Annotated in this window: 44 protein-coding genes and 1 rRNA gene (1 of these 45 running past the window's edge); 33 read left to right on the forward strand and 12 right to left on the reverse strand. The window is 30.1% G+C overall.

Annotated features, from left to right (window positions below):
* The 4 genes from rrf to QOZ84_RS08265 all read left to right on the forward strand — a co-directional run.
* A 5S ribosomal RNA gene (gene rrf / locus QOZ84_RS08250) occupies positions 1 to 100 on the forward strand; the annotation flags it as partial.
* A 456-nt stretch (positions 101 to 556) separates the two neighbouring features.
* Positions 557 to 2,527, forward strand: coding sequence for an excinuclease ABC subunit UvrB (uvrB, locus tag QOZ84_RS08255; RefSeq protein ID WP_284132489.1), 1,971 nt, complete (start codon positions 557 to 559; stop codon positions 2,525 to 2,527).
* Positions 2,528 to 5,353, forward strand: a complete 2,826-nt coding sequence (uvrA, locus tag QOZ84_RS08260; protein WP_284132490.1) for an excinuclease ABC subunit UvrA — start codon at positions 2,528 to 2,530, stop codon at positions 5,351 to 5,353.
* Between the two features lie 102 nt (positions 5,354 to 5,455).
* Positions 5,456 to 6,985, forward strand: coding sequence for a YfcC family protein (locus QOZ84_RS08265; RefSeq protein WP_284132491.1), 1,530 nt, complete (start codon positions 5,456 to 5,458; stop codon positions 6,983 to 6,985).
* 67 nt (positions 6,986 to 7,052) lie between these two features.
* On the opposite strand, the gene QOZ84_RS08270 is transcribed toward QOZ84_RS08265, so the two are convergent.
* The 5 genes from QOZ84_RS08270 to QOZ84_RS08290 all read right to left on the reverse strand — a co-directional run bounded on the left by QOZ84_RS08270 (position 7,053) and on the right by QOZ84_RS08290 (position 11,542).
* Positions 7,053 to 8,006 (reverse strand): ABC transporter ATP-binding protein, encoded by a 954-nt coding sequence (locus QOZ84_RS08270; RefSeq protein ID WP_284132492.1) that lies wholly within the window; start codon positions 8,004 to 8,006, stop codon positions 7,053 to 7,055.
* Positions 7,999 to 9,024 carry an ABC transporter ATP-binding protein gene (locus tag QOZ84_RS08275; RefSeq protein ID WP_284132493.1) on the reverse strand — a complete coding sequence of 342 codons (1,026 nt, stop codon included), beginning with the start codon at positions 9,022 to 9,024 and terminating at the stop codon, positions 7,999 to 8,001. The genes QOZ84_RS08270 and QOZ84_RS08275 overlap by 8 nt, the downstream gene beginning before the upstream one ends.
* Positions 9,025 to 9,045: 21 nt before the next feature.
* Positions 9,046 to 10,077 carry an oligopeptide ABC transporter permease gene (gene opp3C, locus QOZ84_RS08280; RefSeq protein WP_284132494.1) on the reverse strand — a complete coding sequence of 344 codons (1,032 nt, stop codon included), beginning with the start codon at positions 10,075 to 10,077 and terminating at the stop codon, positions 9,046 to 9,048.
* A 1-nt stretch (position 10,078) separates the two neighbouring features.
* Positions 10,079 to 11,020 (reverse strand): ABC transporter permease, encoded by a 942-nt coding sequence (locus QOZ84_RS08285; protein WP_284132495.1) that lies wholly within the window; start codon positions 11,018 to 11,020, stop codon positions 10,079 to 10,081.
* Between the two features lie 159 nt (positions 11,021 to 11,179).
* Complete coding sequence (locus tag QOZ84_RS08290; RefSeq protein WP_284132496.1) at positions 11,180 to 11,542, reverse strand: DUF3899 domain-containing protein; 363 nt, start codon at positions 11,540 to 11,542, stop codon at positions 11,180 to 11,182.
* A gap of 214 nt (positions 11,543 to 11,756) precedes the next feature.
* On the opposite strand from QOZ84_RS08290, the gene QOZ84_RS08295 reads away from it, so the two are divergent.
* From QOZ84_RS08295 to hprK, 3 genes are all read left to right on the forward strand, one after another.
* Positions 11,757 to 13,391 carry an ABC transporter substrate-binding protein gene (locus tag QOZ84_RS08295; RefSeq protein WP_284132497.1) on the forward strand — a complete coding sequence of 545 codons (1,635 nt, stop codon included), beginning with the start codon at positions 11,757 to 11,759 and terminating at the stop codon, positions 13,389 to 13,391.
* Between the two features lie 110 nt (positions 13,392 to 13,501).
* A complete protein-coding gene (uvrC, locus tag QOZ84_RS08300) occupies positions 13,502 to 15,313 on the forward strand; it encodes an excinuclease ABC subunit UvrC (protein ID WP_284132498.1) in 1,812 nt (603 codons plus the stop codon).
* 7 nt (positions 15,314 to 15,320) lie between these two features.
* A complete protein-coding gene (hprK, locus tag QOZ84_RS08305) occupies positions 15,321 to 16,253 on the forward strand; it encodes an HPr(Ser) kinase/phosphatase (protein WP_284132499.1) in 933 nt (310 codons plus the stop codon).
* A 67-nt stretch (positions 16,254 to 16,320) separates the two neighbouring features.
* On the opposite strand, the gene QOZ84_RS08310 is transcribed toward hprK, so the two are convergent.
* The 5 genes from QOZ84_RS08310 to QOZ84_RS08330 form a co-directional block, all read right to left on the reverse strand.
* Positions 16,321 to 18,114, reverse strand: a complete 1,794-nt coding sequence (locus QOZ84_RS08310; RefSeq protein ID WP_284132500.1) for an NADH-dependent [FeFe] hydrogenase, group A6 — start codon at positions 18,112 to 18,114, stop codon at positions 16,321 to 16,323.
* Between the two features lie 20 nt (positions 18,115 to 18,134).
* A complete protein-coding gene (locus QOZ84_RS08315) occupies positions 18,135 to 20,015 on the reverse strand; it encodes an NADH-quinone oxidoreductase subunit NuoF (RefSeq protein ID WP_284132501.1) in 1,881 nt (626 codons plus the stop codon).
* Positions 20,016 to 20,028: 13 nt separating this feature from the next.
* Positions 20,029 to 20,526, reverse strand: coding sequence for an NADH-quinone oxidoreductase subunit NuoE family protein (locus QOZ84_RS08320; RefSeq protein ID WP_284132502.1), 498 nt, complete (start codon positions 20,524 to 20,526; stop codon positions 20,029 to 20,031).
* A gap of 335 nt (positions 20,527 to 20,861) precedes the next feature.
* Positions 20,862 to 22,349, reverse strand: coding sequence for a cardiolipin synthase (gene cls / locus QOZ84_RS08325; RefSeq protein WP_331496543.1), 1,488 nt, complete (start codon positions 22,347 to 22,349; stop codon positions 20,862 to 20,864).
* Between the two features lie 170 nt (positions 22,350 to 22,519).
* Positions 22,520 to 23,389, reverse strand: a complete 870-nt coding sequence (locus tag QOZ84_RS08330) for a formate/nitrite transporter family protein (RefSeq protein ID WP_284132503.1) — start codon at positions 23,387 to 23,389, stop codon at positions 22,520 to 22,522.
* Between the two features lie 263 nt (positions 23,390 to 23,652).
* On the opposite strand from QOZ84_RS08330, the gene QOZ84_RS08335 reads away from it, so the two are divergent.
* From QOZ84_RS08335 to clpX, 20 genes are all read left to right on the forward strand, one after another.
* Positions 23,653 to 24,441, forward strand: coding sequence for a formate/nitrite transporter family protein (locus QOZ84_RS08335; protein ID WP_284132504.1), 789 nt, complete (start codon positions 23,653 to 23,655; stop codon positions 24,439 to 24,441).
* A gap of 170 nt (positions 24,442 to 24,611) precedes the next feature.
* Positions 24,612 to 25,526: a UDP-N-acetylmuramate dehydrogenase gene (murB, locus tag QOZ84_RS08340; RefSeq protein WP_284132505.1), complete on the forward strand. Its 915-nt coding sequence runs from the start codon at positions 24,612 to 24,614 to the stop codon at positions 25,524 to 25,526.
* 3 nt (positions 25,527 to 25,529) lie between these two features.
* On the forward strand, positions 25,530 to 26,243 hold the full coding sequence (locus tag QOZ84_RS08345; RefSeq protein WP_284132506.1) for a PHP domain-containing protein: 714 nt from the start codon (positions 25,530 to 25,532) through the stop codon (positions 26,241 to 26,243).
* 19 nt (positions 26,244 to 26,262) lie between these two features.
* On the forward strand, positions 26,263 to 27,120 hold the full coding sequence (gene rapZ / locus QOZ84_RS08350; protein ID WP_284132507.1) for an RNase adapter RapZ: 858 nt from the start codon (positions 26,263 to 26,265) through the stop codon (positions 27,118 to 27,120).
* A 1-nt stretch (position 27,121) separates the two neighbouring features.
* Positions 27,122 to 28,243, forward strand: a complete 1,122-nt coding sequence (locus QOZ84_RS08355) for a gluconeogenesis factor YvcK family protein (protein ID WP_416390347.1) — start codon at positions 27,122 to 27,124, stop codon at positions 28,241 to 28,243.
* A gap of 65 nt (positions 28,244 to 28,308) precedes the next feature.
* Positions 28,309 to 28,734, forward strand: coding sequence for an NUDIX hydrolase (locus tag QOZ84_RS08360; protein ID WP_026902310.1), 426 nt, complete (start codon positions 28,309 to 28,311; stop codon positions 28,732 to 28,734).
* A gap of 16 nt (positions 28,735 to 28,750) precedes the next feature.
* Complete coding sequence (gene whiA, locus QOZ84_RS08365; protein ID WP_284132509.1) at positions 28,751 to 29,701, forward strand: DNA-binding protein WhiA; 951 nt, start codon at positions 28,751 to 28,753, stop codon at positions 29,699 to 29,701.
* A gap of 88 nt (positions 29,702 to 29,789) precedes the next feature.
* Positions 29,790 to 33,332: a DNA polymerase III subunit alpha gene (locus QOZ84_RS08370; protein WP_284132510.1), complete on the forward strand. Its 3,543-nt coding sequence runs from the start codon at positions 29,790 to 29,792 to the stop codon at positions 33,330 to 33,332.
* A gap of 192 nt (positions 33,333 to 33,524) precedes the next feature.
* Positions 33,525 to 34,484: a 6-phosphofructokinase gene (gene pfkA / locus QOZ84_RS08375; protein WP_284132511.1), complete on the forward strand. Its 960-nt coding sequence runs from the start codon at positions 33,525 to 33,527 to the stop codon at positions 34,482 to 34,484.
* Between the two features lie 16 nt (positions 34,485 to 34,500).
* The gene (gene pyk, locus QOZ84_RS08380; protein WP_284132512.1) at positions 34,501 to 36,261 is read left to right on the forward strand and encodes a pyruvate kinase; all 1,761 of its coding nucleotides are present in this window, start codon (positions 34,501 to 34,503) and stop codon (positions 36,259 to 36,261) included.
* 207 nt (positions 36,262 to 36,468) lie between these two features.
* Complete coding sequence (locus tag QOZ84_RS08385) at positions 36,469 to 38,031, forward strand: sodium:neurotransmitter symporter family protein (protein WP_284132513.1); 1,563 nt, start codon at positions 36,469 to 36,471, stop codon at positions 38,029 to 38,031.
* A gap of 269 nt (positions 38,032 to 38,300) precedes the next feature.
* Complete coding sequence (locus QOZ84_RS08390) at positions 38,301 to 38,993, forward strand: hypothetical protein (RefSeq protein WP_284132514.1); 693 nt, start codon at positions 38,301 to 38,303, stop codon at positions 38,991 to 38,993.
* A gap of 77 nt (positions 38,994 to 39,070) precedes the next feature.
* On the forward strand, positions 39,071 to 40,429 hold the full coding sequence (gene rlmD / locus QOZ84_RS08395) for a 23S rRNA (uracil(1939)-C(5))-methyltransferase RlmD (protein WP_284132515.1): 1,359 nt from the start codon (positions 39,071 to 39,073) through the stop codon (positions 40,427 to 40,429).
* Between the two features lie 228 nt (positions 40,430 to 40,657).
* The gene (locus tag QOZ84_RS08400) at positions 40,658 to 41,593 is read left to right on the forward strand and encodes a phosphoglycerate dehydrogenase (RefSeq protein ID WP_284132516.1); all 936 of its coding nucleotides are present in this window, start codon (positions 40,658 to 40,660) and stop codon (positions 41,591 to 41,593) included.
* Positions 41,594 to 41,776: 183 nt separating this feature from the next.
* Positions 41,777 to 43,798: an NAD-dependent DNA ligase LigA gene (ligA, locus tag QOZ84_RS08405; protein WP_284132517.1), complete on the forward strand. Its 2,022-nt coding sequence runs from the start codon at positions 41,777 to 41,779 to the stop codon at positions 43,796 to 43,798.
* Positions 43,799 to 43,993: 195 nt separating this feature from the next.
* Positions 43,994 to 45,343: a ribonuclease PH gene (gene rph, locus QOZ84_RS08410; protein ID WP_284132518.1), complete on the forward strand. Its 1,350-nt coding sequence runs from the start codon at positions 43,994 to 43,996 to the stop codon at positions 45,341 to 45,343.
* Positions 45,343 to 45,813: a metallophosphoesterase gene (locus tag QOZ84_RS08415; RefSeq protein WP_284132519.1), complete on the forward strand. Its 471-nt coding sequence runs from the start codon at positions 45,343 to 45,345 to the stop codon at positions 45,811 to 45,813. Before rph ends, QOZ84_RS08415 begins: the two co-directional genes overlap by 1 nt.
* A 155-nt stretch (positions 45,814 to 45,968) precedes the next feature.
* Positions 45,969 to 47,255, forward strand: coding sequence for a trigger factor (gene tig / locus QOZ84_RS08420; RefSeq protein ID WP_284132520.1), 1,287 nt, complete (start codon positions 45,969 to 45,971; stop codon positions 47,253 to 47,255).
* A 73-nt stretch (positions 47,256 to 47,328) separates the two neighbouring features.
* Positions 47,329 to 47,913: an ATP-dependent Clp endopeptidase proteolytic subunit ClpP gene (gene clpP / locus QOZ84_RS08425; protein ID WP_284132521.1), complete on the forward strand. Its 585-nt coding sequence runs from the start codon at positions 47,329 to 47,331 to the stop codon at positions 47,911 to 47,913.
* A gap of 19 nt (positions 47,914 to 47,932) precedes the next feature.
* Positions 47,933 to 49,180: an ATP-dependent Clp protease ATP-binding subunit ClpX gene (gene clpX / locus QOZ84_RS08430; RefSeq protein ID WP_284132522.1), complete on the forward strand. Its 1,248-nt coding sequence runs from the start codon at positions 47,933 to 47,935 to the stop codon at positions 49,178 to 49,180.
* 47 nt (positions 49,181 to 49,227) lie between these two features.
* On the opposite strand, the gene QOZ84_RS08435 is transcribed toward clpX, so the two are convergent.
* Positions 49,228 to 49,752 carry a chromate transporter gene (locus tag QOZ84_RS08435; protein WP_284132523.1) on the reverse strand — a complete coding sequence of 175 codons (525 nt, stop codon included), beginning with the start codon at positions 49,750 to 49,752 and terminating at the stop codon, positions 49,228 to 49,230.
* The gene (locus tag QOZ84_RS08440) at positions 49,740 to 50,252 is read right to left on the reverse strand and encodes a chromate transporter (protein WP_284132524.1); all 513 of its coding nucleotides are present in this window, start codon (positions 50,250 to 50,252) and stop codon (positions 49,740 to 49,742) included. Before QOZ84_RS08440 ends, QOZ84_RS08435 begins: the two co-directional genes overlap by 13 nt.
* Positions 50,253 to 50,521: 269 nt before the next feature.
* On the opposite strand from QOZ84_RS08440, the gene lon reads away from it, so the two are divergent.
* The 6 genes from lon to QOZ84_RS08470 form a co-directional block, all read left to right on the forward strand.
* Positions 50,522 to 52,870: an endopeptidase La gene (gene lon / locus QOZ84_RS08445; protein WP_284132525.1), complete on the forward strand. Its 2,349-nt coding sequence runs from the start codon at positions 50,522 to 50,524 to the stop codon at positions 52,868 to 52,870.
* Entirely contained in the window at positions 52,870 to 53,481 is a 612-nt protein-coding gene (yihA, locus tag QOZ84_RS08450) for a ribosome biogenesis GTP-binding protein YihA/YsxC (RefSeq protein ID WP_284132526.1), read from the forward strand. Before lon ends, yihA begins: the two co-directional genes overlap by 1 nt.
* Positions 53,482 to 53,646: 165 nt before the next feature.
* Entirely contained in the window at positions 53,647 to 54,720 is a 1,074-nt protein-coding gene (locus QOZ84_RS08455; RefSeq protein ID WP_284132527.1) for a PRK06851 family protein, read from the forward strand.
* A gap of 175 nt (positions 54,721 to 54,895) precedes the next feature.
* Positions 54,896 to 55,576: a DUF881 domain-containing protein gene (locus tag QOZ84_RS08460; protein ID WP_284132528.1), complete on the forward strand. Its 681-nt coding sequence runs from the start codon at positions 54,896 to 54,898 to the stop codon at positions 55,574 to 55,576.
* Positions 55,577 to 55,655: 79 nt separating this feature from the next.
* Complete coding sequence (locus QOZ84_RS08465) at positions 55,656 to 56,951, forward strand: GspE/PulE family protein (protein ID WP_416390348.1); 1,296 nt, start codon at positions 55,656 to 55,658, stop codon at positions 56,949 to 56,951.
* Between the two features lie 16 nt (positions 56,952 to 56,967).
* Positions 56,968 to 57,671, forward strand: partial view of a type II secretion system F family protein gene (locus tag QOZ84_RS08470; RefSeq protein WP_284132530.1) — the 5' portion only. Its footprint extends 487 nt past the window's final position; 704 of the gene's 1,191 nt are visible here — the first part of the coding sequence; the start codon lies at positions 56,968 to 56,970; the stop codon falls past the right edge of the window.

Here is a 57,671-nt window from a genome sequence, read left to right on the forward strand (position 1 = left end):
AGAGGATACACCTGTTCCCATTCCGAACACAGAAGTTAAGCTCTTTAGCGCTGATGGTACTTGGTGGGCAACTGCCTGGGAGAGTAAGACGTAGCCACGTAATCTTTTTTTATATATTAAATTATTTAAGCTCTAGGGTATTAGCCCTAGAGCTTTTTATAATGCACAGAAAATTAAGTACATGTATTTCAATAAACTTGATTTTCAATAAGGCTTATAATTTATTAGTATTATTGAATTAAACTTGAAGAATAATTTATATATAAAAAAATGTATAAAATTAAAGCAAATGGATATTATAATAATATAAAACTTAATAGAAAAAAGATTTACTTAATCTCCCCCATTTTATAAGACCTCTATCCCCCATAGAGGTCTTTGTTTTTGTATAAAAAATATATGATAATAAAAATATAAATTAGGTTGAAAATACAATATATTGGGTAAAATATGCAAAAACACTAAATATAAAAATCTATTAAAAAAATTAAAATATAGTAGAATATGATATAATAATATTATAAAGAACTAACGTTCGTAGAAAGGAGTGAGATTTTTGGATTTTGAACTAAAATCAGACTTTAAGCCTACAGGGGATCAACCAACTGCTATAAAATCAATCGTTACAGCGATAAATAATAATGAGAAATTTTCTACATTATTAGGAGTTACTGGATCAGGAAAAACTTTTACTATGGCAAATATTATACAAGAAGTAAAGATGCCAACTCTAATACTTGCACATAATAAGACTCTAGCCGCTCAATTATACAGTGAGTTTAAAGAATTTTTCCCTGAAAATGCAGTAGAGTATTTTGTAAGTTATTATGACTATTATCAGCCAGAAGCATATGTTGCACATAGTGATACATATATAGAAAAAGATGCAAGTATAAATGATGAAATAGATAAACTACGACATTCAGCAACTGCATCTATATTAGAAAAAAGAGATGTAATAATAATATCGTCAGTTTCATGTATATATGGGTTAGGGGATCCTGAAGATTATAGAAATCTTATGGTATCCTTAAGACCTGGAATGGAAAAAGATAGAGACGAAGTTATAAAGCGTTTAATAGAAATACAATATGAAAGAAATGATATTAATTTTACTAGAGGTACATTTAGAGTAAGAGGAGATATACTAGAAATATTTCCTGCGAACAACGATGAAAGAGCAATTAGAATAGAATTTTTTGGAGACGAAATTGATAGAATAACAGAAATAGATTATGTAACTGGCAAGATGGTAGGTGTTAGAAATCATATAGTAATATTTCCAGCATCTCATTATGTAACAACACCGGAAAGAGTAGAAAAAGCTATTGTAGAAATAGAAAAAGAAGTAGAAGAAAGAATAAATTACTTTAAAGGTGAGGATAAATTAATAGAAGCGCAAAGAATAGACCAAAGAACAAGATATGATGTTGAGATGCTAAGAGAAATAGGATTTTGCCAAGGTATAGAAAACTATTCAAGACATATAACAGGAAGAAACCCAGGTGATAAACCTTATACATTGATGGACTTTTTCCCAGATGATTATTTGATAATAGTTGATGAATCACATGTTACGATTCCACAAGTAAGAGGAATGCATGCTGGTGATAGATCGAGAAAGGGCTCGCTTATAGATAATGGGTTTAGACTTCCATCAGCTTATGATAACAGACCTCTAAATTTTGGAGAATTTGAAGAAAATATAAATCAAATATTATTTGTAAGTGCAACTCCAGGACCTTATGAAATAGAACATTCATCAACTATAGCACAACAAATAATAAGACCTACAGGACTATTAGACCCAATAATTGAAGTAAGACCTATAAATAATCAAATAGATAATTTAGTAGTAGAGGTTAACAAAGTAATAGAAAAAGGTGAAAGAGTTTTAATAACTACTTTAACTAAAAAAATGAGTGAAGACTTAACTAATTACTTAAAGGAAATAGGAATAAAAGTAGAGTACTTACATTCAGATATAGATACTCTAAAAAGAGTAGAGATAATAAGAGATTTAAGATTAGGTAAATTTGATGTATTAGTAGGTATAAACTTACTTAGAGAAGGACTAGACATACCAGAAGTATCTTTAGTTGCGATTTTAGATGCAGATAAAGAAGGTTTCCTACGCTCAGAAACTTCATTAATACAAACTGTAGGTCGTGCAGCTAGGAACTCAGAAGGAAGAGTCATAATGTATGCAGACAAGATAACTAGGTCTATGGAAAGTGCAATAGAAGAAACTAAAAGAAGAAGAGAAATACAAGATTTATATAATGAAGAAAATAATATAACTCCAACTACTATAAAAAAAGGAGTTAGAGATAGTATAGAAGCAACTAAAATAGCAGATGAAGAAACAGTTTATGGAATTAAAGAAACTGATGATATAAATGAAATTAAAAAGAACATAGCTAATTTACAAATAGAAATGATGAAATCTGCAGAGAATTTACAATTTGAAAGAGCAGCAGAACTTAGAGATAAAATCAAACAACTAGAGGAAAGGATTAATAACTAAATGGAAGATAAAATTATAATAAAAGGCGCAAAAGAGCATAATTTAAAAAATGTAGACTTAGAGCTTCCAAGAAATAAGTTTATAGTATTTACAGGGTTATCAGGATCAGGAAAATCATCTTTAGCTTTTGATACTATATATGCAGAAGGTCAAAGAAGATATGTAGAAAGTTTATCTGCATATGCTAGACAATTTTTAGGACAAATGGAAAAACCAAATGTAGAGTATATAGAAGGTTTATCTCCAGCAATATCAATAGATCAAAAAACTACTTCTAAAAATCCTCGTTCTACAGTTGGTACAGTTACAGAAATATATGATTATTTAAGATTATTGTTTGCGAGAGTTGGAGAGGTTCATTGCTCAACTTGTGGTAAGTTAATAAGCCAAATGACTATACAAGAAATAGTCGATAATATGATGAAATTTAGTGATAGAACTAAGTTGCAAATATTATCTCCAGTAGTTAGAGGGCAAAAAGGTACTCATAAAAAAATAATAGAAAATGTAAAAAAAGAAGGATTTGTTAGAATAAGAGTTGATGGTGAAAACCATGAAGTAAGTGATGATATAGAATTAAATAAAAATCAAAAACATAATATAGAGGTAGTAGTAGACAGAATAGTAATCAAAGAAGGTATAGAAACTAGGCTTGCAGATTCTATAGAAACGGCAGTTAAATTATCAGATGGACTTGTTATAGCTCAAATAGTAGACTGTGAAGAAATACTTTATTCAACTAAATTTGCTTGTCCAGAACATGGAATAGGAATAGAAGAGCTATCACCAAGAATGTTCTCATTTAACAGTCCTTTTGGAGCTTGTGAAAGTTGTAATGGACTTGGAGAAAGTAGAGAAGTTGACCCTGATTTAGTTGTACCAAATAGAGATTTATCTATAAAGCAAGGAGCAATAGCTGCATGGGGTTCAGCTAATGGAAATGATGATACTTATTACAGCAAAATGGTTCAAAGTTTAGCAGATCATTTCAATGTATCATTAACTACTCCATTTAAAGATTTACCTGAGGACTTTGTGCATGAATTATTTTATGGACAAGATAAAGTGATGGTAGAATTTATATTTGAGTCTAAATTTGGAGGAAGAAGGCAATATAAAGCTCCATTCGAAGGAGTAATAGTAAACTTAGAAAGAAGATATAGAGAAACAAATTCTGAGTATGCAAGAGAAAAAATAGAAGAATATATGGCAGAAACACCTTGTCCAAAATGCAAAGGTGCAAGACTTAAAAAAGAAGTACTGGCAGTTTCAGTAGATAATAAAAATATAATGGATGTTACAGATTTTTCGGTTAATGATCTTATAGATTATATAGATAATATAAATTTAAATAAAAAACAAAAATTTATAGCACATGAAATATTAAAAGAGATAAGAGGCAGAGCAGCATTCTTAAGAGACGTTGGATTAGATTATTTAAATTTATCAAGAAAAGCAGGTACTCTATCAGGTGGAGAAGCACAACGTATAAGACTTGCTACTCAAATAGGTTCTGCACTAGTTGGAGTTTTATATGTGTTAGATGAGCCAAGTATAGGTCTTCATCAAAGAGATAATGATAGGCTTATAGGGACATTAAGACATTTAACAAATATAGGAAACACTCTTATAGTAGTAGAACATGATGAAGATACGATGAGAGAAGCTGACTATGTTGTTGATATAGGACCGGGAGCAGGAATACATGGTGGAGAAATAGTTGCACAGGGAACTCTAGATGAGATATTAGAAAACCCAGATTCTATGACAGGTCAATATTTAAGTGGCAAAAAACAAATAAATATACCTGCACAAACTAGAGAAGGTAATGGAAACTATTTAGAAATAGTTAAAGCTAATGAAAATAATTTGAAGAACTTAAATGTAAAAATACCACTAGGAAAATTCACTTGTATAACTGGTGTATCGGGTTCAGGTAAAAGTACATTAATAAATGATATATTATACAAAGGGATTGCAGGTAAAATAAATAGACTTAGAGAAAGACCAGGAAAGCACAAAGAAATAACAGGAGTAGAAAATATAGATAAAATAATAAACATAGATCAAAGTCCGATTGGTAGAACACCTCGTTCAAATCCAGCTACTTATACAGGTGTATTTGATATGATAAGAGATTTATTTGCGTCAACTAATGAAGCAAAAGCAAGAGGATATAAAAAAGGAAGATTTAGTTTTAATGTAAAAGGTGGAAGATGTGAAGCTTGTAAAGGTGATGGAATAATTAAAATAGAGATGCATTTTTTACCAGATGTATATGTACCTTGTGAAATTTGTAAAGGAGAAAGATATAATAGAGAAACATTACAAGTTAAGTATAAAGATAAAACTATATCAGACATACTAAACATGAATGTAGAAGAAGCTCTTATATTCTTTGAAAACATTCCTAACATAAAAAGAAAAATGGAAACGCTAGTAGATGTAGGGCTTTCTTATATAAAATTAGGACAACCTTCAACACAATTATCAGGTGGAGAAGCACAAAGAATAAAATTAGCAACAGAGCTTAGTAAAAGACCAACAGGGAAAACTCTATATATATTAGATGAGCCAACAACGGGGCTTCATATGGCTGATATAGATAAGTTAATTCATGTACTTCAAAGGTTAGCTGATACAGGAAATAGCATAATAGTAATAGAACATAACTTAGAAGTAATAAAAACGTGTGATTATATAATTGACCTAGGTCCAGAAGGTGGAGACAAAGGTGGCAAAGTTATTGCAACTGGAACACCAAAAGAAGTATCTAAGGTAGAGGGCTCTTATACAGGTATGTTTTTAAAAAGATATTTCAGTTAAGTCAAAATATAAACAAAGAACAAACAATATAAAGGAATAATTAAAACTTTGAAGAATATAGTAAGATATCAAATGAAAAAACATATAAAAGGGGACGATTGGATGTCATCAAAACAGAAATCTAAATTTTCATTTCCAACAGCATATACTGTAATACTTATAGTTATGTTATTGGTATTAGCTCTTACTTATATTATACCTTCAGGAAAGTATTCTAAATTATTGTATAATGCAGAAACTAATACATTTGTGATAGAATCACCAAACGGTAAAACTACAGAAAAGGAAGCTATTCAACAAACTCTTGATGATTTAGGTGTAAAAACTAATTTAAGTAAATTTACAGATGGATCTATAAGTAAACCTGTGGCAATTCCAGGTACTTATGAGCAATTAACTAAGGAAAAGCCAACTGTATTTAAAGCAGTAACAACATTTTTAAATGCTCCGATACAAGGATTATATGATTCTATAGACATTATAGCTTTTGTACTAGTAATAGGTGGTATAGTAGGGGTAATAAACAAAACTGGATCATTTACAGCAGGGATAAGTGCTTTATCTAGAAATCTAAAAGGAAAAGAAGCTTGGTTAATAGTTATAATCACTGTTCTTATAGGAATCGGGGGAACAAGCTTTGGATTAGCAGAAGAAACAATCGCATTTCATCCAATAGTTGTGCCAATATTCTTAGCAGCCGGGTATGATGCATTGGTAGCAATAGCTGCTATATATCTAGGTTCATGTATGGGAACTATGGCATCAACAGTAAATCCATTTTCAACAGTTATAGCGTCAAATACAGCAGGGATAGATTTTACAAGTGGTATGGCTATAAGGTTATTTATGTTAGTTGCAGGTCTTATAGTATGTGTTATATATACTGTTAGATATGCAGAAAAAGTAAAGAAAGACCCAACACAATCTTTAATACATTCTCAAAAGAAAGAGTTGGAAGAACATTTCCTAAAAGGCCATAATGAAGCTGAAGTACCTGAATTTACATGGGGAAGAAAGCTTATGCTGATAATATTTGCAGTTTCTTTTGGAGTTATGGTATACGGAGTTAAGGAATTAGGATGGTGGTTCGAAGAAATGACAGCACTATTCTTATTTGTAACATTTATATTAGCGTTAATTTCAGGTCTTAATGAGAAAGAGTTTGTGTCAGAGTTTGTTGATGGGGCATCAGAGTTACTAGGGGTTGCACTAATGATAGGTCTTGCTCGTGGTGTGACTATAATAATGGACGGTGGAATGATAAGTGATACTATATTAAATAACTTAAGTAATTTAGTTTCAAATATGAGTGGAGTAATGTTCTCTACAGTAATGTTCTTTGTATATATAGTATTAGGATTTTTCATATCATCATCTTCTGGGTTGGCAGTTTTATCAATGCCTATAATGGCACCTCTTGCAGATGTTGTAGGAGTAAATAGAGATGTAATAGTAAGTGCATATCAATTTGGACAAGGTCTTATAGGATTTATAACTCCTACGGGTTTAATTCTAGCATCCCTTGCAATGGTAAATGTAACTTATGACAAGTGGTTAAAGTTTGTTACGCCACTAATAGTAATTATAGCTATACTATCTATAGTGGTGCTAGGTGTAGGTGTAATAATATAATTATATTAATAAAAAATAGGTAGATTTAAATCTACCTATTTTTTATTAATTAATAGACTGATCATGTCTATAAATTAGTTTCATTTAAAGAAAGTTCTTTTTCGTACTCAACTAATTCAGTTTTAGAAGCATATATAAAGTGTCCTGGTCTTATCTCAGTCCATTCAGGGCTTTCAGTTGAATAGTCATGCATCTTAGGATTATATTTTATACGAGTTCTACCTTTTTCATAATCCGGGTCTGGAAGAGGTATAGCAGACAATAATGATTTAGTATAAGGATGTAGTGGATGTTCGTATAACTCATCGGCAGTAGTTAATTCAACTAGTTTACCTTGGTGCATAACACCTATTCTATCACTTATATACTTAACCATTGAAAGGTCATGGGCTATAAATAAATAAGTAAGACCATTTTCCTTTTGTAGTTTTCTAAGAAGGTTGACAACTTGCGCTTGTATAGAAACGTCAAGTGCAGATATAGGCTCATCAGCTATTATAAATTTTGGCTCTATAGCTAATGCACGAGCAATCCCTATACGTTGTCTTTGACCACCAGAGAATTCATGAGGATATCTACTAGCATGTTGTTCATCAAGTCCAACAGTTCTAAGTAATTCATAAACTCTTTTAGTTCTTTCTTCTTTGTTTTTACATAGTCCATGTATATCTAAACCTTCAGCTATAATATCAGTAACAGTCATACGAGGATTTAAACAAGCCATAGGATCTTGGAAAATCATCTGCATATTTTTGTTAACATGATGTCTTTCAGCTCTACTAAGTTTTTTAGCAGAAATATTTTTACCATCAAAGATAACTTCGCCATCGGTAGGGTCGTAAAGACGAATTATAGTTCTACCAGTAGTAGATTTACCAGAACCAGACTCACCAACCAATCCAAAAGTTTCACCTTCAAATATATGAAAAGAGACATCATCAACAGCTTTTACAGTAGTTTTTCTATCTATTTTAAAATATTGTTTGATATTTTTTACTTCTAATAGTACATTTTTATTCATCTATATTCACCTTCCTTCCTCCTACATTTATAGGTCTTTCAGTTTTTTTAGCTAAAGGATGTAAAAGCCATGTAGCTGCATGATGAGTATCACTAATTTTAAACATAGGTGGCTGTGCTATATGGTCTAGTTTTAATGCATAAGCACTACGAAGTGCAAAGGCATCACCTTTAGGTGGATGCATTAAATCTGGAGGAGTACCGGGTATATTATATAAATCATTATCTCCTATATCTAGGGTAGGCATTGAGCCTAAAAGTCCCCAAGTATATGGATGTTGAGGATTATAGAATATATCATCAGAAGTACCGTACTCTATAATTTTACCTGCATACATAACAGCAACTCTATCTGCCATATTTGCAACAACACCAAGGTCATGAGTTATAAATATAACAGCAACACCAGTTTTAGCTTGTAAGTCTTTGATAAGTTCTAATATTTGAGCTTGTATAGTAACATCAAGAGCAGTTGTAGGTTCATCTGCAATAAGTACCTTAGGGTTACAAGCTAAAGATATAGCTATAACAATACGTTGTCTCATACCACCAGAAAATTGGTGAGGGTACTGCTTAAATCTTTTTTCTGGATCAGATATTCCAACTAAGTCTATAAGTTCCATAGCCTTTACTTTTGCTTCTTGTCTACTAGTTTTTTGATGTTTTATAATTCCTTCCATGATTTGTTTACCAATAGTCATAGTAGGATTAAGAGAGGTCATAGGATCTTGGAATATCATAGCAATATCTTTTCCTCTTATTTTTTCCATCTCAGATTCGCCAAGCTTAGTCAAATCTTTATTATTAAATAATATTTCACCACTTTTTATATTTGCATTTGAAGATAATATTCTCATGATAGTTTTACAAGCAACAGATTTTCCAGAACCTGACTCTCCAACTATAGCTAATGTTTCACCCTTATGTAAGTCAAATGTAACCCCTCTAACAGCTTGAACTTCACCGCCGTAAGTACCGAAGCTAACACATAAATTTTTTACTTGTAGTAACTTTTCCACTTAATTCATCTCCCTCACTAATTATTGATTACGCATTTTAGGGTCAACCGCATCTCTTAAACCATCTGCAAGTAAATTAAGACTAAATATTAGTAAACAAACTACAGTAGATGGTATAAACATCATGTATGGGTAATTTTGCAATGCTTGGAAACCTTCATTTATAAGGACACCAAGTGATGCATCAGGTGGTTGAAGACCTAAACCTATGAAGCTTAAAAATGCTTCATAAAAAATTGCACTAGGTAATGTAAACATTATCATTACAACTATTGGACCAATAACATTAGGGAAAAGATGCTTAAGGATAAGTCTTATATCTGAAGAACCTAAAGTTTTAGAAGCTAATATAAATTCTTGGTTTTTAAGTCTTAGAACATGAGAACGGACAACTCTGGCCATTCCTGTCCAACCAGATACAGCCATTGCTAATGCTATGGATACTATACCGGGGTTAAATACCATTATAAATAATGTTACTACAACTAATGAAGGTATACCTGTGATAACTTCCATGATACGTTGCATAATAATGTCAACTCTGCCTCCGTAGTAAGCTGAAATACCACCATAACTAACACCAATAATTAAGTCAAATATAGCTGCTAATACTGCTATGAATAAAGAAACTCTAGCACCAGTCCAAACACGTGTCCATATATCACGTCCTAGAGAATCAGTACCAAATAAATAAGTTTCATCTATATTTTTTTCTGCATATACATCTACACCTTTTGAATCTTTACCATTCATAACACCTAAAGCCGATACAATAGGCATCTTTGGAGGAACTTTAACGTGTCTTATATTTTGAGATTTATAATCAAATTTAGAAAACATAGGAGCGAATATGGCCATTAAAACTATTGAAACTAGTATTATTAATCCAACAACTGCCCCTGGGTTTTTAAATAATCTTTTTCTAGCATCTTGCCAAAATGTCATACTTGGTCTAGTAATAGCCTCGTTATCTCCAGTTTGTGCAGGAATAGGCTCGAATAAGTCTGCTGTTAACTGCACTTCTTGATCATCAATAATTACCTTATCAACCATTTTACTTACCTCCCGCTAAACGTATTCTAGGATCTATTACACCGTAAAGAATATCAACTATCAATATGACTGCTATATAAAAAGCACTATATACTATAGCAACTCCTGATATTATAAATAAGTCATTTGTAGTTATTGCGTTTACTAGTAAATCACCTATACCTGGAACAGCAAAAACTTTTTCAACAACTAAAGAACCTGTAAGTAATCCTGCCGCTAATGGTCCCAAAACTGTTATAACGGGTATTAAAGCATTTCTAAGTGCATGTTTCATTATAACTGTACCTTTACTTAAACCTTTTGCTTTTGCAGTAATTATATAATCAGAATTTAAAACTTCAACAAGCTCAGTTCTAGTAAAACGAGCAACACTTGATATTGTAAAGAATGATAATGCTAGAGATGGAAGTATCGTCCATACATATCTAAAATCAGATCCTAACGGAACTCCCCAAGTTATAGGTAAAATATTAGATTTAGTACCTATATATAATTGGAGTGAGGCAGCAAATACAAATGAAGGTACCGAAACTCCTATTACAGATATAATAGTACAAGTATAATCCCAAATCGTGTTTCGTTTAAGTGCTGCAATAATTCCAAGTACTAGACCAACAATAGTACCAAAGATTAAAGATTGAGCACCAAGCATAGCAGAAGGACCTATACGAATACTTATAATATCCTCAACTTTTTGATTAGCTTGCTTAAATGAAGTACCTAACTTACCTTGGAATACACCAGTCAAATATCTAAAATACTGAACTGGAACTGGTTCATCTAAACCATACTGACTTTCTAATTGAGCTATTTGTTGTGCATTTAACTTTTGCTCATTAAATGGAGTACCTGGAAGAAGCCTTACTAAGAAAAAAGTAACCGAGATGACAACAAATAATGTGATAAACATGTATAAAATACGTTTCATTATATAGCGAAACACCGCTAATCCCCCCCTTTTTTTAATTGATAACATTTAAAAACTATAAACTATCTACTTTTGAATAATTAAAACTATTAAAAAATAGTATCTCAAGAAAGTCATAATGAGATTTCGTTAGTAGATAAAATTGTTAATAGATAAAATAATAGTTTTATATAATTATGATATTGAAATAAAACTTATGACAAGAGAAACTGAAGAAATTATTAAACCACATAACAGTAAATTATTAGTAAGGAAGAAATTATTTTCCCTATGAGTATAATCATCTATTGTAATATCATTATCATCACACAATGATCCTTTTCTTCTTTGAAGTTGTTGACCTAACTTATTAAATGCGTATATAGTTATATTAAAAAATCCTTTTTCCCATATAAAACACATTGCACCAAATAGAAAATAAATCATTCCGATAGTAAATACGCAGTTTATAAAAGAAAATCTACTAAAACCACTAAAAATAGAATAAATTGTGCTGGAAATTAGATTAAATGCAAGTAGTATAGAAAAATGTTTCATTTTGTCACCACCTCTAAAATTATTTATTAGTCTAATTGTAGTGACATAGTGATGGAATATCAAGTAAAAATTTAAAAAAACATATAATTTTTTTTATCTTAAAAAAAATCAGAAAATTTAAAAAAACAGATGATTTTTAATCAAAAATACTATACAATAAATTTTAAATATATAAGTTTATTTGTTAACAGCAAAAAATGGGAGGGTGATTGTTATGTTTTTAAAAAGAAAATTAACAGTAATGGCAACAGTAGCTTTACTAAGCACAAGTTTGCTATCTGGATGTAGTAGTTCAGGTGGAAGCGGAGGTGCAGCTACTCCAGAAGAGGTTCTTGCTAACAAAAACGCAAGAAATGCTTTGGCTATGGCTATAGATAAGCAAGCCTTATGTGATGTTATATTAAATAATGGATCACAGCCTATGAATAGATATACACCTGAGAAGTTAGCAAAAGATAATGGTAAGGATTATGGAGATCTTACTAAAGATATGGGATTTGATTTTGATGAAGAAGCTGCAAAAAAAGCTTGGGATAAAGCAAAAGAAGAAGTTGGATTTGATACTGTAGAACTTGAGTTATTAACATTTGACCATGACTCAGGAAAGAGAACAGGGGAGTTTGTACAAAGTGAATTAGCTGATTTAGAAGGTTTAACAGTAAAAGTTACTAATCTACCTTTTGAGCAAAAATTAGAAAGAGAAACTAATGGAGATTTTGATATAGCATTCTCAGGATGGGGAGCTGATTATCCAGATCCATTATCATTCTTATCAACTATGAAAACAGGAAATCAATTCTCTAAACAAACAGGATACAAGAGTGCAGAGTTTGATAAATTAGTTGATGAAGCTTCTAAATTACCAACAACTGAAGCTTATGCTAAATATGCAGAGGCTGAAAAAATGATGCTATCTGATGGATTCTTAGCTCCATTATTCCAAAAAGGTGCTTCTTATTTAGAAAAACCATATGTATCTGGAATAGTAAATAACACTTGGGGAGCGGATTTCACATACACATATGCTGATGTAGATAACAAAGATAAAGTTCTTAACTTAGCAACATCATCAGATATACCATCTCTTGATGTTAGTAAATCAACAGATCAATCATCTTTCCAAACTATGAACACTACAATGGAAGGTTTAACAAGAATAGATGAAAAAGGTAAAGTAAAACCAGGTGTTGCAGAATCATGGAAAGCTTCAGAAGATGGATTAACTTGGACTTTTAAATTAAGAGATAACTCTAAATGGTCAAATGGAGACCCTGTAACAGCTAAGGATTTTGAATATTCTTGGAAGAGAACTTTAACTCCTGAAACAGCATCTGAGTATGGATACATAATGGCCGACATAGTCGGTGCAACTGAAGCACCAGACAAAGGTGTAGATAAAGTAGGAGTAAAAGCAATTGATGATAAAACTTTAGAAGTTAAATTAACTAGACCAGTTTCATACTTTGCAGAGTTGATGTCATTCCAAGTATTCTTCCCACAAAATGAAAAATTCGTTGAGTCTTGTGGAGAAAAATATGGAACAGGTGTAGACTACCAAGTTTATAATGGACCATTTACACTAAAAACTTGGAAAATGGAAGATCAATTCTCAATGGAGAAAAACCCTGATTACTGGGATGCAGCTAACGTTAAGTTAAATAAAATAAATAATAAAGTAGTTAAAGAAACAGGAGCAGAAGTTAGTTTATATGAAGATGGCCAAATAGATAGAGCCGCATTAACTGCTGACTATGTTGATAAATATAAAGATAATAAAGAATTTAAAACTAGAGAATCAGCATCTACATTTATGTTACAAGTAAATGGTGGAAGAGGTACTAGTAAATAATATGAAATAGGAAAAACGCATAACTAATAGTAGGTAATTCTACATTAGTTATGCGTTTTTTTTATTTTTGGGTATAATTAAAATATAATTCATAAAATGGAGGCAATAAATTGTTTGATATACAGCAACATTTAAAAAATCTACCAGCAAAGCCTGGTGTATATTTAATGAAAGATAAGAACGACAATATAATATATGTAGGAAAGGCAATATCTTTAAAAAATAGAGTAAGACAATATTTTCAATCATCAAAAAATCATTCTTCGAAGGTAGTATCTATGGTTAAAAATATTAATAAATTTGAATATATAATTACCGATTCTGAACTTGAAGCTTTGATACTTGAATGTAATTTAATAAAACAATACAGACCCAAATACAATATTTTACTTAGAGATGATAAAACATACCCATATATAAAAGTAACGATAAATGAAGAGTATCCAAGGGTGTTAAAGGTAAGAAGAGTTATAAAGGATAAGGCAAAATACTTCGGACCGTACACTAACACTGGAGCAGTAAACGATACATTAGAAATAATAAGAAATACTTATCCAATTAGAACTTGTAATATTGATATTCAAAAATCAATAAAAAATAAAATGAGACCATGTTTAAATTTGCATATAAAAAAATGTGTGGGCCCTTGTGTAGGCAATGTTGATAAGGATGAATATAACAAAATGGTAGAAGAAATTATATTATTTTTATCTGGAAAAGAAGAAAAGCTTATAGAACTTCTAAAAGAAAAAATGAAGAAATGTGCTATGGATTTTAATTTTGAAGATGCTGCTATTTATAGAGATAAAATAAAAAGCTTAGAAGATATGATGCAAAAACAAAAAATAGATACTACTACTTCTGATTTAAATCAAGATATAATAGCTATGGCAAGAGCTAATGATGAAGCTTGTGTTCAAGTATTCTTTGTTAGGAATGGAAAGATAGTAGGTAGAGAACATTTTATATTAGAAGGCACTATGGAAATCGAAAAAGCAGCAATACTAGGAACATTTATTAAACAATTTTATATGGAACAAGAGTATATACCAAAAGAATTAATAATAGAGGATGATATAGAGGATAGCTTTATACTTCAAGAGTGGTTGTCATCTAAAAAAGGTCAAAAGGTAATTATAAAAGTACCTCAAAAAGGCGAAAAAAGAAGTCTTATAGAAATGGTAAGAAAAAATGCTATAGAATATCTTGAAAAATTTTCAGATACAAACAAAAGAAAATATGAAAAGAGCATAGGTGCATTAGATGAATTAAAGGAAATACTAGGTTTAGAAAAAAGACCTAAAAGAATTGAGTCTTTTGATATTTCTAATATACAAGGAGTAGATTCAATTGGATCTATGGTTGTATTTACAGATGGAAAAAAAGATAAAAAAGAATATAGAAGATATAAAATAGAAACAGTAATAGGTCCTAATGATTATGATTCTATGGCAGAGATAGTTGACAGAAGAATTAAATATGGAAACTTACCAGATTTAATATTATTAGATGGAGGAAAAGGGCAAGTTAGTGCAGTAAAAAAAGTATTAAAGTTGCATAATGTAGAAATTCCTCTATGGGGAATGTATAAGGACGATAAACATAGAACAAAAGGGCTTATTTCCCAGGAAAAGCAAATAGAGCTAGATAAAACTAGTAATTTGTATAGGTTTGTCGCAGGTATTCAAGAAGAAGTTCATAATTATGCTATAACGTATCATAGAAGTTTGAGAAATAAATCTTTGACAAAATCAGTTCTAGATGATATACAAGGAATAGGTGAGAAAAGAAAAAAAGCTTTATTAAATCACTTTAAAGATATAGAAAATATAAAAAAAGCTACTTTTGAAGAATTGTTAGAAGTAGACGGAATGAACAAGAATTCTTGTAAAAGTGTATATAATTTTTTTAGAAAGGGATAAATATTATATGAATTTAGTCGACAAAGTTTCAATTAAAGATATGGCAAAAGATTTAGAGTTAGAGTCAGTATGTATGCCTGAGGATAAAGATTATTATGTATATTCTCAAGATATAAATCGCCCAGGATTGCAGTTTGCAGGGTGTTTTGAACATTTTGCACATGATAGAATACAAATAGTAGGAAAAGCAGAATATAATTATTTTAGTTATATAGATGAACAAACGAGAGCTAAAGTTTTAGATAAATTTTTTGCTCATGAGATACCTGCATTGGTAGTAACTAGAGATTTAGAAGTTAAGCCTGATGTTATTAAATTTGCTAAAAAACATAATAGGGTAATTTTAACTACAAAAAGAAATACAACTAGGTTTATAAATAGACTATCTAACTATTTAGATGATAGACTAGCTCCCCATACAACACTACATGGAGTCTTAGTTGATGTATATGGAATAGGAGTGCTAATAAAAGGAGAAAGTAGTATAGGTAAATCAGAGACTGCACTAGAATTAGTTCAAAGAGGACATAGACTAGTAGCTGATGATGCTGTTGAAATAAGAAAGTTAGATGAAAGCATGTTGCTAGGTCAATCTCCAGAATTACTTAGACATTTTTTAGAAATAAGAGGAATTGGAATTATAGATGTAAGAAGTTTATATGGAGTAGGGGCAGTTAAAAATTCAAAGGGAATCGATTTAGTCGTACATTTAGAATCTTGGAATGAAGAGAAGTATTATGATAGACTAGGATTAGATAAAGAATATGAATCGATTTTAGAGATAAAAGTTGAAAAATTAGTTGTACCAGTTAAGCCAGGTAGAAATACTGCGATGGTAGTTGAAGTAGCAGCTATGAATTATAGACAAAAGAGAATGGGATATGATGCTGCTCAAGAATTTACAAAAAAATTATCTGATTTAATAGATACAAAAAAATAAAAATAAGAGAGGATAAAGATTATAAAAATAATCTTTATCCTCTCTTTAGTGTAGAATTTAATTAATATTAAATAGTTGCATCTGCTTCTTTAGGAGAGCTACATTTACTATTATTTTTTTCATATACACAGCTCTTGTCAAAGTAGTGAGTATGAAGGTACTTATGAGCAGAATCTCCATATGGCTTTCCTAAGAAAGTATCATATAAAGTAATTATAGAAGGATTTTCATGAGATTTACGTAATTTTTTACTGCTGTCTATGTTATATAATCCTTTAGCTCTTTTTTTAACTACATCATAATCGCCATGATGATAAGGTTGACCTCCACCAGCAACACATCCACCAGGACAAGCCATTATTTCTATAATATGATATTTAGAATTACCCTTAGCAACGTCATCCATAACTTTTCTGGCATTTCCAAGACTGCTAACTGCACAAACATTCACTATAGTTCCATCTACGTCTATACTAGCTTCTTTTATTCCTTCTAAACCTCTAACTTGAGTAAAGTTAACATCAGTTAATTCTTTATTAGTTACCCATTCATATGCAGTACGAAGAGCAGCTTCTAAAACTCCTCCAGTAGCCCCGAATATATCAGCAGATCCAGTAGATTCTCCTAAAGGACTATCAAAACATTCTTCTTCAAGGTTTAATAAATCTATCCCAGATTCTTTTATCATTTTAGCTAGCTCTCTAGTAGTTATAGCTACATCAACATCAAGCACTTCCCCTTGACCTAGCTCACTTCTAGAACACTCATATTTTTTAGCAACACAAGGCATTACTGAAACAACATACATGTCTTTTGGATCTACGTTCATAACATTAGGTCCAAAGTAATTTTTAGCTATAGCGCCAAACATCTCTTGAGGAGATTTACAGCTAGAAGGTAAATTTAATAATTGAGGATAATTATTTTCAACAAAGTTTATCCATGCAGGACAACAACTTGTTAATATTGGAAGATTATGATTTTCTTTAAGTCTGTGTAAAAACTCTGAAGCTTCTTCTAATATTGTAAGGTCGGCTGCAAAGTTTGTATCAAATACATGCTTAAATCCGATTGATCTTAAAGCTGCAACCATTTTACCAGTTGATATATCCCCAGGCTCTAAGCCGAATTCTTCACCTATTGCAACTCTTACAGCAGGTGCAACTTGAACTACAACAGTTTTTTCATTTTGGCTTAGTGCATCCCACACCAATGGGATATTATTAACTTCAGTTAAAGCACCAGTTGGACAAACGGAGATACATTGACCGCAGTAAGTACACTCTGTATCAGATAAATTAGCATTAAAGAAAGTACCAACTTCAGTATTAAAACCTCTATTTATACCAGATAAAACACCTACAGTTTGGATTTCATTACACATTGTTTCGCATCTTCTGCATAATATACATTTATCATGATTTTTAACTATAGATTTAGATGAGTTATCTGTTGGAGTAGTGGATTGTTCTCCTTTAAATCTTATCTTTCTTATTCCTAAATCAGCAGCTATGCTTTGTAGTTCGCAGTTCCCGTTTTTTTCACAAGCAAGGCAATCTTGAGGATGGTCAGATAACAAAAGTTCAACAACATTTTTTCTGGCATTCAATGCTTCTTTAGTATTAGTTTGGACATTCATATTTTCTTTAACAAGAGTTCCACAGGCTGGAACTAAACCTCTACCAGCACTAACCATACACACACGACATGATGCACATTGATTAACCATGTTTATATCGCTCATATGCAAATGACAAAGATTAGGTATTTTAACATTTATATTTTTAGCAGCTTCTAAAATAGTAGTACCTTTAGGCACTGATACAGATTTTCCATTTATCGTTAAATTAACTAAACTCATTGATATCCCCCCTAACCAAATTATTGTTTAATGATAGCTTTGAATTTACAGCTATCTAGACAAGCGCCACATTTTAAGCATTTAGTAGTATCTATTGTATGTTTTTCCTTAACATTGCCAGTTATGCAGCCAGCAGGGCATATTTTAGAACATTTAGTACATCCTTTACATGCATCAGTTATAACAAAACTAAGTAGAGACTGACATTTGCCAGAAGGACATTTTTTATCTACAACATGAGCTAAATATTCATCATAGAAATTATTAAGAGTACTTAAAACTGGATTAGGAGCACATTTTCCAAGTCCACATAAAGAAGTAGATTTTATAGTTGTAGCTAGTTCTCTTAAATCATCTAAATCCTTTAGGGTTCCTTTACCATCAGTTATTTTTTGAAGCATTTCAAGTAAACGTTTATTACCTATACGGCAAGGAGTACATTTTCCACAAGATTCTTCAACAGTAAACTCAAGGAAGAATTTACATATATTAACCATGCAGTCAGAGTCATCGAGAACAAGCATACCTCCTGAACCCATCATGGAACCTATTGCACCTAATGATTTGAAATCTATAGGAGTATCTAAGTTTTTAGAAGAGATACATCCACCAGATGGTCCTCCTGTTTGAACAGCCTTAAAGCTTCTTCCTTCAGGAATCCCTCCACCTATTTCATAAACTATTTCTCTTAAAGTCGTTCCCATTGGAACTTCAACAAGACCAACATTATTTATTTTTCCGCCAAGAGCGAAAACCTTAGTTCCAGGAGAGTCTTCAGTTCCATATTCAGTAAACCAAGAAGCTCCCTTGTTTATTATTGCAGGTATATTAGCAAAAGTTTCAACATTGTTTAAACAAGTTGGAACATCCCATAAGCCTCGTTTTGATGAACTAAAAGTTTTCATTCTAGGTTCGCCACGTTTACCTTCTATAGAATTTATAAGAGCAGTACCTTCGCCACAAACAAATGCTCCAGCACCGTATTTTAATTCTATATTAAAATTAAAATCAGTACCCAATATGTTTTTTCCAAGGACTCCTGCATTTTCAGCTTGAGATATTGCGATTTTTAATCTTTCTATAGCAAGAGGATATTCAGCTCTTATATAGATGTATCCAGTGTCAGCTCCAATTGCATAACCACATACAGCCATAGCTTCTAATACACTATGAGGGTCTCCTTCAAGTATAGATCTATCCATGAATGCTCCTGGGTCACCTTCATCAGCGTTACATACAACGTATTTTTGTCCTGGAGGTGTTTGAGCAGAAGATTCCCATTTAACACCAGTAGGGAATCCAGCACCACCCCTACCTCTAAGGCCAGATGCTTTAATTTCTGAAATAACTTCTTCTGGAGATAATTCAGATATGCATTTACCTAGAGCTACATAACCATCGCATCCTATGTATTCATTTACATCTTCAGGGTTTATATGACCACAATTTCTAAGTGCAACACGAGATTGTTTTTTATAAAAAGACATATCGTCATGTTTCTCTACTTTTTTATGGCCAAGAGAGGGCTCTTCAAATAGTAGTCTTTCTACTACTTTATGGTTAACTAAATGCTCAGTTACTATTTCTTTAGCATCATCTGGAGTAACCTGAACATAGAAAACGTTATCAGGAAAGACCTTAGCAATAGGACCTTTGGCACAGAATCCAAAACATCCTGTTAAGTGAACTTCAACTTCATTTTCAAGACCTGCACTTTTAATTTCACTTCTTAAATTTTCTATTATTTGTAGACTATCTGCAGAGGTACATCCAGTACCTCCACAAACTAATATTTCTCTTTTAGAAAGATTATTTCTATTGTGATTTTCTCTCATATCAAGAATTGGCTTTAATTCAGTAACTAAATTTTTTAATTCATCAAATGACTTTATTGTACTCATTATCTATCCCCCCTTAACAATTTAAGCTTAAATCATTATAGTAGCTTAATATTTCACTAACTTGTTCAGGCTTAACCTGACCAAAAACCTTCCCATTTACAACAACTACAGGAGCAAGACCGCATGCTCCGACACATCTTAAGCCATCAAGAGAAAATTTAAGATCCTCGGTAGTTTGACCAGATTTAATTCCAAGCTGTTTTTCAAATTCAGCCAGTATTTTATCAGCACCTTTAACAAAACATACAGTACCTAAACATACGCTTATTTTGTATTCGCCTCTAGCTTCAGTTGTAAAATAAGAATAGAAACTTACAACCCCATATACTTTAGCTGGAGCTATATTAAGAGCTTTTGCTATATAAAGTTGAATTTCTTTAGGAAGGTATCCAAATATACCTTGAGCATGGTGTAATACTTGTATTAAAGCACCATCTTTAGTTGGAAGAGCATCAATAAAGTTATCTAGTTTTTCAAATAACTGTTTGTTGCATGAAACAAAATCACACATATAAATCCCCCTTTTTATTTTGAAATTACTATTTTAATTAAAAATAATTAATTAATTAACGTGTACAAATCCTTATATTTAATTACTTGTAAAGGATTAATAATAAGGTATAGCTGAAAAAGCGTACTTAAGGATAGACAGTAGATGAATTTATTTTGAATTGAATGATATTAATGATAATTATATTATAGTATATAAAAGTTACCAAATTACAAAAAATCAATAAATTAACTAAAAATTTAGAAAAAATTAATTAGAAAAAAAGTAAAAAAGTAAAAAAGTGCTTGTTGTATTTAATTATACAACAAGCACTTTAAGCTATTTAAAAATTTATCTTATAAGACAGGAGATAAAAGTCTAGAAATAGATTCTTTTACTTTTACACTAGTAGACCTTGAATTGTATAAGTCTAAAGTGATTTGTCTTGAATTTAAAATATCATTTTCAAAAATTGATTTTTGCTTTTGTGAAATTTCAGAAGAATATATAAACGCATTTACCTCAAAGTTAAGTTCAAAACTTCTAATATCCATATTAGCAGTACCAATAGAACAAACTGCATCGTCCATTACAATTGTCTTTGCATGCAAGAATGAATTTTCGTCATAAGTATAAAGCTTAGCACCAAATTTTAATAATTCTCCAGCATAAGAATATGATGCCCAATAAACAAATGGATGATCAGGTTTAGATGGAATCATAATTCTAACATCAACACCAGATAAACATGCTATCTTTATAGTATCAGTAAGAGTTTTGTCTAGAATAAAATAAGGGCTTTGTATATATACATATTTTTTTGCATTTTGAATCATCTTAATATAACCATATTTTATTTCATCTAATTCAGTTATATCTGGTCCACTAGATACTATTTGAATACCTATGTTGTTAGAATGAGAGTTAGTAGAAGTAGTCTTATAACAATCATAATTAAAGTACTTATTTAAATCTAAATCTTCTTTAGTAGTATATCTCCAGTCTAGTATAAATCGTATGTTAAGATCTCGTATACAGTCCCCTGTAAGCTTAAGATGAGTATCTCTCCAATTGCCAAATTTAGAATCTTTACCTAGATATTCATCTCCTATATTATTACCACCTACAAAACCGATTTTACCATCAATAACAACTATTTTACGATGATTTCTGTAGTTTAAGTTGAAGTTTACTATTTTCATAAAAGAAGGAAAGAAAGAACCAACATTAACTCCGCCTTTTTTTAGCTTGATTATTGATTTATCACTAAATAATCTACTACCAACGGCATCATATAAAAGCCTTACCTCAACACCTTCTTTTGCTTTAGCTAAAAGAATGTCTATAATTTGATTTCCAATATCATCATCTTTAAATATATAAAATTGTATATTTATATATTTTTTAGCTTGTCTAAGTTCATCTAATAATGAATCAAAAAATCCATTACACTCTGAATAAATATCAACGCTATTATTATCTGTAAAATGAGCATTGTTTGAATTAGCCAATGCATAAATCATATCTCTATGTTCGACTATATTGGGTTCGAATTTGTTAGCATGTCCTAACTTAACATGAGTATCTAAAATACTACTTTTAATTATTTTATCTTCAGCTTCTTTTATTTTAAACATATTGTCTTTAGATATACCGCGACCAAAAGAAAGATATAAAACAAACCCTAATGGAGGAATTGTACTTAGTATAAGTATCCATGCAACCGTAGTTTCTATGTTACGCTTATCTCTAAAAATTAAATTTAAAACAATTAAAAAATTAATTAAATATACAGCAGTAAGGCATATTTCATAACCGGAACCTTTAAAAAAAGATAAATCCATAATAATTTACCCCCTTAAGAATTTATGATAACTATATTAATATTATATATTCTAATTGGTCAATCACCAAAGAAGAATGTTTTGATTATAAATAAAAGAGAGGATGAACTATTTAAAAATAGACCAACCTCTTTATAATCATTATATTTAATATTAAAACTTAATTTATACTATGAAGCATTTTTTATTTTAGATGAATCATCATTCTTACTATTAAATAAGAAGAAATATACACCAGCAACAAATACTGCTCCACCTAATATGTTACCTATTGTAACAGGTATTAAGTTATTTATCAATATGTTTGGTATACTTATAATAGAAGCATCAGCCGCAGTTTTATGAGCTGCTTCTAAGAACGCTGGATTAGTTTTACTGAAGAATCCAGCAAATAAATAACCCATATTAGCAACACTATGTTCAAATCCAGCACATACAAATAAGAATATACCAAAGAATCCAGCTAATAATTTACCAGCTACATCTTTTGCAGCATATGTCATCCAAACAGTAGCACAAACTATCCAGTTACATAATAAACCAGAAGCTATAGCAGAAGTCCATGTGAATCCAAGTTTTCCTATAGTAGTTTTTACTACAACACCACCGTATAATCCGTTACTCCAGTCAAATACTCCAGATAAACTTACAAGCCATGCTACTAAAACAGCACCTATTAAATTTCCAATCCAAACTAGTGCCCAGTTTTTAAATGTTTGCATCCAAGTAACCTTTTTATTTAAAGCTGCTAAAGTAACAAGTATGTTACCTGTAAATAAATCTCCACCAGCAACTAAAACAAACATAAGTCCAGCGGGGAACATAAGCCCAGCAACCATTTTACCTAATCCGTAAGTAGCAGGGTTTGCTAATAAGTTATAAGCAGCAGCAATCGATCCTAAAGCACCGAATGCTATATAAGCACCAGCTAAGAAAGCAGATGCTAAAACTTTTTTACTAGGTGTATTAACTTTTTTGATTCCAGCTTGAATAGTATATTGTGCTATTTCAGCGGGCATAAGCATTTTTTTATCTGACATTTAAAAGTCCTCCGTATTAAAGTTTAATATATTATTTTTATATAATTTCAAATTATTTTGTTCTATTTAAAATACAACAGATGTAATTATACAATAAAAAACTAATTTTGTATACATTAAACATTTAAATATAAAAATAGAAAAAAAATCCTATTACTAAACAAGATAATATTTTATTTCAACAAAATTTTAACAAAACCTGGGAAAACGGTGTTATAATGTTTTTGCAAGTATATTAATAATAAAATGGGGGGGGTGTATTTATGGACAAAAGGATGTTAACACCCGGGGAAGTAGCTAATACTACAGTGAATGTAGGAATAAAAAAAGCAGGACTATCAACAAAAAATTGTATGTTATTAGGAATATTAGCAGGGCTTTTTATAAGCTTTGGAGGATTAGGAAGCATATTAATTGGCCAGACCATGTCTAACATAGACCCAGGATTAGGGAAATTTGTTGGAGCGATAGTGTTTCCTGTTGGACTTATGCTAGTTGTAATTTGTGGTGCTGAGTTATTTACAGGAAATTGCCTAATGACACTAGCTGTAATGGAAAAGAAAATAACTATGAAACAAGTTTTTAGAAACTGGACATTAGTTTGGATTGCCAACCTTATAGGATCATTATTACTAGTATTGTTAGTATTTTACTCAGATACTCTAGGTGGCGATGCAGTAACTAAGACTATAGCAATAGCAGAAACCAAGACAGGACTTACAATTACACAAGCATTTTTAAGAGCTATTATGTGTAATATTTTGGTTGTTTTAGGTGTATGGATGGCAACTGCAGGTCAAGACATAGTATCAAAAATATTTGCATGTTGGTTCCCTATTATGCTATTTGTTTTATGTGGATTTGAACATAGTGTAGCAAATATGTTTTTTATTCCAATGGGAATGATGTTAGGTGCAAAAGTTACTATGGGAAGCTTAATAACTAATTTAGTTGTTGTTACATTAGGAAATATAGTAGGAGGAGCAATTGTAATTCCTTGGCTGTATCATAATTCCTATCTAAAATCTAATAAGATAAAAAGTACTAATTAAACAAAATGTACAGCGTTGATATAGTGATATCAACGCTTTTTTAATGCAATTTAAAGCCTTTATATATTGTTATTTTTTTTTTAATACATTATTATATATAAATAGATGAAATTAATAATATATTTATATAGATAAATAATGAATAAATAGTATAAACTAGGAGGAAATATATGAATAAGGAATATATATATGAAAGTTTGTTAAATATCGTAGGCCAAGAAAATGTAAAGTTAGATGAGCCTATGAAAAAACATATATCTTTTAGAGTGGGAGGACCTGCAGATATATTAGTTAAGCCAACGAGTGAAACTCAATTAAGTGATATAATGGTATTAATAAAAAAAGAAAAGATTCCATATTTAATAATCGGAAATGGATCTAATCTATTAGTGAAAGATGGCGGGATAAGAGGTGTTGTTATAGAGATATCTAACAACCTTAATAATTTCGATATAAAAGGAACTAATGTTAAAATTCAATCAGGAGCATTGCTTTCTGTAGTAGGGAAAGCTGTTTTAAGAGAAGAACTAAAAGGGTTTGAATTTGCAGCTGGAATACCTGGTACATTGGGTGGAGCCATAGCTATGAACGCAGGTGCTTATGGTGGAGAAATGAAGGATATAGTTAAATCTGTAAAACTTATGGATACAGATGGAAATATATTTGAGTTTACAAATGAACAAATGGCGTTTGAATATAGAAAAAGTATTCTTTCAAGAACTGATTATATAGTTTTATGTGTAGAGATAGAACTGCAAAAAGGAAACTATGATGAAATAAAAGCAACAATGATGGACTTTACTCAAAGAAGAGTTTCAAAGCAACCCCTAAGTTTACCAAGTGCTGGGAGTACATTCAAAAGACCGAAAGGGCATTTTGCAGGGCAATTAATAGAAGAATGTGGTCTTAGAGGTCTTACTTTAAGAGGAGCACAAGTATCAGAGAAGCACTGTGGATTTGTTGTTAACTTAGGAAATACTACAGCCAAAGATTTATTAGAATTAATGTATGTAGTAAAAAGTACTGTAAATGCTAAATTTGGAATAATGCTTGAGGAAGAAGTTAGAATACTTGGAGAGGATTAATAAATGCAAATAATAGCTGATTATCACACACATACTGTGTACAGTCATGGAAAAGGGTCAATAGAGGATAATGTAAAAGAAGCAATATCTAAAGGTATAAAGACAATCGGAATATCAGACCATGGATATAAGCATATGAACTTTGGAGTTAAAGTTAAAGATATATCTAAAATGAGAGAAGAAATAGATAAATTAAAACTTAAATACGATAATATAGAGATACTTTTAGGAATGGAATGTAATATATTAGATGAAAATGGTAATATAGATATAAATGATAATATTATGCCTTTATTAGATTATGTAATGGCAGGATATCACTTTGGGTCTATGCCTACATCATTTAAAGGTGTGATTAATCATTGTAACAATTATGTTGTGAAAAGTAAAAAAGCCAAAGAATACAATACTAAGGCTATAATAAATGCAATGAGAAAAAATGATATATTTATAATAACTCATCCTGGAGACAAGGGAGATGTTTGCATACAAGAAATTGCTAAAGTAGCTAAAGAGACAAATACTAGACTGGAAATAAATAGTAGCCATGGTTTTTTAAGTGTTAGTCAATTAAAAGAAATTAAACATATAGGAAATAAATTTATTATAGGGTCGGATGCACATAAGCCAGAAAACGTAGGTAACTTTGAGTTAGCTATGAAAAACATAAGAGAGGCTGATCTAGATTTATCTTTAGTAGAAAATATTAAAATATAGATCAATAGGGGGAGAAAATATGAAATTTGTGATAGTTACGGGTCTTTCAGGATCAGGAAAAAGTGAAACAATGAGAGCTTTAGAGGATATGGGTTTTTACTGTGTAGATAACTTACCTCCTGCCTTAATAACTAAGTTCGCAGAATTATGTTATCAACCCAATTCGAGCATTGATAAGGTTGCATTAGGTATAGACATAAGAGGCAGAAAATTTTTCGAAGCACTTCATGAGAGCCTAAGCTACCTAAGAAAAGCAAATTATAAGCATGAAATGATATACTTAGATTGTTCAGACGATGCTCTATTAAAAAGATATAAAATGACAAGAAGGAATCATCCATTATCAAGAAACATGCAAATACCAGAAGGTATAAAAATGGAAAGAGAAATAATGGAGCCATTAAAAGAAATATCAGACTGCATAATAGATACAACAAACATGAAGCCAAGAGACTTAAAGGAAGAAATAGGAAAAATATTTTCTGAAGGCGAAGATAATAATAAACTAACTATATCAGTGGTATCATTTGGATTTAAGCATGGCATTCCTGCAGATTGTGACTTAGTATTTGATGTGAGATTTTTACCAAATCCATATTATTTAGAAGAGCTAAGACCTAAAACAGGGGATGACCAAGACGTTAGAGATTATGTTATGGATTCAGATATAAGTAAAGAATTTTACAATAAATTAAATGATATGATACAGTTCTTAGTCCCTCAATATATAGAAGAAGGAAAACAGCATCTAGTAATAGGAATTGGATGTACAGGAGGAAGACATAGGTCAGTCACTATATCAAACCTTATATATGAAGAACTAATTAATAAAGGATATAGAGTAGTTAAGAAACATAGGGACTCTATGTTAAGATAATATGGAGGCAAAAATGACAAGTATACTTATAGTAATAGGGGTAACAGGATGGATTGCACTAATAGTATCTCTATACTTATACAAGAAAATAATAAGAGAAAAAGTACAATCATTACATATGAGGAATAAAGAATATTTAGATCCTAAAGTAGTAGTGATTGGTGGAGGTACAGGACAATCAGTGTTCTTAAGAGGATTAAAACACTTCACTCAAAATATCACAGCAATAGTTACAGTTGCTGATGATGGAGGAGGGTCAGGTATTTTAAGAGAGGATTTAGGAATGTTACCACCGGGCGATATAAGGAATTGTCTATTGGCTCTTGCAAATATAGAACCCACTATGGATGAGGTAATGAAATATAGATTTACAGAAGGTGCATTAAAAGGCCAAAGTTTTGGAAATCTATTTTTAGCAGCTATGAATGGATTATATGGAAATTTTGAAATAGCTGTATATAAAATGAGTCAGATATTTGCTATTACAGGAAGAGTTTTACCTGTAACATTAGAAGATATAAAGTTAATAGCTCAATTAAAAAATGGTAATAAAGTAATTGGTGAGTCGATAATACCAAAAGAGGTAAAAAGTCAAAAGAGTTGCATAGACAAAGTATATTTAAACCCAGTGGATGTTAAACCCTTAGATGAAGTTATTAATTCTATTGATAATGCTGATATAATTATAATGGGGCCAGGAAGTTTATATACAAGTATAATGCCTAATTTATTAGTAGAGGGAGTAGTAGAGGCTATTAAAAAATCTAATGCCCCTAAAGTATATATCTCTAATATAATGACTCAACCAGGAGAAACAGATGGTCATAATGTACTAGATCATGTAGAGGCTATAATTAGACATACTAAAGAAAACGTATTAGATTATGTAATAGCTAATAATGAGATCTTGCCGGATGCTATATTTGAAATATATCAAAAGGATGGAGCAAAGCAAGTTTTATTAGATAAATCTCAAAAAGAGACTCTTAAAAGCATGGGGGTAAAGACTATAGAAGAAAACTTGATTGAAATAAAAAGTAATTATATTAGGCATGATGCAAAATATATTTCTAATATAATTATTAATTTGGCACTAAGTCATAAAAATGATAGTAGCAAGTAAAAAAGGATTTTAAAGTTTTATGTAGAAATCCTTATTATTATGTTAGTTTTAAGGAGTGAACATCTATGAGAGAAGAGGTTAGTGCCGGTGGCGTAGTACTGTTTGGCAATGCTATACTTTTACTTAGAAAATTCAACGGAGATTGGGTTTTACCAAAAGGAAAAGTAGAAGAAGGCGAAAATAGGCAAGAAGCAGCACTAAGAGAAGTGCTAGAAGAAACTGGAGTCAAAGCGGATATATTAAAGTATTTAGGAGAAATTCACTATACTTTCAAGGAGAACTGGGATGAAAATAGAGCAGTTCATAAAACGGTTTTTTGGTATTTGATGCAAGCGAGGAGCATGGATACAATACCTCAAAAAGAAGAAGGTTTCATTGATGCTAAATTTATACATTTAGATAGAGTGGTAGATTTAGCTAGATATGATGATGAGAAGGAAATAATTAAAGTAGCCTTACAAGAAATTAAAAAAAGGTTAAAAAAGAACTAGTTAATAGGTGATGTATATGTCTTTTTCAACTGAAACAAAAAATGAGTTAGCAAGAGTTACATCTGAAAATAATTGTTGTAACATAACAGAATTAGCAGCGTTAGTAAGATTAGCAGGAAGTATACAAATTGTAGGCTATAAGAAATTAAATTTGAAGATAACAACGGAGTTAAATTCAATAGCTCGTAAAATATTTAAGCTATTAAAACAAAACTTTGGTATAAATACAACTATTTCTGTAAATAAGAACCAAATGTTGAAGAGAAACAACAGTTATGTTCTTATGGTGACTAGTGAAATGGGAGCAGAAAAACTTATAAAGGAACTAGGTATATTGGCTCCAGGAGATGGATTTTATACCTTAAATAAAGTTCCAGCCAATCTTATACAACACGAGGAATGCAAAAGAGCGTTTATAAGAGGTGCATTTCTTGGTGGAGGCTCAATAAGTGATCCAGGAAAAAATTATCATATAGAATTTGTTACAAATAATAGAGATTTTGCGGAATCATTGAGAGACTTTATAAATTCTTTAGGATTTAACTGTAAGATAGTATCAAGAAAAAATAACTATGTTGTATATTTAAAAGAAAGTGAACAAATATCAGATTTATTGAGTATTATAGGAGCTCATCATGCTCTTTTAAGTCTTCAAAATACTAAAATAGTAAAAGCTATGAGAAATAATGTTAATCGTATAGTTAATTGTGAAACAGCGAACCTTTCTAAAACAGTAAATGCAGCAGTTAGACAAGTTGAAAATATTAAATTTATACAAGAAACAGTCGGTATAAGTAGTTTACCAGACAATTTACAAGAAATAGCTCAGCTTAGAGTAGAGTGCGAAGATTTGACACTTAAGGAATTAGGAGAGATGTTGAGCCCACCTATAGGAAAATCTGGAGTTAATCATAGGCTAAGGAAGATAGAAGAAATTGCTAATGATTTAAGAGGAAAACAGTTATAAACTTGAGGTTATATTTAATATATAACCTCTTTTTGTTTTATGATATATTTTTGTGGTAATATTAAAAGATAATACAGGAGGTGATGTAGTGAATAAAGATTTTGCGCATCTTCATGTGCACACGGAATATAGTTTACTTGATGGATTTTCAAGGATTAAAAAGCTTATATCAAAAGCTAAGGAATTAAATATGACATCTATTGCCATAACTGACCATGGATGTATGTTTGGAGTAATAGATTTTTATAAAATGGCAAAAAAAGAAGGTATAAAACCTATAATAGGATGTGAGGTTTACACTGCACCTCGTACACTTAGAGATAAAGATCCAAATTATGATAAACGCCAAGGACATTTGGTTTTACTAGCTAAAAACATGGATGGATATAAAAATTTAATAAAATTAGTGTCTACATCATATGTGGATGGGTTTTACTATAAGCCTAGAGTAGATATGGATGAGTTAAAAAAGCATAGTGATGGAATAATAGCATTATCTGCTTGTTTAGCAGGAGATGTTTCTCAAGCGCTTATGGATAGAAACTATGATAAGGCAAAAAAAAGAGCGCTAGAATATAGAGAGATATTTGGAAGTGAAAATTTCTATTTAGAAATACAAGACCACAATTTGCCTGAACAAAAAGAAGTAAATTCAGGATTAGTAAAACTTTCAAAAGAAACAGGGATACCATTAGTAGCAACAAATGATGTTCACTATGTAAATAAAGAAGATTCAAAAATACATGATGTTCTTATGTGTATACAAATGGGTAAAACTGTAAATGACCCAAATAGAATGAGATTTGGTAGTGATGAGTTTTATCTTAAATCAAGAGATGAGATGGAAAATTTATTTCCTTATGCTATAGATGCAGTAGAGAATACTGTTAAGATAGCTAATCAATGTAATGTAGAGTTTGACTTTAATACGATACATCTACCTCAATATGATGTTCCACAAGGATATACTCCTGATACCTATTTAAGAGAGTTGTGTTTTAAAGGGTTAGAAGAAAGATACACAGTTCCAAGTCAAGAGGTCATAGATAGATTAAATTATGAATTAGACGTAATTGAAAGAATGGGATATGTAGAGTATTTCTTGATAACTTGGGATTTTATAAATTTCTCAAAAGAAAATGGAATAATGGTAGGTCCAGGAAGAGGTAGTGCGGCAGGTTCAATAGTTGCATACACACTTAAAATAACTGATATAGATCCTATAAAATATTCTCTGTTATTTGAGCGTTTTTTAAATCCAGAACGTGTATCTATGCCCGATATAGATATAGACTTTTGCTATGAGAGAAGAGAAGAAGTTATAGAGTATGTTAAGAGAAAATATGGAGAAGATCATGTTGCACAAATAATTACATTTGGAACAATGGGAGCAAAAGCTGCTATAAGAGACGTTGGTAGGGTATTAGATATACCTTATAATAAAGTTGATAAAATAGCAAAAGAGGTACCTTTTGCATTGGGTATGACAATAGATAAAGCTTTACAAACTAATCCAAATTTAAAAGCCTTATATGAGCAAGATAAAGAGACTAAAGAAACTATAGATATATCAAAACAAATTGAAGGAATGCTTAGACATGCATCGACACATGCGGCAGGTGTAGTTATATCTAAAAAATCAGTAGATGAATATGTACCTTTGTATAAACATAAAGAAGCAATAACAACACAATTTACAATGACTACATTAGAAGAATTAGGTCTTTTAAAAATGGACTTCCTAGGACTTAGAACTCTTACAGTTATAAGAGATGCTTTAGAATTAATACAACAAAATCATAATAAAAAAATAGATTTTTCAAAAATGGATTATAATGATAAAAAAGTATATGAACTTTTATCTTCAGGAAATACATTAGGAATATTCCAGCTAGAAAGTGCTGGTATGCGAACTTTTATGAAGCAATTAGAACCAGACAACTTTGAAGATATAGTAGCCGGAATATCACTATATAGACCTGGTCCTATGGACTCAATACCTACTTATATAGATAATAAAAATAATCCGCATCATGTAAAATATCTACATGAGAAGCTAAAGCCTATAATGGAAGTTACTTATGGTTGCTTAGTTTACCAAGAACAGGTAATGCAGGTTGTTAGAGATTTAGGCGGGTATAGCTATGGTCGTAGTGACTTAGTTAGAAGAGCTATGGGTAAAAAGAAAATGGATGTTATGGAGGAAGAAAGAAGATATTTCATTCATGGAAAAGAAGATGAAAATGGAAATATAGAAATAACAGGGTGTGTTAGAAACGGAGTACCAGAGGATATAGCAGATAAAATATTTGATGATATGATAGATTTCGCAAAATATGCCTTTAATAAATCACATGCAGCGGCATATGGAGTTTTATCATACCAAACAGCATATTTAAAAGCATATTATCCAGTAGAATTTATGGCAGCTTTAATTACAAGTGTAATGGGGAATACTGATAAAGTTGTTGAATATACTAGAGAATGCAGTGCTTTAAATATAGATGTATTAAAACCAGATATAAACAAAAGTTTTTCTAAATTCTCAGTTGAAGGAAATAATATAAGGTTTGGTCTGGCAGCTGTTAAAAATGTTGGAGTTAATATAATCAACAATATAATAGATGAAAGAAAATTAAATGGCCAATTTATAGATTTTGGAGACCTAGCAAAAAGATTAGATTCAAAAGATACAAATAAAAGAGTTATAGAGAGTTTAATTAAGTGTGGTGCATTTGATGAAATAAGCGAAAATAGAGCTAGCTTAATGTGTGGATATGAAAACTTGCTAGATAGTATAGCTATGGATAGGAAAAAGAATGTACAAGGTCAGATATCTTTATTTGATGTTTTTTCAGGAACAGAGGAAGATAGTCAAATACAAGAGGTTAGTAAAATTCCTAAACTAAAAGAGTATGAAGAAAGAGAAAGACTTAGTTTAGAAAAAGAAGTATTAGGGATGTATGTAAGTGGCCATCCATTGGCAGAGTTTAAAAAAGAAATACAAAGAAATACTTCTATGGACAACGGTAGGCTAAACTCTTTACGAGACGATGCACAGAGTTATGTAGCATTAGATGAAAAAGAAGTTATAATGGGTGGAATGATAGTAACTAAAACTATAAAAACTACTAAAAGAAATGACATAATGGCATTCATAGAACTTGAAGATTTATATGGAACTATAGAAATAATAGTATTTCCTCAATTATTACAAAAGTATAATCATATTTTAAATGAAGATAATATTATATATATAAAAGGTTCCTTAAGTATAAAAGAAGATGAAAATGCAAAACTTATAGCTAGAGAAATTAAAGACATAAATAATTCATCTAAATTTGAACAAAATAAATCAAAGTATAATTATAATACTAACAATAATTCTAATTATAATAATAACGCTAAAACAGGGTTATACTTAAAAGTAGATAGTTTTAACAATAAACAGCTGACTGATAAAATAGTAGAAATAGCAAAACAACATTTAGGAAAAGAAAATGTATTTTTGTACTCAGAAGATGCTAAACAGCTTTATAAATGGAATGAATTAAACGTAGAAATAACAAATAAATTGATTTTAGAATTAGAAGAAATATTGCCTAAGCAAAATATAAAAGTAAAAAATTAAAACGTTAAAAATAAAAAAATTAGAATATTAAAATAAAAATATTATGAAAAAAATAGCTCATATTGTGGTATAATATCAGAAAATGGACATTTTAATAGTTCTAATTTTTTTAACTTTGATGGGATGAAAAAACATCATAGGGACTTGCATTGTCCCGGCGATGTCAAATATAGATAAATAGGAGGTAATACTATGAAAACTATAGGCATACTGACAAGTGGAGGAGATGCTCCAGGAATGAATGCAGCCATAAGGGCTGTTGTAAGGTCTGCAATATACTATGGATGCAAGGTATACGGGATTAATAGAGGATATAAAGGATTAATAGAAGAAGACATTCAGGAAATGAATTTATCTTCTGTTGGAGATATTATACATAGAGGTGGAACTATACTAAAATCTTCTAGATGTGAAGAATTTAAAACACCAGAAGGTAGATTAGTAGGAGTAGAAGTATTAAAAAAATATGGTATAGACTGTTTAGTTGTTATAGGAGGAGATGGATCATTTAATGGTGCTCAAAAATTAAGTGAACTAGGATTCCCAGCTATAGGTATACCAGGTACTATAGATAATGATTTAGCTTATACTGATTACACTATAGGATTTGACACAACAATGAACACTATAATAGATGCAATAGGTAAGATTAGAGATACTTCGTCTTCTCATGAAAGGGTTAACATTGTTGAAGTAATGGGGAGACACTGTGGAGATTTAGCTTTATATTCAGGTCTTGCAGGTGGAGCGGAAACTATAATAGTTCCAGAAGTTGATTTTAAAGTAGAAGAAGTATGCAATACACTAAAAACAACACAAAAAAGAGGTAAAAGACACAGCATAATAGTATTAGCTGAGGGTGTAGGAAACGCACAAGACTTGGGTAAAGAAATCGTTAAAGAAACTCAAGCTGATTTAAGAGTTACTGTGCTAGGACATGTCCAAAGAGGTGGAAGTCCAACTGCATTTGATAGAATATTAGCTAGTAGAATGGGAGTAAGAGCAGTGGAGCTATTATTAGATGGAAAAGCTGCTAGAGTAGTAGGTATTAAAGACAACAAGATAATTGATATGGAAATAAATGAAGCTTTATCAATGACTAGAGCATTTGATAAAGATACTTATGAAATGGTTAAAATACTATCTATATAATATAGGAGGAATATATATGTTAAAAAATATGAAAAGAACTAAAATAGTTTGTACATTAGGACCAGCATCACAGAAAGAGGAAATATTAACTCAACTTGTTGAGAATGGTTTAAACGTATGCAGATTCAACTTCTCACATGGGTCTCATGAAGAACACAAAGGTAGATTAGATATGGCTAAAAGTGTTAGAGAAAGGTTAAATCAACCAGTAGCTCTTTTATTAGATACTAAAGGTCCAGAAATAAGAACAGGAAATTTTGCTGATCCAGAAGTTTTATTAGAAGAAGGTCACACATTTACTGTAACTATGAAAGACGTTATAGGAACTAAAGAAATATGTACAGTAAGTTACAAAGATCTTTCAAAAGATGTTGTAGCAGGAGACACTATATTAATAGATGATGGTTTAGTTGGATTAAGAGTTAAGGAAATAAATGGGGATGACATAGTTTGTATAGTTGAAAACTCAGGTATAGTTAAAAATCATAAGGGAGTAAACGTACCAGGAGTAAAAATAAACTTACCAGCTATAACTGAAAAAGATACAAGTGATATAGAATTTGGTATAGCACAAGGTATAGATTACATAGCAGCATCATTTGTTAGAAAAGCATCAGATGTATTAGCTATAAGAGAAATACTAGAAAAAAATAATGCTACAGATATACAAATAATATCTAAAATAGAAAACCAAGAAGGTGTAGATAATTTAGATGAAATATTAAAAGTATCTGACGGTATAATGGTTGCTAGAGGCGACTTAGGGGTTGAAATACCAACAGAAGATATACCAGTAGTTCAAAAAATGATGATAAAGAAATGTAATGAATTAGGAAAACCTGTAATAACTGCAACTCAAATGCTTGATTCTATGATGAGAAATCCAAGACCTACAAGAGCAGAAGTTACAGATGTTGCAAATGCTATATACGATGGAACAGATGCAATAATGCTATCTGGAGAAACTGCTGCAGGTAAATATCCAGTAGAAGCTGTAAAAACAATGGCAACAATCGCAAAGAGAACAGAAGAGACATTAGACTATGATAATTTATTAAAGCAAAATGCAAAGAATAATTCGACTGTAACAGATGCAATAAGTCATGCAACATGTACTACAGCTGTAGATTTAGATGCATCAGCTATAATAACTTCTACTTCTTCAGGACATACTGCAAGAATGGTATCAAAGTTAAGACCTAAATGCCCAATAATAGCTACTACTAATGATGAAAAAATAATGAGAAGACTAGCTCTTACTTGGGGAGTATACTCTATAAAATCATCAGATTCAAGAAATACTGATGAAGTAATAGAAAACTCTATAGAGGCTGCTAGAAACGCTAATTATATAAATAATGGAGAGTTAGTAGTTATAACTGCTGGAGTACCAGTTGGAGTAAGCGGAACTACAAACTTAATAAAAGTTCATGTTATAAGTGAAGAAATAGTTCAAGGTATCGGAGTAGGAAACAAAACAGTAGAAGGTAAAGTTCGTATAATTAAAAATGGGGATGATTTCAAGCATTTCAATGATGGAGATGTTTTAGTTACAACTATGACAGATATAGAAATGAATTCTTGCATAGAAAAAGCATCTGCTATAATAGTCGAAGAAGGTGGAATGACTTCTCATGCTGCAATAGTAGGATTAAATTTAGACAAGCCAGTTATATTATCAGCTAAGAATATGATTAGTTTAGTTCAAGATGGAGAAGTTGTAACTGTAGATGCTTCAAGAGGTGTAGTATACAGAGGATCAACTAGAGTTTTATAATATTTAATCTTGAATTTAAAAATAGAATATTTATATAAATTAAAAATATAATGATAGTATATCTTTAATTTCCAAATAGCCACTAAGTGAGTAATACACTTAGTGGCTATTTTATAGCTATATTGTTCAGAAAATTCAGTTAAAATAATTAGGCCATGCATAATTATACTTAAATCAACATAATTATAAAAAAAGGGGGGATTGCTAATGAGTGAAAGTAGAGAAAATTGGGGCTCTAAAATTGGTCTTATACTAGCAATGGCAGGAAATGCCGTTGGATTAGGTAACTTTTGGAGATTCCCATATATAGCTGCTTCAAATGGTGGGGGAGCATTCATGATACCATACTTTTTTGCACTAATAGTTATAGGCATACCCGTAATGTTGGTGGAATGGAGTATAGGACGTTATGGAGGTAAATATGGTCATGGAACACTAGGACCGATGATGTACTTACAAGCAAAACAAGCAATGAAACCGAAAAAGGCAATTATAGTTGGAGCTTTATGTGGAATGATAGCATTTGGGGTTACGATTTTGGTTAATTCCTATTATAACCATATCATAGGATGGTCATTAGGATTTGCATTCAATTCATTAACTGGAGGGTATAATGCTGATCCAGGAGGATTCTTTGCTAGTTATATTCAAGATCCTAAAAATTTAGTATTCTGGGTTATATCATTGCTTTTCTTAGCATTAGCAGTAATGAAAGGAATACAAAAGGGTATAGAATCTTGGGCTAAAATAATGATGCCAGTACTTTATGTATTCGGTATAATTTTAGGGATTAGAGCATTAACTCTAGGAGCACCTGTTCATCCAGATTGGAGTTCACTAGCAGGCCTTAATTTCATATGGAATCCAGATTTTAGTCAATTATCTTGGCAATCTGCAATAGCTGCAGCAGGGCAAATATTCTTCACATTATCTTTAGGAATGGGTATAATACACAATTATGCTTCATATCTACAACCAGATGAGGATATAGTTACAGCTTCTGTTGCTACAATATCTTTAAATGAGTTTGCAGAAGTTATATTAGGTGGTACAGCAGTTATTCCAATAGCATATGCATTCTTAGGACCAGAAGGTATCAAAGGAAGCATAGGTTTAGCATTTATGGCATTACCTAATGTATTTAGTACTATGACTGGTGGAGGAATATTTGGAGCTATGTGGTTCTTATTATTATTCTTTGCTGGTATAACATCTGCAATAGCGATGTATAACTATTTAGTTGCATTGTTAGAAGAAGATGCTGGAATAGAAAGAAAAAAAGGTGCTTGGATAGTATTTGTTGGATATTTAATAGTTGGTCTACCAATAGCATTAGAATCAATATTAACTCAAAGTGCTAACTTAGTTTACTTTACAGAAGTTGATAACTGGATAGGTAACTACTTGCTAATAGTACTTGGATTGATAGAGATAATAGTAATTGGATGGTGTGTTAAAGATAGAGCACTTGATGAAATGAACAGAGGTGGATTATGGAAAGTTCCTAAATGGTTCTTTAGATTGTTCCACCAATTCTTAACACCTGTAACGATAATAACTTTCTTAGTATTCTTTACAAGAGATTATTGGATAGCTGGAAACTTTAAAGTAGTACCTAGCTATATATCTGAAATACCAGAGTTTGCTATTTGGGTTAACTTAGCTAGAGCGGTTGTATTTGGGGTATTATTAATAGGATTTATACAATCATATAAGTCTATTAAGAGCAAATACAAAGATGAAATAGATAGTAATGAAGTTAAAGAATAATAAAAGCTCCACATAAAATAGGAGGATGATAACATGACAGGTGCGGCATGGGCATTTATGGGTGTTATATGGGTTAGCATATTCACTTGTGTAGGAATATCAATGAACAAAATTGTAAAGGATAATAGGTAATATCAACAAAAAACCCTACTTACAAATTAATGTGGGGTTTTTTTAGTAACGTTGACATATATATAAATAAAAGCTTATTAGATTTTCTTACAAAACATCATGTACGAGGGTAATATATATTCGAAGGGGGTTTTTGGATGAATGCAAATTTGGTTATGGTCACAATGAAACAATTAAAATCAGAAATAAATAAGATGAAAAGCATAAAAAACACTAAAAAACAAAAATACACTTCACAAATAGACAAAATATATAATAACTATAAAAAAGTAGAGATATCAGAAGATATGAAAAAGCAGTACAATCAATTAAATTCAAAGGGAACGGAACTTATAAAGGAATTAAAAATATCAAAGGATAAACACAAGTTAGAAACGAGTATAGAAGTATATATAAGGTATTTAAAAGCATCATTATTTGACTTTGAAGGAAAAACAAATTATTTAAGAAAATACATAACTAGTTTTTTATTTTGTGCGATTTTATTTTTAGCATTATCACCTCAATTTTATGGGTTTATATTACCGGTATTATTTTTCCTACCAATATATTTAGGATTAAGGGGAGTAAAAAAAAGATCAATAAGTGGATTTTATATGACTATGAGTTTAATTCCGGTTGCTATTATGACATCTTTTACATGGATAAGATATGGAATTAATGCAAAAATAGATCCTACAGGGGCTGTAAAGGCTATTGTAGATAGTGGAGTAGGTCAAGGAGTAGCAGAAAAATTAGTGTATATAGGACCATTATTTGGATGCATATTATTAGTTTTTGCTGCTTTGCAACTGTATAGAGGATACAAAAGTAAAGATTTATTTATATAGGGGCTTTATAAGCCTCTATTTTTTTGGTAAAATAAACTCTTGAGGCTTGTAAAAATACACGGACGGAGGATACCTTAATGTTATCAAAGAATGAAGAGTATGTTGTAGATATAGTTGACATAGGTCAAGGCGGAGTTGGAGTAGGCAAATATAATGGTTTTACAGTCTTCGTAGAGGGCGGATTAATACAAGACAAAGTAAAAGTTAAAATAAATAAGTCTAAGAAAAATTATGCGGTAGGTGATATAGTTGAAATAGTTGAGAAATCACCTTTTAGAGTTGATAGAATATGTAATGATTCTCTTAAAGACTGTGGAGGATGTCAGGTACAAGAACTAGATTATCAAAAGCAATTAGATATAAAAACAAATGAAGTAAAGCAAGTTATAAGTAGAATCGGAAAAATAGAAAATGTTAAGGTATATAACACAATTGGAATGGACGAACCTTGTAGATACAGAAATAAAGCACAATTTCCTATACAAAAGTTAAATAATGCACCGGCAATAGGTTTTTATAAGAGAAAAAGCCATGACATAATATCTATGGACAAATGTGTAATACAACATGATGTAAATGATAAAATAATGAAAATAATAAAAACATATATAAATGCTTATAGTGTAAGCATTTATGATGAAAAATCACATACAGGTGTTTTAAGACATTTAGTTACTAAAGTTGGATTTACTACTAATGAAGTTATGGTATTACTAGTTGCAAACGGAAAAAAATTACCATACTTAAATGAATTAGCATCTGTATTAGAAGAGAATGTACCCGGATTTAAAACATTAGTAGTTAATGTTAATAGAGCAAAAACTAACGTTATATTAGGTAGAGAAAATAGAGTAATATATGGTGATGGAAAGATAAATGATTATATAGGAGATTTAGTATTTGAAATATCTCCACTATCATTCTTCCAAGTTAACCCTGTACAGACTGAGGTATTATACAATAAAGCACTAGAATATGCAGATTTAAAAGAAAATGATACTGTATTTGATATTTATTGTGGTATAGGAACAATATCTTTATTCTTAGCGCAAAAAGCTAAAAAAGTTTACGGAATAGAGATAGTTGAAGATGCTATAACGGATGCAAAAACAAATGCTAAGTTAAACAATTTAGATAATGTTGAGTTTTATGTAGGAGAAGCAGAAGAAGTTGTTCCTAAGATGTATAAGGAAGGTAAAACTGCTAATGTAGTAGTAGTAGACCCTCCTAGAAAAGGATGCGATGAAAAAGTATTAGATACTATAGTTTCTATGGCACCTGATAAAGTTGTTTATGTTTCTTGTAACCCAGCTACATTAGCAAGAGACTTAGCTTATTTAGACGAAAGAGGATATCAGTGTAGTGAAATACAACCAGTAGATATGTTCCCTCATACAATGCACGTAGAATGTGTAGCAAAACTTATTAAAAAATAAAATTAAATGACATATATTACTATTTAAATATAAACATAATATAAATAAAGATGTTAAAAATGGTTACAATATTATTAAATAAATGTATAACACACCTCATTGTTTTTAACATCATAGTTTTTTATGCATTTATTTTAAAATAGATTAAGTCCTTCAAATTTTGAAGGACTTTTTAAGTTCCCTACATTATACTTATTATATAAATACTAAATACAATGGGGGTAAAATATGAAAGTTTTATTTACTATGAATTATGGGGAAGATAAATTTCAAAAAATAAGAGATTTAGGTTATGAGGTTACCTATTATCATGAAAATAAAGTATCAAATAACGATGATACAGATGATTCAGATATATTAGTAACATATAATCCTTTCAACACATTAGACATATCTAAAATGAGTAAATTAAAGTACATTCAAACAACGAGTGTAGGAGTAGATCAAATACCAAAAGAAAAGCTATTAGGCAAAGATATATTAATAGCTAACAATAAAGGCGGATATAGTGTTCCTATTAGCGAATGGATAGTAATGTATATTTTACAAATATATAAAAATAGCAAAAAATTTTATGAACAGCAACAGAACAAAAAATGGAAGATGAATTTTGAAATGACTGAAATGACTGGTAAAAAAATAGGTTTTATTGGGACTGGAACTATAGCTACACAAGGAGCTAAAAGGTTAAAAGCTTTTGGTGTAGAAATATGGGGTGTAAATACAAATGGTAGTGATAGAGAATATTTTGATAAATGTTTTTCTACATTAGAAATGAATACTGTATTTAAAGAATGTGATGTAGTTATATGTACAATACCTGCAACTAAAGAGACTATTGGCATAATAAATAAAGATAAATTTAATATTATGAAAGATAAGTCAGTTTTTATAAATGTTGGTAGAGGAAATATTTTAAATGAAGAAGATTTAGTAAGTTGTATAAATAAATTTAGAGGTGTAGCATTAGATGTTTTTCAAAATGAGCCACTAAGTGAAGATAATAAACTATGGAGCTTTGATAATGTTACTGTAACACCTCATAACTCTTGGGTAAGTGACAAAAACAACGAAAGAAACTTTGATATGATTTATAATAATCTTAAAAAATATATAAATAAAGAGTCAATAAACAATGTTATGGATATTTATAAAGGATATTAGAAGTCTATATTAAAAAAATGTCACGCTAGCGTGACATTTTTAGGTTTAGATTAGTATAAGAACATAAGAAGTATAATGCAAAAATTTTAACAATAATAATATTAAAATGATATACTTAAATATATTAAAGTCATAAAAAGGCAATACTAAAAAAGAGAAATTTTCATAAGAGGTGATACAAAAATGGCTATAGAAAAAAGGATAAATGAATTAATAGATTTAATAAATTATCACAATGAAAAATATTATAATCAAGATACTCCAGAGCTATCGGATTATGAATATGATAATTTGATGAAAGAGTTAATAAATTTAGAACAAGAAAATCCTAACTTAAAAAGAATTGACTCACCAACTAGTAGAGTTGGGGGGAAACCTTTAGATAAATTCGAACAAATTATACATAAAATACCTATGCTAAGTTTATCAAATGCTTATTCAGACCAAGATTTAAAAGATTTTGATAAAAGAGTAAGAGATATGGTAAGTGAAGAAGTGGAATATGTAGTAGAATTCAAAATAGATGGATTGTCAGTTGGTCTTACATATAATGATGGAATTTTTGAAAAAGGAGCTACTAGAGGTGATGGAGTTGTTGGAGAAGATGTTTCTCAAAATTTAATGACTGTAAAGAGTATACCTTTAAAAATAGATGAAGATAATGAAATAGTGGTAAGAGGAGAAGTCTATATATCAAAACAAAACTTCAAAAACGTAAATGAAAATCAAGAAGAACTAGGGCTACAATTGTTTGCTAATCCAAGAAACCTTGCAGCAGGATCGCTAAGACAACTTGATTCTAAGCTAACATCTAAAAGACCTTTAGATATATTTGTGTTTAACCTTGAACATGGTGAAAATATAGAATTTAAAAGTCATAGTCAATCATTAGAGTTTTTAAAAAACTTAGGTTTTGCAGTTAGCCCTAACTACAAAGTTTGCAACAAAATAGAAGCTGTTATTGATTTTATAAATTACTGGACAGAAAATAGAGAAAAACTAGATTTTGAAATAGATGGAATGGTAATAAAGGTAAATAAATTATCTCAAAGAGAGTTTATGGGATATACTGCAAAAAGTCCTAGATGGGCAATTGCGTACAAATTCCCAGCAGAAAGAAAAAAAACAAAAATAATAGATATTATAGTAGAAGTGGGAAGAACGGGAAACATAACACCTACAGCAGTTTTAGAGCCAGTTAGACTAGCTGGAACAAGTGTAAGTAGAGCTACACTACATAATGAAGATTATATAAAAGAAAAAGACATTAAAATAAATGACACTGTATTAGTTCAAAAAGCAGGAGATATAATACCACAAGTTATAGAAGTTATAAAAGAAGAACGTAGTGGAGAAGAAATAGAATTTGAAATGCCAAAAGAATGTCCTGTATGTAATGAACCTACTGTAAGACTAGATGGAGAAGCAGCCGTAAAATGTATAAATATGTCTTGCCCTGCACAAATAAGAAGAGGAATAATTCATTTTGTATCTAGGGATGCTATGAATATAGATGGATTAGGAGAATCGATAATAACGCTTTTATTAAATGAAAAAATAATAGAAGATATTGCTGACTTATATAATATAAAAAAAGAAGATGTTATAAATCTAGAGAGAATGGGTGATAAATCAGCTACTAATTTAGTTAATTCAATTGAAAAATCTAAAAGCAACGATTTATGGAGACTTATAAATGGATTGGGAATTAAATTTGTAGGTGTAAAAGGTGCAAAGATATTAGCATCTAATTTTAAAGATATAGATGAAATAATTAATGCAAGTAATGAAAAATTAATCGAATTAGACGAATTTGGAGAAACTATGGCAAATAGTGTAATACAATTCTTTAAAGAAGAAAAAAATATTAATGTCATAGAAAAACTTAAAAATGCAGGCGTTAATACTAAAGTAATAGTAGATGAAAATGCTAGTATACCTAAAATATTTGAAGGTATGAAGATAGTTTTAACAGGAACTTTGCCAACTCTAAAAAGAAATGACGCAAAAGAAATGATAGAAGCAAGAGGCGGTAAGGCAACTGCAAGTGTTAGTAAATCTACAACATTTGTATTAGCAGGAGAAGAAGCAGGATCTAAACTTACTAAGGCAAATGAACTAGGTGTAAAAGTGGTTGATGAGGATATATTTATTAAACTTACAAACTTAGAATCAAAAGAAGAAGTTCAAAATGAACTGCTTTAAAAACGATAAACATAATAATATGATGATATTTGGATTAATATAATATATTTGATATAAATTTGGTGATATTACAAAAGAGAAAGATACCGTTAATAGTAGAAAATTACTTCAAATATATGTTAATATTATTAATATATAAATAAATTTGAACGAATAAAAATCTCAAAACAAAAAGACTCAAGAGAGGTATAAAAAATGGCTAGAATTGATGATAGAAAAAATGACCAAATAAGAGATATAAAAATAACAAGAGATTATACAAGATATGCAGAAGGGTCTGTATTAATAGAAATGGGAGAAACAAAAGTTATATGTACAGCATCGGTAGAAGATAAAGTACCTCCATTTTTAAGACACAGTGGAACAGGATGGATAAACGCAGAGTATTCAATGCTTCCAAGATCTACTCACCAAAGAAAAATAAGAGAATCATCAAGAGGTAAAGTTGATGGAAGAACTCAAGAAATTCAAAGATTAATAGGAAGATCAATAAGATCTGTAATAGATTTAAAAAAATTAGGTGAAAGAACTATTTGGATAGATTGTGATGTAATCCAAGCAGACGGTGGTACTAGAACAGCTTCTATAACAGGTGCATTTGTAGCAGTTGTAGATGCTTTAAATAAATTACATAAGTCTAAATCAATAAAAGAAATACCTGTAAGAAACTTTGTATCAGCTATAAGTGTAGGGATAGTTAATCAAGAGCATGTCCTAGATTTATGTTATGAAGAAGATTCTAATGCACAGGTTGATATGAATATAATAATGACAGACAAAGGTGAATTTGTTGAGGTTCAAGGAACTGGTGAAGAACGCCCATTCTCAAGAACTGATTTAAATGCATTGTTAGAACTTGGAGAAAAGGGGAATAAAGAATTAATAAAGGCTCAAAGAGCAGCTCTAGGTGAAATAGCAGATGAAATATTAGGAATGGAATATGGCGATGAAGTAGTTATAGCTACTAATAATGCTCATAAATTAGAAGAAATTGGAGCAATATTAGAAGACTTTGATTATAATATATACTCATTAAAAGATGTAGATTTAGGTGGAATAGAAATAGTTGAAGATGGAAAAACATTTGAGCACAATGCCTTGATAAAAGCTAGAACAATAGCAAAAATGACTAAGATGATAGCAATATCAGATGACTCAGGGTTAGAAGTTGATGCTATAGGAAAAAAACCAGGTGTTTATTCTGCTAGATTTGCAGGAGAAAATGCGACTGATGAAGAAAATAGACAAAAGTTAATTAAGTCTTTAGCTAACATTCCTGCAAGCAAGAGAACTGCAAGATTTGTATCAGCTATAGCTGTAGTATTCCCTGATGGAAAAGAATTTGTAGTTAGAGGAACTTGTGAAGGAACTATAGGATTTGAAGAAAAAGGTAAAAATGGATTTGGATATGATTCATTATTTATAGTTAATGGATACAATAAGACTTTTGCAGAAATGCCAGCTACTATAAAAAATAGTATAAGCCACAGATCTAATTCACTAAAATTAATGAAAAGCGAGTTTAATAAAAGGGTAGTGAGATAATGAAAATAGGTGTAGTAAGTGACACTCATAGAATGAAAAAGTTTATTGATAAAACTATACCGTATTTAAAGGAATGTGATTTAATAATTCATGCAGGAGATAATTTTCTTGATTCAAAGTATATATATACTTTGACAAATGTAGATGTTATGGCGGTAAGAGGAAACTGTGATTTTGAAAATGTGGAAGAAGAATTAGTCTTTGAAGTAGAAGATAAAACTATATTTTTATGTCATGGAGATAAATATTGTGTTAAATATGGAATAGATATGCTAGAATCTAAAGCAAAGTCTATAAATGCAGACTTAGTTGTATTTGGTCATACTCATATTCCTTTATGTATACAAAGAGATGAAATACTATATTTAAATCCAGGAAGTGTATCACTTCCACGAGAAGTATCATATAGAAGTTTTGTTATATTAGATATAGAAAATGGGAAAGTACAAACGCAAGAAATCAAAATTTAATATATGCGAATAAGAAGTAAAGCTAAGCTTTATAAATCAAGGGAATACTTGTAAATAAAAAAACTTATGTGCTATAATTAAAGAGTTGAACTAGAGTACGATGGATATTGATTCCACATACAAATTATACATAACGATATAGGAGGATTAAATTAATGAAAGCAGAATTAATTAAAAAAGAAGGAAACAAAGTTACTTTAAAAATAACTGTAGATAATAATAAATTTGAAGCAGCAGTAACAAAATCATACAACAAGAACAAGGGTAAATACAACATACCAGGATTTAGAAAAGGTAAAGCACCTAAAGTTGTTATAGAAACTCAATACGGAAAAGGAATATTCTATAATGATGCTATAGAAATATTATTCCCAGAAGTTTATCCAAATGCTATAAAGGAATTAAACATAGATCCAATAGATAGACCAGATTTAGATGTTGAAGAAATAAGCCAAGATAACGGATTAGTTATGGTTGTTAACGTTGAAGTTAAACCAGAATTCGAATTAGGAGCTTACAAAGGTATAGAAGTAGCTAAAGTTGACAATAATGTAACTGAAACAGAAGTAGAAGTAAGCTTAGATGAAATGTTAAACAAAAACGCTAGATTAGTAAGTGTTGAAGATAAAGCATTAGAAAATGGAAATACAGCTATAATAGACTTTGAAGGATTTGAAAGCGGAGTTGCTTTTGAAGGTGGAAAAGGTGAGAACCATAACTTAGTTATAGGATCAAACACTTTCATACCAGGATTTGAAGAGCAATTAATAGGCAAAAAAGCAGGAGAAGAAATAGAAGTTAACGTTACTTTCCCAGCTGAATATCACGCAGAAAACTTAGCTGGAAAGCCAGTAGTATTTAATGTAAAAGTAAATGATGTAAAGGTAAAAGAATTACCAGAGTTAGATGATGAATTTGCTAAAGATGCAAGTGAATTTGATACATTAGCAGAATTAAGAGCTGATGTTAGAGCTAAGTTAGAAGAAGAAGCTAAAAATTCTTCAGAAGCTCAAATGAGAAATGTAATAGTTGAAAAAGTTGCTGCTAATACAGAAGTAGAAGCTCCAGAGTCTATGATACAACAACAAATAGATAACATGTTAATGGAACTTAACTACCAATTACAATATCAAGGATTAAACTTACAACAATTATTAGAAATGACAGGAAGAGATATAGCTGAATTAAGAGAAGAAAGAAAAGCTGATGCAGCTAAATTAGTAAAATCTTCTTTAGTATTAGAAGCTATAGCTGATGCAGAAAAAATAGATTCTAGTGATGAAGATTTCAGTGCTGAATTAGAAAAAATGTCATCTATGTACAATATGGAAGTAGAAAAATTAAAAGCTTCTTTAAGAGAAAGTGATATAGAAGACATAAAAAATCAAATAAAAATAAGAAAAACTATAGACTTATTAGTTGAAAACGCAATAATAGCTTAATTTTTTACAGTAGCCTATTTAGGCTACTGTAAATTATATATAAAAAATAGAAGATATAGAGGGGGTATGATCCATGGCATTAGTACCTGTAGTAGTTGAACAAACAGGAAGAGGAGAAAGATCGTACGATATATATTCTAGATTATTAAAAGATAGAATAATATTTCTAGGAGATGAAGTAAATGACGTCACATCTGGACTTATAGTTGCTCAGTTATTATTTTTAGAAGCTGACGATCCAGATAAGGATATACACTTATATATAAATTCACCTGGCGGAAGCATAACAGCTGGAATGGCTATTTATGATACTATGCAATATATTAAACCAGATGTATGCACTATGTGTATAGGAATGGCTGCATCTATGGGAGCATTTTTATTATCAGCAGGAGAAAAAGGAAAGAGATTTGCTTTACCAAACAGTGAGATAATGATACATCAACCATTAGGTGGAACTAAAGGTCAAGCAACAGATATAGAAATACATGCTAGACGAATAATAAAAATGAAGGAAACTTTAAATAAGATATTATCAGAGAGAACTGGTCAACCATTAGAAAAAATTCAAATGGACACTGAACGTGATAACTTTATGGATGCAAATGAAGCTAAAGCATATGGCTTAATCGATGAAGTAATTGCAAAAAGACCGTAGATAGGAAGAGGTGCTTAATATGTCAAAATACGAAGAAAAAAGACAGTTAAAATGTTCATTCTGCGGTAAAAACCAAGAACAAGTTAGACGATTAATTGCAGGACCGAATGTATATATATGCGATGAATGTGTTGAACTTTGTGATGAAATAATCCAAGAAGAAGTAGATGAAACTATTGAAGAGGATACTACATCATTACCAAAACCAAAGGAAATGATGGATATCTTAAATGATTATGTAATAGGACAGGAAAAAGCTAAGAAAACTTTATCAGTTGCTGTATATAATCACTACAAAAGAATATATAATAAAAAAGTTACTACTAAAGATATAGAAATTCAAAAGAGTAATATACTTTTACTAGGCCCAACAGGTTCAGGTAAAACTTTATTAGCTCAAACTTTAGCTAAAACTCTTAATGTTCCTTTTGCAATGGCAGATGCTACATCACTAACGGAAGCAGGATATGTTGGAGAAGACGTAGAGAATATTCTTTTAAAACTTATTCAAGCTGCTGATTTTGATATAGAAAAAGCCGAAAGAGGTATAATCTATATAGATGAGATAGACAAGATTGCTAGAAAATCAGAAAATCCATCTATAACAAGAGATGTTAGTGGAGAAGGTGTTCAGCAAGCGCTTCTAAAAATATTAGAAGGAACAACTGCTAATGTTCCACCACAAGGTGGAAGAAAACACCCTCATCAAGAGTTCTTAAAGATTGACACTACTAATATATTATTTATATTAGGAGGGGCTTTCGATGGAATAGAAAGAATAATCCAAAAACGTGGTGGAGAAAAAACACTTGGATTTGGTGGTAAAATAGAAAGTAAAAAAGAAATGGATTTAGGGAAAGTATATTCTAGAGTTCTTCCAGAGGATTTACTGAAATTTGGTATAATACCAGAATTCATAGGAAGAATTCCAGTTGTAGCAACTTTAGAATTATTAGATGAAGATGCTTTAATGAGAATATTAAAAGAACCTAAAAATGCTCTAGTTAAACAGTACAAGAAATTATTAGAACTAGATGATGTTACACTAGAATTTGAAGAGGATGCCCTTCGTGCTATAGCTAAAAAAGCTATAGAGAGAAACACAGGAGCAAGAGGACTTAGAAGTATAGTTGAAAATACAATGATGGAAAGTATGTTTGAAGTTCCATCTAGAGATGACGTCAAAAAAGTTATAGTAACAAAAGAAGCTGTTGATGAAGGGGCACAACCAGTTATAGTACTTAAAGATCAAGAAGAAAGTGCATAATAAAAGAAAGGAGCTTTTGTAGCTCCTTTTTTAATTGTATCATTTAACTAACGTAAAAATATTAAACCGAAAATACCATAAATGAAAACTATAGCAATAGAGCCTACTTTTTTCGTGTATAATAGATAGAAAGCAGATACGAAAGCTAATATTCCATACAAATTCCACGATATGTCTAAAGTTGATGAAAATGCGGCCGATAATATAAATCCAAGAGTTATAGGCCTAAGGACCTTAAGCAGATTTTCTATTTTAGCATTATCCTTAAACTTATTGAATAATTTTGATACTATAGTAAGTCCTATTACTGAAAAAACTATAACACCGATTGAAGCAGATATAGAACCTAATACGCCTGAAACTTTGAAACCAACAAATGTAGCACAATTGATAGCTATTGGTCCAGGAGTAGATTGTGATAGTGCTAATAGGTCTAAAAATTCTTGGTTTGATATAAACCCATATTTAGTTATAAATTCTTGCTGAATAAATGGAAGCATAGCATAGCCACCACCAAAACTAAAGGCGCCTATTTTTAAAAATATAAGAAAAAGTAATTTTACTTTTGCCATAGGCTATATACACCTCCTACTATTATTAAGTAAATAGGATTTATTTTAAATAGTCCAATTGACATAAATGATATAATTAATAATAGGATATTTTGCTTTGATTTAGGAAGTTTATTGAGCATGCTAATGAAAGAATAGAATAACAGAGCAATTACAACAGGGCTAACTCCCTTGAAAAATGCGTTTAATAATTGCGAAGATCCATTGTTAAAGTATAAATACGATAATGCTAAAACAATTACAAATGCTGAAAAAATAGAGCCTAAGGTGCAAACTATAACTCCAGGGATTTTATAAAGGCGATATCCTAATAAAACAGATATGTTAACAGCTAAAACACCGGGAAAGCTCTGGGCTATAGATAAATAATCTATAAACTCTTCTGAGGTTAAAAGTTCTTGTTTATGAACAAGTTCGTTTTCTATAAGAGGAACCATTGCGTAACCACCACCAAATGTAAAGGTGCCAATCTTTACGAAAGTTAAAAATAAATTTAACATTAAAAAACCTCCCAACTTCTAAAATTATATAAGTATATGTCTATTATATCATAATAAACAGACCTTATTCTAAAGCTTCAAATGGTGGCGTTACTCAGTCATATAAACGGAAATTATACTTAGATAAAATTAAAAAATGAATATAACTCCGGATATGTAATAAAATAAGAGTAAAATGAAGCATAAGTTTGGATTAATGTTGAAAATTAAGTTTCTTAAATATATAATAAATAAAGCAGTAAAATCTAGCGCTTTAAGGAGTGATATTAGTGGACAAAAATTATACTAAGATAGAACATGAATTACCGTTAATTCCCCTAAGAGGATTAGCGATATTCCCATATATGATATTAAATTTTGATGTAGGCAGAGAAGTTTCACTTAAAGCTTTAGATGAAGCAATGCTAGCGGAGGAATTAGTATTTTTAACTTCTCAAAAAGCAGCAGAAGTTGATGAACCCACAGAAGAGGATTTTTATCACGTTGGGACAATCTGTAAAGTTAAGCAGATGATAAAACTACCAGGCGAAACAGTACGTGTATTAGTAGAAGGAGTTTCAAGAGGTAGAGCTAAGGATATAAAATTAGAAGACGGATATTTCCAAGCAGTAGTAGATGAGATAGTTTTTGATGAGGAAAATGAAGATGAAGATATAGAAGTTGAAGCTTTTGTAAGAAACGTGTTTGATGCATTTGAAGAATACATAAACATAGGAAATAGAGTTTCACCAGAAATACTTGTATCTTTAGCAGAAATAGAGAATGTAGATCGTTTTATAGACACGATAGCATCTAACATATATCTAAAACCAGACCAAAAACAAAACATATTAGAAGAATTTGATATTAAAAAGAGACTAGAACTTATATACACAATTCTTTTAGAAGAAATAGATATATTAAAAATCGAGAAGAAAATAACTCTAAGAGTAAAAAAACAAATGAATAAAGTTCAAAAAGAATATTACCTTAGAGAGCAATTAAAAGCTATACAAAAAGAATTAGGTGAAGAAGAAGATATAAATTCTGAAGCTGATGAGTATAGAGCAAAGCTTAAAAAGATAAAAGCACCAAAAGAAACTAAAGAAAAAATATCTAAAGAAATAGAAAAGTTTTCTAAAGTATCTCCAATGTCTCCTGATTTAGGAGTTAGTAGATCGTATTTAGACACAGTATTTTCTATGCCTTGGAATAATGAAACAAAAGACAAGTTAGATTTAGTTAAAGCTAAAGAGATATTAGATGATGAGCACTATGGATTAGAAAAGGTTAAAGAAAGAATACTAGAGTATTTAGCAATAAGAACATTATCTAAGTCTTTAAAAGGACCGATTATATGTTTAGTAGGGCCTCCAGGTGTTGGTAAAACATCAATAGCTAAATCAATAGCAAATTCTTTAGGTAGAAAATTTGTAAGAATATCTTTAGGTGGAGTTAGAGATGAAGCTGAGATAAGAGGACACAGAAGAACTTATGTAGGAGCTCTTCCAGGAAGAATTGTAAATGGAATAAAAGAAGCTAAAACTAAAAATCCAGTATTTTTATTAGATGAAATAGACAAGATGTCAGCAGACTATAAGGGAGATCCATCTTCAGCAATGTTAGAGGTTCTAGACCCTGAACAAAACAAGGACTTTGTAGATCACTACTTAGAAATGCCTTTTGATTTATCTAAAATACTATTTGTTACTACTGCAAACAGCTTAAGCAGTATACCAAGACCATTATTAGATAGAATGGAAATAATAGAGGTATCAGGATATATAGAAGAAGAAAAACTAAACATAGCTAAAAAATACTTACTTCCAAAGCAAATGAAAGATCATGCATTAAAAGAAGAATTTATAAAAATGGATGATGATACTATAAGAGATGTAATAGATTCTTATACTAGAGAAGCTGGAGTAAGAAGTTTAGAAAGAACATTAGGTAAAATATGTAGAAAAGTTGCTAAGAAGTATGTAGAGAATCCTTCTTTAGAGGAACTTGTTATAACTAAAACAGACTTAGATGAATATCTAGGTAAAAATAGATATAAACATCAACCAGCTGGAGCTAAGCCTGAAGTTGGAATAGTAACTGGACTAGCATGGACATCTGTTGGAGGAGAAACATTAACTGTAGAGGTCAATGTTTTAAAAGGAAAAGGTCAAATTGTTTTAACTGGTAAATTAGGAGATGTAATGAAAGAATCTGCTCAGACTGCTATATCTTATATAAGATCAATAGCTGATAGATTTGATATAGATCCTGATTTTTACAAAAATAAAGATATCCATATTCATATACCAGAAGGTGCAGTTCCAAAAGATGGACCATCAGCAGGTATAACTATGGCTTTAGCTGTTATATCAGCTTTAACAAACATACCTGTGGCAAATGATATAGCTATGACGGGAGAAATAACTCTTAGAGGTAGAGTATTAGCAGTAGGTGGAGTTAAGGAAAAATTATTAGCAGCACATAGAATAGGAATAAATAAAATATTACTTCCAAAAGAATGTGAAGTAGATTTAGATGAAATACCACAAAACATAAAAGAAAAAATGGAATTTGTGCTTGTTGAACATATGGACGAAGTCTTAGAACATGCACTATTAAGGAATGGTGAAAAATAATGAAAATCAGAAGCTCAGAGATAACAATGAGTGCAGTAAATAAATCACAGTACCCAGATGAAGGTATACCGGAAATAGCTTTAGTTGGTAGATCAAACGTAGGAAAATCATCAACAGTAAATACTTTATTAAACAGAAGAAACTTTGCTAGAACTAGTCAAACTCCAGGTAAGACAAGAACTATAAACTTCTATCTTATAAATAATGAATTTTTCTTTACGGATCTTCCAGGTTATGGATATGCTAAAATAGCTAAGTGTGAAAAAGATAAATGGGGAACTATAATGGAAAGATATTTAGAAGATAGAGATGAGTTATGCGCTATTTTCTTACTTGTGGACATTAGACATGAGCCTACTAACGATGACGTTATGATGTATGAATGGATAAAGCACTTTGGATATAACTGTGTAGTAATAGCTACAAAAGCAGATAAAATATCAAGAGGTCAATACCAAAAGCATATAAGTATAATAAGAAAAAAATTACAATTAGAAAATGATGAAAAAGTAATTCCGATATCTTCTCTTAAGAAAACAGGAGTAGAAGAGGTTTGGGCTGAAGTAATAAATCAATATAGTGAACACGGTTATGAAATAACTGTAGATTAGTAAAAAAGAGTAGCAATTGGGATGCATTCACAATTTGCTACTCTTTTTTTGTATAAATGGATTAAATTTAAAATTTTACATAAAATAAACATTATATTAGTAACATAAACAACCACTTATTAATATTTTAATAAGATAGAAGATAAATCTTAGGGGGTTTTAATTATGGAAGAAAAAGTTAGACATTTATTCCCAGGTGGTAATACAGCAAATGGATCATTCAATTTTTTTGAATATATGATTCCGACTAATGTAAATAGGATTTTTTGTTTAAAAGGCGGTCCAGGAGTAGGAAAATCATCACTAATGAAGAAAATAGCAAAACAATTTATAGAAAGTGGATATGAAGTTGAATTACATCATTGTCCGTCAGACCCAGATTCTTTAGATGGAGTTGTAATAAAAAAACTAGGTGTAGTTTTATTAGATGGAACAGCTCCTCATATAGTCGATCCTAAGGATCCAGGAGCAATAGATGAAATAGTTAACTTAGGAGATTACTGGAATTTAGAAAACTTAGAAAAAAATAAACAGGAAATAGTAGAAAGTGGAAAAGATATAAGCAACTCATTTAAAAGAGCATACAAGTTTTTAAAAGCTTCAGAACCTATATATAATGATATAGAAGACAAATATAAAGACTGTATGGATTTTGGCCAAGTAAATTTATTAACAGAACATTTTATATATGATTTGTTTAAAGAAACTAGTAGCACTGGCATATACAAAAAAGAAAGACATTTATTTGGAACTGCTATAACTCCGCAAGGTCACATAGACCAAACTGATAGTATTATTAGTGAAGTATCGAAAGTTTATTATTTAAATGGAAATATTGGAACAGGAAAAACTACATTTCTACAAAAAATATGTGACAAAGCTGTTCAAAAGGGAATGAATGTGGAAGTATATCATTCTCCTCTTATAAAAGAGAAATTAGAAACTATAATAATTAAAGATTTAGATATAGGGATAACTACAAGTAGTTTATTTGAAGGACATAGTACTATTGATTTAAATAAACATCTAAATATAAATAAATTATCTAAGTATGAAGAAGAAATAAAATTCGATAAAAAAATCTTTGATGAGTTAATAAATATAGCTATTTTAAATTTAAAAAAAGCTAAAGATAAGCATGATATTATAGAATCATACTATGTTCCTAATATGAAATTTAATGAAATTGAAAATTTAAGAATTGAATTAGTAGAAAGAATTTTAAAATATGAAAAATAAATTTTATTAAATATAAAAGCTATAGAAATAAGTATGTATTAATTGATACATAAATTCTATAGCTTTTTACTATAATAAAAGCATAAATATTTAGAATGAAGTATAATCAGTATGTACAAGTTTAGAGTGAATATAAGATAATATTTAAAATTAAATTTATAGGGAGTATATTGGTATGAAAAATAGATATGTGTTGATAATAATAACTAGTGCAATGTTAGGTGTATTCATTGGAATGACAAATAGAGAGTATGAAAGAAAAAAGGATATATACATAAGCAAAGATGAAAGCATTAAAAAAGAAATATACATAGCAAATAAAGATATTAAAAAATTAAACAAAGAAAAACAAAACATAGAAGAAGAATTAGAAAAATTAAAAGTAAAATATGAAGATGAAAAAAATATAAAAAAAGTAGAAAATCTAAAATCAAGATTATCATACACTGACATTACCAATAGTGGAATAGTTATAAATATAGATGCTTTAAATGAAGAGGCAGGGAATATAGCAAATATAATTGATTATAATAAGATATTAATTAATATTATCAACGAACTTAAAATAAATGGAGCAAAGCTAATATCTATAAATGGAGAAAGGCTTAATCAATATTCAGCAATAGTTTTAGCTGGAAATCATATAAATATAAATTCTGTTCCAATTGCTCAACCTTATGAAATAAAAGTTATCGGAGATTATAATAAATTATATAAATATATAAATAAAAAAAATAATTATTTAACAAATATAGAAACTAATTATCCTGTAAAAGTAGAATTTAAAGTTGATAAAAATATAACTCTTCAAAAAATGAATGTGCCGAATAAATTAGAATATATAAAGGGTGAGTAAAATTATTTTACAAGAGGATGTATTAACTAAATTAATTCCAAAGAAAATAGCTAAAAGATACAATGTTTTTCCTGTTAGAATGAATGAAAATAATCTGCATGTAGAGATAGAAAATGAAGACATATGTGCAATAAGAGATTTGAAATTAGCCACAGGAATGAATATTATATTAGAAAAACAAGATAAAGAAGTAATTGGGACAAAGATAAAAAAATATTATGAAGAGGATAACAAGTTAGATGAAGGATATGCTAGAAATTTATACAATGATATTTTAAATGAAGCTGTATCTAAAAATGCAAGTGATATACATATAGAGCCGTTTGAACAACACTTAATAATAAGGCTTAGAATAGATGGAGAATTAAATGAAATATCAAAAATTTCAATGGATATATATCAGTACTTAAGTTCTGTAATAAAATTAGAGATGGAGATGGATATTACAGAAAAAAGATTGCCTCAAGATGGTAGAACAGATTTAAATATTAATGGGCACTTAATAGATATTAGAGCTTCTTGTATTCCTACAATGCATGGAGAAAAAATCGTGCTAAGAATATTAAATAGAAATACATTTTTAAGAAGTAAAGAAGAGTTAGGTTTTTCTATTGAAGCAACAAATAAAATAAATAATATCATAAATAAAAAAAGTGGTATTTTACTAGTTACAGGTTCAACAGGTAGTGGAAAAACAACTACTGTATATTCTATATTAAATGATTTGAAAAATACAAATAAAAATATAATGACAATAGAAGACCCTGTTGAATACAAAATAGAAGGAATAAATCAAATTCAAGTAAACAACAAGGTTGGGTTAGACTTTGGAGTAGGCCTAAAATCCATATTAAGGCAAGATCCAGACATTATAATGATAGGTGAGATAAGAGATGTAGAAACTGCTAAAATAGCAGTAAGAGCGGCTATAACAGGTCATTTAGTAATAAGCACTGTACATACAAGTGATGCTATATCCTCTATTGTAAGATTAATAGATATGGAAATACCACAATATCTATTAAATTCATCTCTTATAGGAGTAATATCTCAAAAATTAGTAAGAAAAGTATGTACACATTGTAGCAGGGATATTCTTATTAAAGACAGTAGAGATGGAGATATAAATACCAAAGTATCTGTAGGGTGCAAAGAGTGTAATGGAAAAGGATACTTAGGTAGAACAGCTATATATGAAGTACTAGAAATTGATGAAGATATAAAAAAATGTATAAGAGAAATGAAAGAAGCTAAAGAGATAAAAGAAATAGCACAAAAAAATGGAATGATAACATTTGAACAGAGTAGTAAAAATTTAATTGAAAACAAGATAACTACATTAGAAGAATGCATAATGGTAGATAATTTAGAATAAACAGGAGAATTATTGAATGAGTTTTTATGAATGTATAGTTTATGATAACAATAAAAAGAAGAAAAAAATAAAAATAAAAATAGAATCAGAGTCTAAAGAAGATTTATATAATTATATAAATACTAATGAATTGACCATAGTAAGTAGCAAAGAAGTAAAAAATACAACTAATAATAAAAAAATAAAAGAAAAAGAACTAAGAGTTCTATGTAGACAGATGGGTATATTGCTAGAATCAGGATGTGAAATAACAAAAGTAATGGGCATATTAAAAAATCAATCTAATAATAAAATGGATGATATATTATCACAAATATCAAATCATATTCAGCTAGGAAATTCTATAACTGAATCCTTCCAAAAAATAAATTTATTTTCATCATTTTTTATAAGTATGATAAAAGCAGGAGAGTTTAGTGGTAACTTAGATAAAGCAATGCATAATTTAGCTGACTATTACGATAAAGAATACAAGCTAAAATCAAAAATTAAAACAGTTTTAATATATCCTATAATATTACTTATATTATCGATGTTATCTATGCTATTTATAATGATAATAGTTATACCTAATTTTGAGATGATATTTATAAGCAATGGTATAAAAGTACCATTATTGACTAAAATATTAATAGGAACATCTAGATTTATAAGAACTAAATATATTTATATAATAATGTTTATTTTAGTAGCTACACCTCTATTAACTCATTTCATAAA

Source organism: Romboutsia sedimentorum, assembly GCF_030131845.1.
GTDB lineage: Bacteria > Bacillota > Clostridia > Peptostreptococcales > Peptostreptococcaceae > Romboutsia_D > Romboutsia_D sedimentorum.

What these genes read in the sequence shown, in the direction of transcription:
- QOZ84_RS08335 (WP_284132504.1), top strand. Translation starts at nt 23,653, where the DNA reads ATGGACAAAAGGATGTTAACACCCGGGGAAGTAGCTAATACTACAGTG.
- QOZ84_RS08355 (WP_416390347.1), top strand. Translation starts at nt 27,122, where the DNA reads ATGGAGGCAAAAATGACAAGTATACTTATAGTAATAGGGGTAACAGGA.
- cls (WP_331496543.1), bottom strand. Translation starts at nt 22,349, where the DNA reads ATGGATTTATCTTTTTTTAAAGGTTCCGGTTATGAAATATGCCTTACT.
- QOZ84_RS08415 (WP_284132519.1), top strand. Translation starts at nt 45,343, where the DNA reads ATGAAAATAGGTGTAGTAAGTGACACTCATAGAATGAAAAAGTTTATT.
- murB (WP_284132505.1), top strand. Translation starts at nt 24,612, where the DNA reads ATGAATAAGGAATATATATATGAAAGTTTGTTAAATATCGTAGGCCAA.
- QOZ84_RS08400 (WP_284132516.1), top strand. Translation starts at nt 40,658, where the DNA reads ATGAAAGTTTTATTTACTATGAATTATGGGGAAGATAAATTTCAAAAA.
- QOZ84_RS08315 (WP_284132501.1), bottom strand. Translation starts at nt 20,015, where the DNA reads ATGAGTACAATAAAGTCATTTGATGAATTAAAAAATTTAGTTACTGAA.
- yihA (WP_284132526.1), top strand. Translation starts at nt 52,870, where the DNA reads ATGAAAATCAGAAGCTCAGAGATAACAATGAGTGCAGTAAATAAATCA.
- pfkA (WP_284132511.1), top strand. Translation starts at nt 33,525, where the DNA reads ATGAAAACTATAGGCATACTGACAAGTGGAGGAGATGCTCCAGGAATG.
- QOZ84_RS08345 (WP_284132506.1), top strand. Translation starts at nt 25,530, where the DNA reads ATGCAAATAATAGCTGATTATCACACACATACTGTGTACAGTCATGGA.
- clpX (WP_284132522.1), top strand. Translation starts at nt 47,933, where the DNA reads ATGTCAAAATACGAAGAAAAAAGACAGTTAAAATGTTCATTCTGCGGT.
- QOZ84_RS08390 (WP_284132514.1), top strand. Translation starts at nt 38,301, where the DNA reads ATGAATGCAAATTTGGTTATGGTCACAATGAAACAATTAAAATCAGAA.
- QOZ84_RS08320 (WP_284132502.1), bottom strand. Translation starts at nt 20,526, where the DNA reads ATGTGTGATTTTGTTTCATGCAACAAACAGTTATTTGAAAAACTAGAT.
- QOZ84_RS08460 (WP_284132528.1), top strand. Translation starts at nt 54,896, where the DNA reads ATGAAAAATAGATATGTGTTGATAATAATAACTAGTGCAATGTTAGGT.
- QOZ84_RS08310 (WP_284132500.1), bottom strand. Translation starts at nt 18,114, where the DNA reads ATGAGTTTAGTTAATTTAACGATAAATGGAAAATCTGTATCAGTGCCT.
- QOZ84_RS08440 (WP_284132524.1), bottom strand. Translation starts at nt 50,252, where the DNA reads ATGTTAAATTTATTTTTAACTTTCGTAAAGATTGGCACCTTTACATTT.
- hprK (WP_284132499.1), top strand. Translation starts at nt 15,321, where the DNA reads ATGAATTTAGTCGACAAAGTTTCAATTAAAGATATGGCAAAAGATTTA.
- QOZ84_RS08465 (WP_416390348.1), top strand. Translation starts at nt 55,656, where the DNA reads ATGAATGAAAATAATCTGCATGTAGAGATAGAAAATGAAGACATATGT.
- tig (WP_284132520.1), top strand. Translation starts at nt 45,969, where the DNA reads ATGAAAGCAGAATTAATTAAAAAAGAAGGAAACAAAGTTACTTTAAAA.
- QOZ84_RS08455 (WP_284132527.1), top strand. Translation starts at nt 53,647, where the DNA reads ATGGAAGAAAAAGTTAGACATTTATTCCCAGGTGGTAATACAGCAAAT.
- rph (WP_284132518.1), top strand. Translation starts at nt 43,994, where the DNA reads ATGGCTAGAATTGATGATAGAAAAAATGACCAAATAAGAGATATAAAA.
- QOZ84_RS08290 (WP_284132496.1), bottom strand. Translation starts at nt 11,542, where the DNA reads ATGAAACATTTTTCTATACTACTTGCATTTAATCTAATTTCCAGCACA.
- uvrA (WP_284132490.1), top strand. Translation starts at nt 2,528, where the DNA reads ATGGAAGATAAAATTATAATAAAAGGCGCAAAAGAGCATAATTTAAAA.
- pyk (WP_284132512.1), top strand. Translation starts at nt 34,501, where the DNA reads ATGTTAAAAAATATGAAAAGAACTAAAATAGTTTGTACATTAGGACCA.
- QOZ84_RS08385 (WP_284132513.1), top strand. Translation starts at nt 36,469, where the DNA reads ATGAGTGAAAGTAGAGAAAATTGGGGCTCTAAAATTGGTCTTATACTA.
- ligA (WP_284132517.1), top strand. Translation starts at nt 41,777, where the DNA reads ATGGCTATAGAAAAAAGGATAAATGAATTAATAGATTTAATAAATTAT.
- QOZ84_RS08360 (WP_026902310.1), top strand. Translation starts at nt 28,309, where the DNA reads ATGAGAGAAGAGGTTAGTGCCGGTGGCGTAGTACTGTTTGGCAATGCT.
- opp3C (WP_284132494.1), bottom strand. Translation starts at nt 10,077, where the DNA reads ATGGTTGATAAGGTAATTATTGATGATCAAGAAGTGCAGTTAACAGCA.
- rlmD (WP_284132515.1), top strand. Translation starts at nt 39,071, where the DNA reads ATGTTATCAAAGAATGAAGAGTATGTTGTAGATATAGTTGACATAGGT.
- clpP (WP_284132521.1), top strand. Translation starts at nt 47,329, where the DNA reads ATGGCATTAGTACCTGTAGTAGTTGAACAAACAGGAAGAGGAGAAAGA.
- rapZ (WP_284132507.1), top strand. Translation starts at nt 26,263, where the DNA reads ATGAAATTTGTGATAGTTACGGGTCTTTCAGGATCAGGAAAAAGTGAA.
- QOZ84_RS08435 (WP_284132523.1), bottom strand. Translation starts at nt 49,752, where the DNA reads ATGGCAAAAGTAAAATTACTTTTTCTTATATTTTTAAAAATAGGCGCC.
- QOZ84_RS08295 (WP_284132497.1), top strand. Translation starts at nt 11,757, where the DNA reads ATGTTTTTAAAAAGAAAATTAACAGTAATGGCAACAGTAGCTTTACTA.
- whiA (WP_284132509.1), top strand. Translation starts at nt 28,751, where the DNA reads ATGTCTTTTTCAACTGAAACAAAAAATGAGTTAGCAAGAGTTACATCT.
- QOZ84_RS08265 (WP_284132491.1), top strand. Translation starts at nt 5,456, where the DNA reads ATGTCATCAAAACAGAAATCTAAATTTTCATTTCCAACAGCATATACT.
- QOZ84_RS08330 (WP_284132503.1), bottom strand. Translation starts at nt 23,389, where the DNA reads ATGTCAGATAAAAAAATGCTTATGCCCGCTGAAATAGCACAATATACT.
- QOZ84_RS08270 (WP_284132492.1), bottom strand. Translation starts at nt 8,006, where the DNA reads ATGAATAAAAATGTACTATTAGAAGTAAAAAATATCAAACAATATTTT.